The organism is Burkholderia sp. AU45388, from assembly GCF_030481585.1.
GTDB lineage: Bacteria > Pseudomonadota > Gammaproteobacteria > Burkholderiales > Burkholderiaceae > Burkholderia > Burkholderia sola.
Window position 1 is genome coordinate 111576 of the sequence record NZ_JAUJPV010000012.1, and the last position, 57318, is coordinate 168893.

Consider the following 57318-nt stretch of genomic DNA (forward strand, 5'->3'; position numbering starts at 1 on the left):
GCGACGCGGCCGCGTCAGCCGTTGAACCCGCGGCCGGCCTTCGCCAGTTCCGCGATCGACGGCGCGAGCTGCCATGCGTCGCCGTTCGGCGCGGCCGCATAGCGGCGAATCGCGCGCTCGACGTTGTAGAGGCCGACCATGTCCGCGTACAGCATCGGGCCACCGCGCCACAGCGGGAAGCCATAGCCGGTCAGGTACACCATGTCGATGTCGGACGCTTTCGACGCGATCTTCTCCTCGAGGATCTTCGCGCCTTCGTTGACGAGCGCGAACACCAGCCGCTCGACGATTTCGTCGTCGCCGATCTTGCGCCGCTCGACGCCGCGCTCCTTCGAATACGCGACGACCATCTCGTCGACGAGCGACGACGGCTTCGCCTTGCGGTCGCCCGGCACGTAGTCGTACCAGCCGGCGCCCGTCTTCTGGCCGAAGCGGCCCTGTTCGCACAGACGGTCGGCGATCTTCGAATAGTGCAGGTCGGGCTGCTCGACGTAGCGGCGCTTGCGGATCGCCCAGCCGATGTCGTTGCCGGCGAGGTCGCTCATCCGGAACGGCCCCATCGCGAAGCCGAACTTCTCGATCGCGCGATCGACCTGCGCGGGCAGCGCGCCTTCCTCCAGCATGAACAGCGCCTGGCGGATGTACTGCTCGATCATCCGGTTGCCGATGAAGCCGTCGCACACGCCCGACACGACCGCCGTCTTGCGGATCTTCTTCGCCACCGCCATCACGGTCGCGAGCACGTCCTTCGCGGTCTGCGCGCCGCGCACGACCTCGAGCAGCTTCATCACGTTCGCCGGGCTGAAGAAGTGCATGCCGACCACGTCCTGCGGACGCCTCGTGAACGCCGCGATCTTGTCGACGTCGAGCGTCGACGTGTTCGACGCGAGGATCGCGCCCGGCTTCGCGACTTCGTCGAGCTGGCGGAACACCTGCTCCTTCACGCCGAGTTCCTCGAACACCGCTTCGACGATCAGGTCGGCGTCCTTCAGGTCGTCGTAGGACAGCGTCGGCGTGATCAGCGCGATGCGCGCGTCGAGCTTCTCCTGCGTGAGCTTGCCCTTCTTCACCTGCGCGTCGTAGTTCTTGCGGATCGTCGCGAGGCCGCGCTCGAGCGCGTCCTGCTTCGTCTCGAGCAGCGTGACGGGCAGCCCCGCGTTGATGAAGTTCATCGCGATCCCGCCGCCCATCGTGCCCGCGCCGATCACGCCGACCCGGCGGATCTCGCGCAGCAGCGTGTCGGCCGGCACGTCGGGGATCTTGCTCGCCGCGCGCTCGCCGAAGAACGCATGGCGCAGCGCGCGGCTTTCCGGCGTCATCATCAGCGCGACGAAACCGTCGCGTTCCGCAACGCTGCCCTTGTCGAAGCCGTTCAGCACGCCGGCCTCGATCGCGTCGATGCACTTGTGCGGCGCGGGGAAATTCGGCGCGGCGGCCCGCGCGGAATTGCGCGCGAACTGGATGAAGCCCGCCGCGTTCTCGTGGACGATCTTGCGATCGCGCACGCGCGGATGCGGCCCCTTCTGCGCGCCGACCTTGCGTGCAAACGCGACGGCCGCGTCGAGCAGGTCGCCGTCGGCCATTTCGTCGAACAGCCCGCTCTTCGCGAGCTGCTCCGACGGCACCGGCGCGCCCGACACGATCATGTTCAGCGCGGTTTCGAGTCCGACCGCGCGCGGCAGGCGCTGCGTGCCGCCCGCGCCCGGCAGCAGCCCGAGCTTCACTTCGGGCAGCGCGACTTGCGCGCCGGGCGCGGCGACCCGGTAGTGCGCGCCGAGCGCGAGCTCCAGCCCGCCGCCCATCACGACGCTGTGCAGCGCCGCGACGACCGGCTTCGCGCTCGCCTCCACCGCGCGGATCACGGTGTGCAGCGTCGGCTCCTGCAGCGCTTTCGGCGTATTGAATTCGGTGATGTCGGCGCCGCCCGAGAACGCGCGGCCCGCGCCGGTCAGCACGATGGCCGTGACCGACGGATCCTGCGCGGCGCGATCGAGCGCGTCCATGACACCCTGGCGGGTCGACAGGCCGAGCCCGTTGACGGGCGGATTGTTGAGCGTGATGACGGCCACGCCGTCGCGAGTCGAGTAATCCACTGCCATCTGCCTGCCTCCATGCATCGCGCGCCGGATTGGCTGCGCTTCATTGTGCGCGGTCGAACGGCCGCATGTCCGAATGAACGCAGGCAGCATACAACGGAAAAGCACGATCGTTCAATTTGAATTTCGCTCCCGATCCGGGGACGGATCGGGCGACTGGCAGCGGGCGACTGGCAGCGGGCGACCGGCGACGGGCGACCGGCTCGCGGGCCGGCGGTAGCCCGGGCACGGGCTTACGGCGCGCACACCGCCGTCGGCAACACGTAATCGCGGAACGTCTCGCGCAGCTTCAGCTTCTGCAGCTTGCCGGTCGCGGTGTGCGGCAGCGACTCGACGAACACGACGTCGTCGGGAATCCACCATTTGGCGACCTTGCCCTCGTAGAACGCGAGCAGCGCGTCGCGGCTCAGGTTCGCGCCTTCGCGCGGCACCACGACGAGCAGCGGCCGCTCGGTCCATTTCGGGTGCGCGCACGCGATGCACGCGGCTTCGGCCACCCCGGGGTGCGCGATCGCGACGTTCTCGATGTCGATCGAGCTGATCCACTCGCCGCCCGACTTGATCACGTCCTTGCTGCGATCGGTGATCTGCAGGAAGCCGTCGGGGTCGATCGTCGCGACGTCGCCGGTCGGGAACCAGCCGTCCGACAGCGGCGACGCCTCGCCGCGAAAGTAGTGATCGATCACCCACGGCCCACGCACCTGCAGTTCGCCGAACGCGACGCCGTCCCACGGCAGCTCGCGGCCGTCCTCGCCGATGATCCGCATGTCGACGCCGCAGATCACGCGCCCCTGCTTCTCGAGCAGCCGGCGCTGCGCGTCGAGCGGCCGCTGCGACTGCGCCCAGTTGAGCTTCGCGAGCGTGCCGAGCGGCGACAGTTCGGTCATCCCCCACGCATGGATCACGCGCACGCCGTATTCGTCCTCGAACGTGCGCAGCATCGCGGGCGGGCACGCGGAGCCGCCGATCACCGTGCGGTTCAGCGTCGAGAACCGCACGCCGGCCTCGCGCATGTAGTTCAGCAGGCCGAGCCACACGGTCGGCACGCCCGCGGAAAACGTCACGCGCTCGGCTTCCATCAGTTCGTACAGCGATTTCCCGTCGAGATCCTTGCCGGGCAGCACGAGCTTGCCGCCGGTGAGCGGCACCGCGTACGGCAGCCCCCACGCGTTGACGTGGAACATCGGCACGACGGGCAGCACGGCGTCCATCGCGGACAGGTTCATCGCGTCGGGCAACGCGGCGCCGTACGCATGCAGCACGGTCGAGCGATGCGAATACAGCACGCCCTTCGGGTTGCCGGTCGTGCCGGACGTGTAGCAGAGCCCCGACGCCTGCTGCTCGTCGAGGCGCGGCCAGTCGTAGCGGCCGTCCTCGGCTTCGACGAGCGTTTCGTAGCAGAGGAACGGCGTCGCGCCGGACGGCAGGTGCGCGGCGTCCGTCATCGCGATCCAGCCCTTCACGTGCGGGCATTGCGGCGCGATCGCATCGACGAGCGGCGCGAAATTGACGTCGAAGAAGACGTAGCGGTCTTCCGCGTGATTGACGATGTACGCGATCTGCTCGGGAAACAGCCGTGGGTTGATCGTGTGGCATACGGCGCCCATCCCGCCGATCCCGTAATACGCTTCCAGATGCCGGTAGCCGTTCCACGCCAGCGTGCCGACGCGCTCGCCGGTTTCGACGCCGAGCCGCGCGAGCGCCTGCGCGAGTTGCTTCGCGCGGCGCTCGCAATCGCGGTACGTGTAGCGATGCAGGTCGCCTTCCACGCGCTTCGACACGATTTCCGTGTCGCCCGCGTGCCGCGCGGCATGCGCGATCAGCGACGACACCAGCAACGGCACATCCATCATCTGGCCCAGCAACGGCTTACCCATCGTCTTGTTCTCCGTGAGGATGCGAATCGGTGACCAGCCTGGCGGCCGTTTCCCTCCGGAAGCCGCCCGCGTGCGCGTCCGTCGGCGGCCCGGACGGGCGTGGCGCACGATGCGCGGGCCGCCATGCGGGCGGCGCGACGCCGCCTTACAATATCGGCTTACCCAGAGGCGCTCAACATGTCGTTTTCCCGAAGCGCAGCCGATGCGGCTGACACCCTTCCCGACCTCGCCGCGACGCTCGGCGCGCCCGCCGAACGCGCGTTCGTCACGCTCGGCGATGCGTTTCATACGCGGCTGCCGGCCGCGCCGCTGGCCGCGCCGTACGTCGTCGGCTTTTCCGACGAAGTCGCGCAACTGCTCGACCTGCCGCCCGCGATCGCCGCGCAGCCCGGCTTCGCCGAGCTGTTCGCCGGCAATCCCACGCGCGACTGGCCCGCGCACGCGATGCCGTACGCGTCGGTCTATTCCGGCCATCAGTTCGGCGTGTGGGCCGGCCAGCTCGGCGACGGCCGCGCGCTGACGATCGGCGAATTGCCCGGCGCCGACGGCCGGCGCTACGAACTGCAGCTCAAGGGCGGCGGCCGCACGCCGTATTCGCGGATGGGCGACGGCCGCGCGGTGCTGCGCTCGTCGATTCGCGAATTCCTGTGCTCGGAAGCGATGCATCACCTCGGCATCCCGACCACGCGCGCGCTGACGGTGATCGGCTCCGACCAGCCGGTGGTGCGCGAGGAGATCGAGACGGCGGCCGTCGTCACGCGCGTGTCGGAAAGCTTCGTGCGCTTCGGCCACTTCGAGCACTTCTTCTCGAACGATCGCCCCGACCTGCTGCGCCAGCTGGCCGATCACGTGATCGACCGCTTCTATCCGGCGTGCCGCGACGCGGACGATCCGTACCTCGCGCTGCTCGAGGCCGCGACGCTGCGCACGGCCGACCTCGTCGCGCAATGGCAGGCCGTCGGCTTCTGCCACGGCGTGATGAACACCGACAACATGTCGATCCACGGCGTGACGATCGACTACGGTCCGTTCGGCTTCGTCGATGCATTCGACGCGAACCACATCTGCAACCACTCCGACACGAGCGGCCGCTATGCGTACCGGATGCAGCCGCGCATCGCGCACTGGAACTGCTATTGCCTCGCGCAGGCGCTGCTGCCGCTGATCGGGCTGCAGCACGGCATCGCCGACGACGACGCGCGCGCCGAGCGCGCGGTGGAGGACGCACAGGCCGTGCTCGCGACCTTCCCCGAACGCTTCGGCCCCGCGCTCGAACGCGCGATGCGCGCGAAGCTCGGCCTCGCGCTCGAACGCGAGGGCGACGCCGACCTCGCGAACAAGCTGCTCGAGACGATGCATGCGGGCCACGCGGATTTCACGCTGACGTTCCGCCGGCTCGCGCAGCTCTCGAAGCACGACGCGAGCCGCGACGCGCCCGTGCGCGACCTGTTCATCGACCGCGAAGCGTTCGACGCATGGGCGAACCTCTACCGCGCGCGGCTGTCCGAGGAAACGCGCGACGACGCGGCGCGCGCGGTTGCAATGAACCGTGCGAACCCCAAATACGTGCTTCGCAACCATCTGGCCGAAGTGGCGATCCGGCGCGCGAAGGAAAAGGATTTTTCGGAAGTCGAGCGGCTCGCGCGGATCCTGCGCCGCCCGTTCGACGAACAACCGGAGCATGAAGCGTACGCGGCGTTGCCGCCCGACTGGGCCGGCACGCTCGAAGTGAGCTGCTCGTCCTGAGCCCGCAACCCGCGCATCTCGACCGACCGATCAGGAGAACCCCATGTCCCACGATTCCGACGACAAGACCTTCCCGTACCGGAAGGACGACGCCGAGCTGCGCCGCCGGCTCACGCCGATGCAGTACGAGGTCACGCAGCACGCGGCGACCGAGCGCGCGTTTACCGGCGAATACACCGACACCGAGGATGCCGGCATCTACAAGTGCGTCGTCTGCAGCACGCCGCTGTTCGAATCCGGCGCCAAGTTCCATTCGGGCTGCGGCTGGCCCAGCTACTTCAAGCCGCTCAACGGCGAGGTGATCGACGAGAAGGTCGACTACTCGCACGGGATGGTGCGCGTCGAGGTGCGCTGCAACCACTGCGGCGCCCATCTGGGCCACGTGTTCGAGGACGGCCCGCGCGACCAGACCGGTTTGCGGTACTGCATCAATTCGGCTGCGTTAAACTTCGAGTCCCGACCCGAAAACGAATGAGCGGCGCCGGGCGGATCTGCCGGGCGGCCAGCCGCGGGCCGGCCGCCCCGCTCCGCGACGGCGATGCCTGGCGGGTCCCTACAACGGTGACAGGCTGCGCCAGCGGCCCGTCACGCAGCTGCGAGCGCCATGAAATTCCTGTTCGATCTGTTTCCGATCATCCTGTTTTTTGTCGCCTTCAAGGTCTGGGGCATCTTTACCGCCACCGCCGTCGCGATCGTCGCGACGCTGGCCCAGGTCGCCTGGGTCGCCTTCCGGCACCGGAAGGTCGACACGATGCTGTGGGTCAGCCTCGGCGTGATCGTCGTGTTCGGCGGCGCCACCCTCGTGCTGCATGACGAGAAATTCATTCAATGGAAACCGACTGTGCTGTACTGGCTGTTTGCGATCGGGTTGCTCGCCGCGCGTTATGCGTTCGGCAAGAACCTGATCGAGAAGATGATGGGCAAGCAGCTCACGCTGCCGCACCCCGTGTGGGACAAGCTGAACGTCGCATGGGCGCTGTTCTTCGCGGTGCTCGGCGTCGCGAACCTGTACGTGGTGCACAACTTCACCGAATCGCAATGGGTGAACTTCAAGCTGTTCGGTACGACGGGCGCGATGGTCGTGTTCATCATCCTGCAGAGCCTGTGGCTCACGAAATATCTCAAGGACGAATGACATGAGCGACGCCTTTCTCCACGCCTCCGCCGACGAACGCATCGCGCTGATCGAGGCGCGCCTCACCGCGTCGCTCGCACCGCTGTCGCTCACCGTGCGCGACGACAGCGCGCAACACGCGGGCCATGCGGGCGCGGCCGCCGGCGGCCATTTCACGGTCACGATCGTATCGTCCGCGTTCGCGGGCAAGCCGCGCGTCGCGCGGCACCGGCTGGTGTATGATGCGCTCGCTGATGCGATGCAGCGCGGCATTCACGCGCTCGCGATCGTGGCTTACACGCCCGAAGAATTCAACGAATCTTCAATCTAGTCTCATTAGGAATTCCCGATGATCCTGAAATCCCCCCGCCTGTGGGTCGCGGCGGCTGCGTTTGCAGCGGCACCGGCATTTGCCCAGAACATCGCCGTCGTCAACGGCACGCCGATTCCGAAGTCGCGCGCCGACGCGATGGTCGCGCAACTCGTCCAGCAAGGCCAGACCGACGGCCCGCAACTGCAGCAGGCCGTGCGCCAGGAACTCGTGAACCGCGAAATCCTGATGCAGGAAGCGATCCGCGAAGGCATCCCGAACCGTCCGGACGTGAAGGCGCAAGTCGCCGTCGCACAGCAGACCGTCGTGCTGCGCTCGATGATCGAGAGCTTCCTGAAGAAGAACCAGCCGACCGATGCCGAGGTGAAGGCGCGCTACGACGAACTCGTCAAGGGCGCGGGCGGCAACCGCGAATATCACCTGCACCACATCCTCGTCAGCGACGAGCAGCAGGCGAAGGACCTGATCGCGAAGATCAAGGCCGGCGCGAAGTTCGAGGATCTCGCGAAGCAATACTCGAAGGATCCGGGTTCGGGCAAGAACGGCGGCGACCTCGACTGGTCGGACCCGAAGGCGTACGTGCCGGAATTCGCGGCGGCGGCACAGAAGCTGCAGAAAGGCCAGATGACCGACACGCCGGTGAAGACGCAGTTCGGCTGGCACATCATCCGCGTCGACGACATCCGCGACATCGCGCCGCCGCCGTTCGACCAGGTGAAGGCGCAGATCGCGCAGCAGCTCGTGCAGCAGAAGCTGCAGGCGTTCGAGGAAGGTCTGCGCCAGCAGGCGAAGATCCAGTAACGCCCGCGCGCGTCATACGTGCATCGAAAAGCCGCTCTCCGGAGCGGCTTTTTCTTTTGGCGTGCACGAAACAGATGTACCGCGACGCGATGGTGCCAAGCCGACGCGCAATAAAAAACCGCTCCGGAGAGCGGCTTTCCATGCCCGGCGTTACCGGCCGCAGCGTTCGCTACGCGGCGGGATAGAACACGTCGTGATAACGCACGTCGCCCGCCGGCAGCGGAGCCGATTCGTCGAACGACAACGTGAGGAAATACTCGGACGGCACGCCCGGAAACACGATGTCGCCGTGCGGTTCGAACCCGAAACGCGTGTAATACGCGGGCTCGCCGAGCACCACGCAGCCGCGCGCGCCGAGCCGACGCAACGCGTCGAGCCCCGTGCGCACGAGCCCCGCGCCGATGCTCTGCCGCTGGCAATCGGGCCGCACCGCGAGCGGCGCGAGCCCGTACCACTGCTGGCGGCCGGCCGGCTCGCCGCCGATCGAGACCGGCGAGAATGCGACGTGCCCGACGATACGTCCGTCGCGCTCCGCGACGAGCGATACGCTCAGCGCACCGTCGGCGCGCAGCGTGTCGACGATGCGCTGCTCGAACTCGCCGCCCTGCGGCTCGCCCGCGAACGCCGCACGGATCACGCGACCGATCGCGTCGGCTTCGCTCGCACGCGCGTCACGCAGCGTGACGACCTCGACCGGCGCGTTCGGGTCGAACATCGTCCCGATCAGCCGATCCAGCGGCGCGCGTTGCGGAATACGCGCAGCCACGGGCTTGCTTCACCCCAGCCTTCCGGGTGCCAGCTCATCGTGACCGTGCGATGCACGCGCTCCATGTGCGGCATCAGCACCGAGAAGCGGCCGTCGGCCGTCGTGACCGACGTGATGCCGGCCGGCGACCCGTTCGGGTTGAACGGATAGCGCTCGGTCGCCTCGCCGCGGTGGTCGACGTAACGCATCGCGACCGCGACGCGATCGATGTCGCCTTGCTGCGAGAAGTCCGCATAGCCTTCGCCGTGCGCGACCGCGACCGGAATCCGCGAGCCTTCCATCCCCGCGAAGAAGATCGACGGCGACTTCTCCACTTCGACGAACGAGAAGCGCGCCTCGAACTGCTCGGACTTGTTGCGCGTGAACTTCGGCCAGGCTTCCGCGCCCGGGATCATCGACGCGATGCTCGACAGCATCTGGCAGCCGTTGCAGATACCGAGCGCGAACGTATCGGGACGCGCGAAGAACGCCGAGAACATGTCGGCGAGATTCGCGTTGAAGCGGATCGTCTTCGCCCAGCCCTCGCCCGCGCCCAGCACGTCGCCGTACGAGAAACCGCCGCACGCCACCGCACCCGCGAAATCGGCCAGCGATGCGCGGCCCGCGAGCAGGTCGCTCATGTGCACGTCGTGCGCATCGAAGCCTGCGCGATCGAACGCATACGCGGTTTCCAGATGCGAGTTCACGCCCTGCTCGCGCAGGATCGCGACGCGCGGCCGTGCGCCCATCGCGATGAACGGCGCGGCGATGTCGTCGGCCGGATCGAACGTCAGCACCGGCGAGATGCCAGGATCGGCCGCGTCGAGCAGCGCGTCGTATTCGGCATCCGCGCAGGCCGGGTTGTCGCGCAGGCGGGCGATGCGCCAGCTCACTTCGCTCCAGGCGCGATGGAGTTCGGTGCGCGGCGCGTCGAAGATTTTCTTCGCATCGCGGTACACCTCGATCACGTCGCGATCGTTGACCGAACCGATCACGTGCGAGCACGTCGACAGGCCGAACTCGCGCAGCGCGCTCAGCACCGCGTCGCGGTCGGACGCGCGCACCTGCACGACGGCGCCGAGCTCTTCGGAGAACAGCGCGCGCAGCGTGCGGTCGTCGCGACGGCCGCTCGTCTGCTTCGCCCAGTCCTTCGCGTCGCCGTAGTCGGATTCGTGGTTCGGGTCGAGCGTCAGCATGTCGACGTTCAGCGACACGCCCGCATGGCCCGCGAACGCCATTTCGCACACCGTCGCCCACAGGCCGCCGTCCGAGCGGTCGTGGTACGCGAGCAGCTTGTCTTGCGCATTGAGCGACTGGATCGCGTTGAAGAAGCGCTTCAGGTCTTCCGCGTCGTCGACGTCCGGCGTCGTGTCGCCGACCTGCTGCGTGACCTGCGCGAAGATGCTGCCGCCCATGCGGTTCTTGCCGCGGCCGAGATCGATCGCGATCAGCACGGTGTCGCCCGCGTCGGCCACGCGGCGCAGTTGCGGCGTGAGATGACGGCGTACGTCCTCGACCGGCGCGAACGCCGAGATGATCAGCGACACCGGCGACACGACTTCCTTCGCGACGCCCTGCTCGTCCCACTTCGTCTTCATCGACAGGGAGTCCTTGCCGACCGGGATGCCGATCCCGAGCGCCGGGCACAGCTCCATGCCGATCGCCTTGACCGTGTCGAACAGCGCGGCGTCCTCGCCGGCCGTGCCGCACGCGGCCATCCAGTTCGCCGACAGCTTCAGCTTGTCGAGCGACGCGATCGGCGCGCTCGCGATGTTCGTGATCGCTTCGCCGACGGCCATGCGGCCCGATGCCGGCGCGTCGATCACCGCGAGCGGCGTGCGCTCGGCCATCGTCATCGCCTCGCCCTTGAAGCCCGCGTAGTCGAGCGCGGTGATCGCGCAGTCGGCCACCGGCACCTGCCACGGGCCGACCATCTGGTCGCGCACCGACGTGCCGCCGACCGAACGGTCGCCGATCGTGATCAGGAACGACTTGCTGCCGACCGTCGGGTGCTTCAGTACGTCGAGCGCGACGGTCGACAGCGCGATGCCCGTCACGTCGACCGGCGCACGCTCGGCCGCGACGCGCGTGACGTCGCGATGCATGCGCGGCGGCTTGCCGAGCAGCACTTCCATCGGCATGTCGACCGGGTATTCGTCGGCGCCCGTCGCTTCGTCGTCGACGAGCTTCAACTCGCGCTCGTCGGTCGCGACACCGACCACCGCGAACGGGCAGCGCTCGCGCGCACAGATCGCCTCGAAGCGCGGCAGGTCGGCCGGCGCGATCGCCAGCACGTAGCGCTCCTGCGCCTCGTTCGACCAGATTTCGCGCGGCGACAGGCCCGACTCCTCGAGCGCGACCTTGCGCAGTTCGAAGCGCGCGCCCTTGCCCGCGCCGTCGACGATTTCGGGAAATGCGTTCGACAGGCCGCCCGCGCCGACGTCATGGATGCTCAGGATCGGGTTTTCCGCGCCGAGCTGCCAGCAGCCGTTGATCACTTCCTGCGCGCGACGCTCGATTTCGGGGTTGCCGCGCTGCACCGAGTCGAAATCGAGTTCGGCGGTGTTCGCGCCGGTCGCCATCGAGCTCGCGGCGCCGCCGCCCATCCCGATCCGCATGCCGGGGCCGCCGATCTGGATCAGCAGCGAGCCGGCCGGCACGTCGTGCTTGTGCGTGTGCTGATCCGCGATGTTGCCGAGGCCGCCCGCGATCATGATCGGCTTGTGATAGCCGTGCACCGTGCCGCCGACGTTCTGCTCGTACACGCGGAAGTAGCCGCCGAGGTTCGGGCGGCCGAATTCGTTGTTGAACGCCGCGCCGCCCAGCGGGCCGTCGATCATGATCTGCAGCGGCGACGCGATGCGGTCCGGACGGCCGTACGGGCCATGCTGTTCGTTCGGGTTGCGCTCGCTAACCGGCTGTGCGGCGTCGCGCGCGTTTTCCCACGGCTGGCGGGCATTGGGCAGGTCGAGGTTCGACACGGTGAAGCCCGTGAGGCCGGCCTTCGGACGCGCGCCGCGGCCCGTCGCGCCTTCGTCGCGGATCTCGCCGCCCGCGCCGGTCGCGGCACCCGGGAACGGCGAGATCGCCGTCGGGTGGTTGTGCGTCTCGACCTTCATCAGCGTGTGCGTCAATTCGGTGTGACGGCCGTAGCGTTCACCCGGCTCGCCGGCCGCGCCCGTCTTGCGCGGGAACCAGCGCTCGGCTTCGGCGCCGACCATGATCGACGAGTTGTCCGAATACGCGACGATCGTGCCCTGCGGGCTCAGCTTCTCGGTGTTGCGGATCATCGCGAACAGCGACATGTCCTGCGCTTCGCCGTCGATCGTCCACTGCGCGTTGAAGATCTTGTGGCGGCAGTGTTCGCTGTTCGCCTGCGCGAACATCATCAGCTCGACGTCGGTCGGGTTGCGTTCGAGCTTGCGGAACGCGTCGACCAGGTAGTCGATCTCGTCGTCGGCGAGCGCGAGGCCCAGCTCGACGTTCGCGCGCTCCAGCGCGCCGCGGCCGACGCCCAGGACGTCGACGGTCGACAGCGGCTTGGCCGGCAGTTCGTCGAACAGGTGTTTCGCGTCGTCGCGCGCCGCGACCACGCTTTCGGTCATCCGGTCATGCAGCGCGGCCGCGACGGCCGCGCGCGCGTCGTCCGACAGCGCCTTCTTGCCGCCGAGCAGGCCCGATTTCAGCGTGACCGTGAATTCGACGCCGCGCTCGATGCGGCGCACCTGCGTGAGGCCGCAATGCTGCGCGATGTCGGTCGCCTTGCTCGCCCACGGCGAAACCGTGCCGAAGCGCGGCAGCACGACGAAGGTCTCGGTCGCGCCCTTCTCGTCCGCCGGCTGGAACGGCGCGCCGTAGTGCATCAACGCGTCGATGCGCGCGCTGTCGTCCGCCGACAGCGGCTCGGCCGCATTGACGAAGTGCAGGAACTGGCCGCGCACCGCGACGATGTTGGCGTCGATTTGCCTGAGCGTGTCGAGCAGACGGGTTTGACGGAAATCGGAGAGGGCCGAAGCGCCGGGAAAACACGAGAAGTGAGCCATGGGCTGGACTGACGTCGATGAGTCGCGCGAGGTGGCGACGTGGGGCGAAAGGAAGGCCGTAATTATACCCGGAAGTCGGCCGCCCAAGACCGGCCAATCGGTAGTCCGCGCGCACCGCCACGATGCCCGGGCGGGCGGCGCACCGGCCCGCCCGCGGGGCCAGCCTGCGCGGGCCCGCGCGCCGGCCGCCGTGGCGCGGCCGCACGGCCCCTGCTCGGCCGCCGCCGGTTCGCGCACTTTTGGCGCTATCATTCCGGGTTCACCGGGCCCGGGCCCTCAGCGAATTCTCACCGGGCGGCGTGCGCGCCGCCCGTCATCGAAGCAATCCAATGGATGTCATCGTCATCGGCGGCGGAATCAGCGGCGTCGCCACCGCCTACCAGTTGCGCGCGGCCGGCCATCGCGTGTGCGTGGTCGAACGCCACGCGACCGTCGCGCAAGGCGCGACCTACGGCGACGGCGGCGCGCTGCTGCCGAGCCCGCTCGACGTCTGGTTCGGCCCGACTTTCATGCGCGAGCGCCAGCCGCGCGACAGCGGCATCGTCTACAAGCCGGGCTTCAACGGCGGCGTGCGCCGCTTCGTCAAGCAGCTCGGCATGCTGCGCGAGCCCGACGCGTTCGCCGCGCAGTACGCGCGGCTGCGCCCGCTGATCGACGTGTCGCGCGACACGCTCGCCGATATCGAGGCGCGCCTCGAGCTCGAATTCGAGCAGAAGCCCGGTATCCTGCACGTCGTGCGCGATCCGCGCGACTGGGATGCGCTGCAACCCGCGCTCGACCTGCTGCGCACGCTCGACCAGCCGTATCGCACGCTCACCGCGGACGAATGCGTGGCGCTCGAACCGTCGGTGCCGGCCGAGCCCGGCTTTGCCGGCGGCGTGCTGCTCGAAACCGAGCGCACCGGCAACTGCCCGCTGTTCGCGAAACTGGTCAAGCAGACGCTCGACGAGCACGGCGTGCAGTTCCGCTTCGGCGCGGACGTCGCCGCGATCCGCGTCGACAACGGCCGCGTCGCGGTCGAGCTCGCGCCGCCCGGCAACCGGAGCGCGGCGCACGCGCGCGAAGTCGACGTGATGTCCGCCGACGCGATCGTGGTCGCCGCCGGCGCGGGCAGCCTCCCGCTGCTCGATCGACTCGGCTGGCGCCTGCCGCTGCACCCGGTGCGCGTCCATACGCTCACCGCGCCGGTCGCGTACGAAGAACATGCGCCGCATCTGAGCATCGTCGATTCGATCAAGCGGATCTCGATCACGCGCACCCATCAGCGGCTGCGCATCGGCGGGGCCGCCGTGCTGCAGAGCCTCGCCGATACCGCGAAGCCGCTCGCAGAGCCGCTGTCCGAGGCCGCGCTCGCGCTGCTCGGCCAGGCCGTCCACGACTGGGTGCCCGGCGCCGCGAAGATCTCGGCCGCGCTGTCGTGGCAAGGCACGCAACTGCTGTCGCCGGACGGCTTGCCCGTCGTCGGTCCGACCCCGCATCCGCGCGTGTTCGTCAATTTCGGCCATGGCCCGGCCGGCTGGGGCCTCGCGTGCGGGTCTGCTAAAGTGGTGAGCGACTATCTGGGCGGCAACGTCCAGCACTGGCCCGCCGACACGCTTGCCGCGCTGAACGCCGGCCGCTTCACGACCTGACCGCCGCGGGCCCGCCCGTGGCGGCGTCCTTGCCAGCCGCCACGACTCCGCGATGACCGTTACCCGCCCGTTCCCCGATTCCGATCCGATCGCGCTCTTGCGCGTCGCCGACCTGCGCGCCACCGAAGCCGACGCCACCGCCGTGCTGCCGCCGCACACGCTGATGGGCCGCGCCGGCGCGGCCGCCGCGCGCTGGCTGTCCGAACGCGTCGCCGGCGACGACCGCCCCGTCTGGTTCGCGGTCGGCCCCGGCAACAACGGCGGCGACGCGCTCGTGGCCGCCGCGCGGCTCCAGCAGCTCGGCGTCGCGACGCATGCGTGGATGCCGGTGCCGGTCAAGCCGGACGACGCGCAATGGGCGCTCGGTCTCGCACGCACGGCCGGCGTGCCGCTGTCGGCCATCCCGCCCGCGTCGCTGGACGGCTACGCGTGGGTCGTCGACGGGCTGTTCGGCATCGGTCTCGGCCGCGCGCTCGACGGCGTGTTCGCCGAACAGGCCGAACGCATCGCCGCCCATGCGCGCAGCGGCGGCCGCGTGCTCGCGCTCGACGTGCCGAGCGGGCTCGACAGCGACACGGGCCGCATCGTCGACGCGGGCATCGCCGTCGCGGCCACCCACACGCTCACCTTCATCGGCGCGAAACCCGGCCTCTACATGGGCGACGGCCGCGATCTCGCCGGCGAGATCCATGTCGCGTCGCTCGATGTCGCGCCGCCCACCGCACCGGCCATCGTGCTGAATGCGCCCGCGCGATTCGCCGCGGCGCTGCCCGCACGCGCCTTCGCATCGCACAAGGGCACGTACGGCAGCCTGGCGGTGCTCGGCGGCGACACGGGCATGTGCGGCGCACCGATCCTCGCCGCCCGCGCCGCGCTGTTCGCGGGCGCCGGCAAGGTACACGTCGGCTTCCTTGGCGCGGGCACGCCACCGTACGACCCGCCGTTTCCGGAACTGATGCTGCATCCGGCCGACACCGTCGACCTCGGCGCGATGACCGCGATCGCGGCCGGTTGCGGGCTCGGCACGCGTGAGGCCGCGGCGACGCTCGTGCGCGACGTGCTCGCGCTCGACACGGCGGCGCTGCTCGATGCCGACGCGCTGAACCTCGTCGCGACGCACGCGGACCTCGCGGCCGCCGTCGCCGCGCGCGGCGCCCGCGGCCATCCGTGCGTGCTGACGCCGCATCCGCTCGAAGCCGCGCGTCTGCTCGGCGGCGACACGGCCGCCGTGCAACGCGATCGCGTCGCGGCCGCGCAGACGCTCGCCGCACGTTACGCGGCCATCGTCGTGCTGAAAGGCTCGGGCACGGTGATTGCGGCGCCCGACGGCCGCGTGGCGATCAACCCGACCGGCAACGCGGCGCTCGCCACCGGCGGCACCGGCGACGTGCTCGGCGGCCTGATCGGCGCGCTGCTCGCGCAGCGGATCGCGCCGTACGAAGCCGCGCTGGCCGGCGTCTACCTGCACGGCCTCGCGGCCGACACGCTGACCGCGAACGGCGCCGGCCCGGCCGGGCTCACCGCGGGCGAGCTCGCGCCGATGGTGCGCACGCTGATCAATCGCCTTTTTTATCCGTCGCCGCGCGCCGACACGTAACGCCGCTATACTGACTGCCCCGCCGCACGGCGGGCCTTCTCGTCCGCTGGCTTTCCGATCACGATGAGCCGGCGCGGCATTCCTCCCGATTCACGCTTCACTCGAACCGCCATGACGCTGAAATCGCTCCCCGCCTGGACTGCCCTTCAATCCCACTTCGAACAGATCCGCCACGCGCGGCTGCGCGACTGGTTCGCGCCGGAAAACGACCGCGCGCCGACCCGCGCCGAACGCTTCACGATTCCGGGCGGCGGTCTCGCGGCCGATTTCTCGAAGAACCGCATCGACGACGAAACGTTGCGCCTGCTCGTGCAGCTCGCGCGCGAGGCTGGCGTCGAAGCGCGGCGCGACGCGATGTTCGCGGGCGAGGTCGTCAACCCGACCGAAGGCCGCGCGGCGCTGCACACCGCGCTGCGCGCGACCGATCCGCAGGCGCCGTTCCACGCCCAGGTGAGCGCGGAACGCGCGAAGATGGCGACGTTCGCGCGCGCCGTGCGCGGCGGCACGTGGACGGGCTATACGGGCAAGCGCATCCGCCACGTGATCAACATCGGCATCGGCGGGTCGGATCTCGGCCCGAAGATGGTCGTGCATGCGCTGCACCACGTCGCGACGCCCGAAATCTCGACGCACTTCGTGTCGAACGTCGACGGCGCCGATCTCGCGCGCGTGCTCGAACAGGTCGATCCCGAGGAAACGCTCGCGATCATCGTGTCGAAGACGTTTACGACGCTCGAGACGATGACGAACGCACGCTCGCTGCGCGACTGGTTCGTCGCGCGCGGCTGCTCCGAGGACGCGCTCGCGAAGCACTTCGTCGGCGTGTCGGCGAACCCGGCCGAAGTCGTGAAGTTCGGCATCGCCGCCGACAACGTGTTCGAAATGTGGGACTGGGTCGGCGGCCGCTATTCGCTGTGGTCGGCGGTCGGCCTGTCGATCATGATCGCGGTCGGCCCCGAACAGTTCGACGAACTGCTGGCCGGCGCGAACGACATGGACCGCCACTTCCGCGAAGCGCCGCTCGAGCGCAACCTGCCGGTGCTGCTCGGCCTGATCGGCATCTGGTACCGGAATTTCTTCGGCTCGCAGAGCTATCTCGTCGCGCCGTATTCGGAAGCGCTGCACTACCTGCCGTCGTACCTGCAGCAGCTCGAAATGGAGAGCAACGGCAAATCCGCGCGCCTGGACGGCACCTTCGTCGACTACCCGACGTCGGCCGTCACGTGGGGCGAGCCGGGCACCAACGGCCAGCACGCGTTCTTCCAGATGCTGCACCAGGGGCCGACGATCGTGCCGATCGACTTCATCGCGGTGCTGACGCCCGAGCATCCGCTCGCGAGCCACCATCCGAAGCTGCTCGCGAACTGCTTCGCGCAGAGCGAAGCGCTGATGCTCGGCCGCACGCTCGAGGAAGCGCGCAAGGTCGCCGGGCCCGGCAAGGAAGCGCTCGCGCCGCACCTGACGTTCCCCGGCAACCGCCCGACCACGACGCTGCTCGTCGATGCGCTGACGCCGCGCACGCTCGGCGCGCTGATCGCGCTTTACGAGCACAAGGTGCTCGTGCAGGCGACGGTGTGGGACATCAATCCATTCGACCAGTGGGGCGTCGAGCTCGGCAAGATTCTCGGCAAGGTCGTCGAGGCCGACCTGTCGGCCGACTCGGTCGATCCGGCGAAGCACGACTCGTCGACCACCGCGCTGATCGAGCGCGCCCGCGCGGCGCTCAAGCGTTGAATCTCTGACGCGACGGCGTCATGCCGTGTCGACCGCGCGCTCCGCGCTACGCGGCCGGCGCGGACGTTCACGCGTTGCGCGACGCCGCGTGCGGCGCGACGATGCGCCCGGCATCGATGGTGACGGTCGTCGCGCAGCGGCGCGCGAGTTCGGCATCGTGCGTGACGAGCACGAGCGTCGCGCCGTGCGTGCGGTTCAGTGCGAACATCAGGTCGATGACCGCATGGCCGGTTGCCGCGTCGAGGCTGCCGGTCGGCTCGTCGGCGAACAGGATCGCCGGGCGCGTGACGAACGCGCGTGCGAGTGCGACGCGCTGTTGTTCGCCGCCCGACAGCAGCTTCGGGTAATGCGCGGTGCGCTCGCCGAGGCCGACCTGCACGAGCAGCGCCCGGGCGCGGTCGGCCGCGTCGCGCGCGCTGATGCCGCCCTGCAGTTCAAGCGGCAGCATCACGTTTTCGAGCGCGGTCAGGTGCGGCATCAACTGGAACGACTGGAACACGAAACCGACCGCGCCGTTGCGCAGCGCCGCGCGTTCGTCCTCGTCGAGCCGATCGAGCGCGCGGCCGAGCAGGCGAACCGTGCCGCTCGTCGCGCTGTCCAACCCGGCGAGCAGGCCGAGCAGCGTCGATTTGCCCGACCCCGACGCGCCGACGATCGCGAGGCTGCTGCCCGGCTGCACGGCGAGCGTGATGCCGTCGAGGATCGTCAACTCGCCCGTTGCATCGGCAACCCGCTTGCACACGTCATGGACTTCGATGATCGGATCGGTAATCTTGAACATGGACACCACATTTCGCTGGAAAAGACGCGCGGCGGCCGCCGCGCTGCTAGGCACCCTGCTGGCCGTCACCGTGCCCGCACGCGCCGCGACGGCGCCGGCATCGAACACGCCCGTGATCGTCGTGCTCGGCGACAGTCTGTCGGCCGAATACGGCTTGCCGCGCGATACCGGCTGGGTGGCGCTGCTGCGGCAACGGCTCGCGACCGAGCGAATCGATTATAGCGTCGCGAACGCCAGCGTCAGCGGCGACACCACGAGCGGCGGCCGTGCGCGGCTGCCCGCGGTGCTGCAGCGGCTCAAGCCGTCGATCGTCGTCGTCGAGCTCGGTTCGAACGATGCGCTGCGCGGCGTGCCGCTCGCGACAACCGAGCAGAACCTGCGCGACATCATCGCCGGCGCGCGACGTGCGCAGGCGAAAGTCGTACTGGTCGGCATGTACGTGCCGCCCAATTACGGCCCCGACTACACGCAGAAGTTCCATGCGGTCTATACGCGGCTGTCGAAGGATCTCGGCGTGCCGCTCGTGCCGTTCCTGCTCGCCGGCATCGAGAACAAGCCGGACATGTTCCAGGCCGACCAGATGCACCCCGCGCAGCAGGCCCAGGGCGTCCTGCTCGACAATGTATGGCCGGCGCTGAAGCCGCTACTCGGCAAGCCGCACGGCTGACCGCGGCCGCACCGGAAAACGAAAAGCCCCGCTTCGAGCGGGGCTTTTCGATGGTTGCGGACGAAACGATGCTCAGTTGTCGCCGTCCTGCTGCTGGCTGGCCGTCGTGCTGCCGTACAGCTTCACCTTCGAGCGATCGCGCAGCGCGGCGAGGTACGCTTCGCCTTCGCTTTGCGCATCGACCTGCGCCATCTGTTGCTGCGCGGCCGCCAGTTGCTGCGGATCGACCGCCGAACCGGGGATCACCGCGTTCACGCGGTAGATCGCATAGCCGTCCGCGCCGAGGTCGACACCGACGTAAGCCGGCAGCGTCTTCGCGTCGACCTTGTAGACGGCGCTCAGCGCAGCCGGCGTCAGGCCCTGCGACTGCGTGCGCGACACCTTCTGCGCGGGCGCGAACCCGTCGGTGGACTTCGACTTCTGCAACTCGGCCAGCTTCGCCGCACCGTCCTTCTTCGCGAGTTCCGCGGCCTGCTCGGCGACGACCTTCTGACGCACGACGTCCTTGATCGTGTCGAGCGCGGGCACCGCCGCCGGCTTGTAGTCGGTCACGCGCGCCGAGATCAGCGTGTTGTTGCCGACGTCGATCGCCTGCGTGTTGTTCCGGTTCTTCACCGAGTCGTTCGCGAACACGGCGGCCAGGAACTTCGGATTGTTCAACGGGCTCGTCGGCGGCAGCTGCGGATTCGGCGTCGGCGTGACGGTGGCCGTCTGGATCGTCAGTTTGTACTTGTCCGCGGCCGGCTGCAGCGTCTTCGCCTTTTCGTAGACGGTCGACGTGAACCCTTCCGCGTTGTCCGAGAACGCCTTCGCTGCGTACTGCTGCTTCAGGTCGACCGCGATCTGGTCCTTCACTTCCGCGAACGGCTTGACGACGGCCGGCTTCACTTCGGTCGCCTTCAGGATGTGGAAACCGAGATCCGACTGCACGACTCCGCTCACGTCGCCCTGCTTGAGCGAGAACGCGGCATCGTCGAACGCCTTGCCGCCCGCGGTCGAGCCGCGCGTGATGAAGCCGAGGTCGCCGCCCTTCGCCGCCGACGGTGCGTCCTGCGAGTTCTTCTGCGCGATCTGCGCGAATTGATCCGGATGCGCTTTCACGTCGGCGAGCAGTTGCTCGGCCTTCGCTTTCGCGGCCGCCTTGTCGGCCGCGCTGGCGCTGCCCGGCGCGGCGATGAAGATGTGGCTCACGCGCACCTGCGCTTCGGTACGGAAGTGCGTCGGGTTGTCGTCGTAGAACTTCTTGATGTCCGCTTCCGTCGGCTGCGCGCTCGCGGCCGCCGCGGCCGGCGAATAGACGAGGTACTGGATCGTCGCGGTTTCCGGCGTCGCAAAGCTCTGCTTGTGCGCGTCGTAGTACGCGGTGAGCTGCGCGTCAGTCGGCTGGACCTTCGCTGCGAAGTCGCTCGTCTTCAGCACGAGCGCCTGCACTTCGCGCTGCTGCGCGGCGAGTTCGGACAGGCGTTGCGCGAGGCTCTTGGGCGTGAACGCGCTCGACACGATGCTGGCCGGAATCTGCTGCAGCGCGAGGCTGTAACGCACGCGCTCCTGGTACTGCTCCGGCGTCATCCCCTGGAACGACAGCAGTTGCGCATAGCGTTCGACGTCGATCGTGCCGTCGGGCTTTTTCAGCGACGCGATCATCGGGTCGCTCATCAGCGCGTCGCGCACCGCGTTGTCGGACGCGGTCAGGTGCAGGCGTTGCGTCTCGTCGGCCAGCACGCGTTGCTGGATCAGGCCGTCGAGCACCTGCTTGCGGTGCTCGGGCGTATCGAACATCTTGATGTCGAACTGTCCGCCAAGCGCCTGGCGCGCCTGGTCGATCTGCTGGCGGAACGCGCCGTCGAATTCGACCCGCGTGATCTTGTGCCCGTTGACCGCCGCGACGTTCGCACTGTCGTCGAAGAAGCCGCGGAAGCCTTGGATCCCGACGAAACCCAGCCCCGGCAACACGATCAGGAGCAGGAGCGCCATCATCAGGCGCTGGTGATTACGGAAGAAATCGAGCATGCGTGACGGAAAAATTGGACAAAACGACCGATATTACAACATACGGGGTGGGACGGGAAAAAAGCAGGTCATGCCGTGCGCGAATGGAACTGGAATTCGGCAGCCGCTCTCCACTCCGCGGTCACGTGCCCGCAAGTGGGCACAACGAACGATACAAATGAAAAAGCCCGCACAAGGCGGGCTTTCTTATTTCTGGCGGAGCGGACGGGACTCGAACCCGCGACCCCCGGCGTGACAGGCCGGTATTCTAACCGACTGAACTACCGCTCCTTGGTCTGGCTGAATCGTGAAACTGGTGGGTGCTGAGGGGTTCGAACCCCCGACCTACGCCTTGTAAGGGCGCCGCTCTACCAGCTGAGCTAAGCACCCGTTTCCGATTCGTTCCGACTGCGATCTGCGTTTTGCGCATCAACAATCAGCGAGCCCGCAAGTTTAATTCATCCCCGAACATTTTGCCAAGCCTGCGCGCGAATTTTTTAACGCACATGCTCGCACGACTCCGATGCGCATAAAAAAACCCGCGGACGTTGCCGCGGGTTTTTGTGAACGACCGTCAACAACGACGGTGTTCACGGCCTCAGTGCTTGACGACTTCCGTCGAGCCGGCATCCTTCCCCGCCTCGCCGACCGGCGCCGCAGCCTTCGCTTCTTCCTCCGGCGGCAGCGGCGTCGGCGAACGCTCGAGCGCGAGTTCCAGCACCTTGTCGATCCAGCGGACCGGCACGATCTCGATCGCGTTCTTCACGTTGTCCGGAATGTCCGCGAGATCCTTCACGTTCTCTTCCGGGATCAGCACGAGCTTGATGCCGCCGCGATGCGCAGCCAGCAGCTTTTCCTTCAGCCCGCCGATCGGCAGCACTTCGCCACGCAACGTGATTTCGCCCGTCATCGCGACGTCGGCCCGCACGGGAATACCCGTCAGCACCGACACCAGCGCGGTCGTCATCGCCCCGCCGGCGGACGGACCGTCCTTCGGCGTCGCGCCTTCCGGCACGTGGATGTGGATGTCCTGCTTCTCGAACGCTTCGTCCTTGATACCGAGACGACGCGAACGCGAGCGCACGACCGAACGCGCAGCCTCGACCGACTCCTTCATCACGTCGCCGAGCGAGCCCGTACGAATCACGTTGCCCTTGCCCGGCATCACCGCGGCTTCGATCGTCAGCAGATCGCCGCCGACTTCCGTCCACGCGAGGCCCGTCACCTGACCGACCTGGTTTTCCTTCGCCGCGAGGCCGAAGTCGTACTTGCGCACGCCGAGGAACGTGTCGAGGTTCTCGCCATCGACCTTGATCGCGCCCGACGCCTTCTTCAGCAGCAGCATCTTCACGACCTTGCGGCAGATCTTCGACACTTCCCGCTCGAGCGAACGCACACCGGCTTCGCGCGTGTAGTAGCGGATGATGTCGCGGATCGCCTGCTCGGTGACCTCGATCTCGCCTTCCTTCAGCCCGTTGTTCTTCTTCTGCTTCGGCAGCAGGTAACGCTGGGCGATGCTGACCTTCTCGTCTTCCGTATAGCCCGACAGACGGATCACTTCCATCCGGTCGAGCAGCGGCGGCGGGATGTTCAGCGAGTTCGACGTCGCGACGAACATCACATCCGACAGATCGAAGTCGACTTCGATGTAGTGGTCGGCGAACGTGTGGTTCTGTTCCGGATCCAGCACTTCGAGCAGCGCCGACGACGGATCGCCGCGGAAATCCATCCCCATCTTGTCGACTTCGTCGAGCAGGAAGAGCGGATTGCGCACGCCGACCTTCGCGAGGCTTTGCAGGATCTTGCCCGGCATCGAACCGATGTACGTGCGGCGGTGGCCGCGGATCTCGGCTTCGTCACGCACGCCGCCGAGCGCCATCCGGACGAACTTGCGATTCGTCGCGCGGGCGATCGACTGGCCGAGCGAGGTCTTGCCGACGCCCGGAGGCCCGACGAGGCACAGGATCGGTGCCTTGACCTTGTCCACGCGCTGTTGCACCGCGAGATACTCGAGGATCCGTTCCTTGACCTTCTCAAGGCCGAAGTGATCCTCGTCGAGCACCTGCTCGGCGTTCGACAGGTCGTTGTTGACCTTGCTCTTCTTGCGCCACGGCAGGCCGATCAGCGTGTCGATGTAGTTGCGCACGACGGTGGCTTCCGCCGACATCGGCGACATCAGCTTCAGCTTCTTCAGTTCTGCGTCGGCCTTCTTCTTGGCTTCCTTCGGCATGCGCGCGGCGTTGATGCGCTTCTCGAGTTCCTCGAGATCCGCACCTTCCTCGCCCTCGCCCAGTTCCTTCTGGATCGCCTTGACCTGTTCGTTCAGGTAGTACTCGCGCTGGCTCTTTTCCATCTGGCGCTTCACGCGCCCGCGGATGCGCTTTTCGACCTGCAGGATGTCGATCTCGGCTTCGAGCTGCGCGAGCAGGTGCTCGAGGCGCTCGATGACCGGGAACATCTCGAGGATGTGCTGCTTCTGGTCGAGCTTGAGCGGCAGGCGCTCGGCGATCATGTCGGCGAGGCGCCCCGCTTCGTCGATGCCCGACAACGACGTGAGAATCTCCGGCGGGATCTTCTTGTTCAGCTTCACGTACTGGTCGAACTGCGACACGATCGCGCGACGCAGCGCTTCCGTCTCGGCGCTGTCGGCGTGATCGGGCTCGAGCGGCATCACTTCGCAGGAGAACTGCGTCTCCTGTTCCTCGATCGACAACGCCTTCGCGCGCTGCAGGCCCTCGACGAGCACCTTCACGGTGCCGTCCGGCAGCTTCAGCATCTGCAGAATGTTGGCGATACAACCGACCTCGTACATGTCCTTTTCGGTCGGTTCATCCTTGGCCGCGGTTTTCTGGGCGACGAGCATGATGTGCTTGCCGCCTTCCATCGCTGCTTCGAGGGCCTTGATCGATTTCGGCCGGCCCACGAAGAGCGGAATGACCATGTGCGGGAAAACGACGACATCCCGCAGCGGCAGCAGCGGGAGCGTGATGCGTTCCGGCGGGAGAAGTTGGGTGCCTGACATTTCATTTCCCCATGAGTGGAATCAATTGTTCGGTAATTGAGGCCGCCACAACGAATTGCAAGCCTTCAAGTGCGGGAAATATTCGGTAAGAAAGTAACCACCGCGTGTCGAGTCAGAGTTACCCACAAGATAAACGAAAAAAAGCCGCCCACGGACTCATGAACGGCCTTTTTCGCTGAACATCGTCGGCAAGCCGGTCAGTTCGAACCCGCCACCTTCGGCGTGTCCTCGTAGATCAGCAAGGGCTTGCCGTCCCCATCGATGACATTCTCGTCGATGATGACCTTGCTGACCCCTTTCATCGTCGGCAGCTCGTACATCACGTCGAGCAACGCCTGTTCGATGATCGAACGCAAACCGCGCGCGCCGGTCTTGCGGCGAATCGCCTTGCGGGCGACTGCCTGCAACGCGCCCGGCCGGATTTCCAGTTCGACGCGCTCCATTGCGAACAGCTTGTGATACTGCTTGACGAGCGCATTCTTCGGCTCGACCAGGATCTTCATCAGCGCGGCTTCGTCGAGCTTGCCGAGCGTCGCGACCACCGGCAGGCGGCCGATCAATTCGGGGATCAGACCGAATTTGATCAGGTCTTCCGGTTCCGTCTCGCGCAGCACTTCGCCCGCGTCGCGTTCCTGCTTGCTCTTGACCGTCGCGCCGAAGCCGATGCCGGTCTTCTCGGTACGATCGGTGATCACCTTTTCGAGACCGTCGAACGCGCCGCCGCAGATGAACAGGATGTTGGTCGTGTCGACCTGGATGAAATCCTGGTTCGGGTGCTTGCGGCCGCCCTGCGGCGGCACCGACGCCATCGTGCCCTCGACGAGCTTCAGCAGCGCCTGCTGGACACCCTCGCCCGACACGTCGCGCGTGATCGACGGGTTGTCCGACTTGCGGCTGATCTTGTCGATTTCGTCGATGTAGACGATCCCGCGCTGGGCCTTGTCGACCTCGTAGTTGCAGTTCTGCAACAGCTTCTGGATGATGTTCTCGACGTCCTCGCCGACGTAGCCGGCTTCGGTCAGCGTCGTCGCGTCCGCGATCACGAACGGCACGTTGAGCAACCGCGCGAGCGTCTGCGCGAGCAACGTCTTGCCGGAGCCCGTCGGGCCGATCAGCAGGATGTTGCTCTTCGACAGCTCGACGTCGTCCTTCTTGTCGAGATGCTTCAGGCGCTTGTAGTGGTTGTACACGGCCACCGCGAGGATTTTCTTCGCGCGCTCCTGGCCGATCACGTACTGATCGAGGATGTCGCGAATTTCCTGCGGACTCGGCAAATCCGACCGGGACAGGCTGGCCTCGACGCCGGCGGCAGCCGCCTCGTCGCGAATGATTTCGTTGCAGAGGTCGATACATTCATCGCAGATGAACACCGACGGGCCCGCGATGAGTTTTTTCACCTCATGCTGGCTTTTCCCGCAAAACGAGCAATACAACAGCTTCTCGCTGTTCGAACCTTTTTTGTCCGCCATGAATGTAGAGCCTCCGGACAGGTAAATGACATGATACGCCGATTGCTCCGGACGCCGCGCCTAGGGCGCGACCGGAGCCGGCTGGATGCGCTTGCCGCAGATGCTCAGGGCACTCGGGACGTTTGAGGGCGCCGGCCCGAATCGGGGCGGCACCCCGTTTAAGCTCACGGGCGCTTCAATAGCACCTGATCGATCAGCCCGTACGCCTTCGCGTCCTCGCTCGACATGAAGTTATCACGGTCGGTGTCGCGCGCGATGCGCTCGACGTCCTGGCCCGTGTGCTGCGCGAGCAGGTTGTTCAACCGCTCCTTCAGGTAGAGGATCTCGCGTGCCTGGATCTCGATGTCGGATGCCTGGCCGCGCGCGCCGCCGAGCGGCTGGTGAATCATCACGCGCGAATTCGGCAGCGCGAAGCGCTTGCCCTTCGCGCCCGACGCGAGCAGGAATGCGCCCATGCTGGCCGCGAGGCCCATGCACAGGGTCGACACGTCCGGCTTGATGAACTGCATCGTGTCGTAGATCGCCATCCCGGCCGACACCGAGCCGCCCGGGCTGTTGATGTAGAGGCTGATGTCCTTGTCGGGATTCTCGCTCTCGAGGAACAGCAATTGCGCGACCACGAGATTGGCGGTCTGGTCGTTCACTTCGCCGACCATGAACACCAGGCGCTCCTTCAGGAGACGCGAATAGATATCGTACGAACGCTCGCCGCGGCCGCTCGTTTCGACGACGATCGGCACCAGCCCCAGCGCTTGCGCCTCGAAACCCTGCGGCGCGTTCGAAGCAAGCATGTCCAGCAATTCAGCGCGAGTGATCATTCAATGAACCTTGTTCGAATGGAAAATTGAACGGAAGGAAGCCGCCCGCTCAATCGCCATATTAATGGCAACCGTGCGCTTGACGTAAAAACGGCGTGCGGGCCGTCGCTCCGACAGCCGGCACGCCGCTAGAGCAACACTTACGCTTGCGCCGATGCGCTCGCGAGTGCCTCGAAGCTCACTTCCTTGTCCGTCACCTTTGCCTTGCCCAGCACGAAATCGACGACGTTGCTTTCAACGACGAACGCTTCCATCTCGGCGAGGCGCTGCTGGTTGGAATAATACCAGCGGACCACTTCCTTCGGGTCTTCGTAGCTCTTCGCGAACTCGTCGACTTCCGCGCGGATCTGTTCCGGCTTCGCTTCCAGGCCGTTCGCCTTCACGAGCTCGGCCAGCACGAGGCCCAGCTTCACGCGGCGCTCGGCCTGCTCGGCGAACATTTCGGCCGGGATCGGTGCGTCCTTCGCGTTCGGCACGCCGCGCTGCGCCAGATCCTGGCGAGCCATTTCGACGAGGCGTTGCTGGTCCTGCTCGATCAGCGCCTTCGGCACGTCGAGTTCGGAAATCTTCAGCAGCGCGTCCATCACCTGGTTCTTGACGATCGACTGCGTGCGACGCTTCGCTTCGCGCTCGAGGTTTTCCTTGATTTCGGCGCGCATCTTCGTGAGGTCGCCGTCTTCGATGCCGAGCGACTTCGCGAATTCCGCGTCGATTTCCGGCAGGTGCGGCCATTCGATCTTCTTCATCGTGACCGTGAACTGCGCCGTTTTGCCGGCGACGTCCTTGCCGTGGTAGTCATCCGGGAACTTGAGGTCGAACGTACGCTGTTCGCCGACCTTCAGGCCGAGCGCCGCCGTTTCGAATTCCGGCAGCATGCGGCCTTCGCCGAGCACGAACGGGAAATCTTCGGCCGTGCCGCCCTGGAACGCGACGTCGTCGATCTTGCCGACGAAGTCGACCGTCACGCGGTCGCCGTTCTTCGCTGCGGTGTCCGCCCCGCCGTCGCCGTGCTCGCCGGCTTCGCCGCGTGCGTGATAGTGCACGCGCTGCTTGCGCAGGATGTCCAGCGTGCGGTCGATTTCGGCGTCGCCGATCGACGTGGTCGAGCGCTCGACTTCAGCCGTCGCCAGATCGCCGATCTTCACTTCCGGGTAGACCTCGAACGTCGCGTCGAACGCGTATGCGTCCTCAGCCTGTTCCTGCTTCGGCTCGAAGCTCGGCTGGCCGGCGACGCGCAGGTTTTCCGCGCGGCTGACCGTGAAGAATTCCTGGCCGATCTTGTCGCTCAGCACTTCCGCTTCGACCTGACCCGCGTATTGCTGGGCGACCATCTTCACCGGCACCTTGCCCGGGCGGAAACCGGGCATGCGCACGGTCTTCGCGAGTTTCTGGATGCGGGCGTCGATTTCCTTCTGCACGGTGTCTTTCGGCAAAGAAATCGTCACACGGCGTTCAAGCTTGCCGAGGTTCTCAACAACGTTAGCCATGGCTTCAATCGTCCTAAAATTATTCGAGCGAATCGGGTTTTCCTTGCCGTGCCTGCCTGCAGCATGCGGTGCGTCGCACTCGCACGCCGCGCCGGAGCGCCACGCCATCCCTGCACGCGCCGGATGGCTAGCGCAAGCGGCTCGGAGCACGGCTTTGGCCGGAAGAATCGACTATTCTAGCAAACAATTTTCGTCGTATCGCCAGATCGGTGCGACACGCGTGCGTCCCCGCCCCGTCGACAGCCCGTTGCACGGCCCTGCACGCGGATCGCCGCTATGCCGAACGGCATATCCACCTCGGGCCTTCCATCCTGTAAGCTCCGATAGCGTGTGCGCCGCCGTCATGGCGGCGACCATTCATTCTTCACACCAATCACGCCTTCCGGAGACACCATGCCGCACCACCCGTCCGCGCCTGTCGTCGTCATCGCGCCCGATTCGTTCAAAGGCTCGCTTTCCGCCGAGCAGGTCGCGGACGCGATCGCCACCGGCATTCGCCGCGCCCGGCCCGATGCGGTCGTGCGTTGCTGCCCGATGGCCGACGGCGGCGAAGGCACGCTCGACGCGATGCTGGCGGGCGGCGGCACGCGGCGCACGCTGCGGGTGGCCGGCGCGTCGCTGGCGGCGCGCGATGCGGCGGTCGGCGTCATCAATGCGCGCACCGCGATCGTCGAGACGGCCGAGATCGTCGGGATTACCGACCCGGTCGGCATGAGCGTGCCGGTCGACGCACGCAGCACGCGCGGGATGGGCGAGGCAATCCGCACGCTGCTCGACGACGGCCTGCGCCGCTTCTTCGTCGCGCTCGGCGGCAGCAGCACCAACGACGCGGGCGCCGGGCTGCTCGCCGGGCTCGGCCTGCAGTGCTTCGACGCCGGCGGCCAGCCGGTCGAGCCCGTGCCGTCGCGGCTCGCCGACATCGCGCGCATCGACGCGTCGGGGCTGGATCCGCGCCTGAAGGAAACGGAATTCGTCGGCATGTCCGACGTCGACAACCCGCTGACGGGCGCGCATGGCGCGACCGCCGTGTTCGGTCCGCAAAAAGGCGTGACGGCCGCCCAGGTCGCGACCCTCGATGCGGCCCTCGCCGGCTTCGCCGACCTGCTCGAAGCCGCGCTCGACCGCCGCGGCCGCGAACTGCCGGGCGCGGGCGCGGCGGGTGGCCTCGGTTTCGCGCTGCACATGCTCGGCGCACGCTTCGAGCCCGGCGCCGAAGTGGTCGCACGCCAGGTCGGGCTCGACGCCGCACTGGCCGGCGCCGACTGGTTGATCACCGGCGAAGGCCGCTCCGACGTGCAGACGCTGCACGGCAAGGCGCCGTTCATCGCATGCCGGCACGCGCAGGCGGCCGGCGTACCCGCATCGCTGCTGTCGGGCGCGGTCGATCCGGCCGCGTTGCCGCGCCTGTCCGAGCATTTCTCCGGCTGCTTTTCGCCGGCTCCCGGGCCGATCACGCTCGACGCCGCGATCCGCGACGCGGCCAATCTGCTTGCGAACGAAGCGGAACAGTTGACACGCCTGAAGTACGGTGCACACTGACCGTTGACCCGAGCGCGCGATACAGGAACAATCGGGCCCGCCCTTTTTCTTCAGGATTCGACATGAAAGGCCGTCAAGCCGGGCTCGATCAGTTTCTGACCTATCGCCTCCATGCGCTCACGAAGCGCTCCGACCGCGGGATCGGCGAGGTGTACCGGCACAAGCTCGACATCTCGCTGCCGGAGGCGCGTGTGATCGCCGCCGTCGGCGCGTTCGGCCCGTTCTCGATCATGGATCTCGCGCGCCACACCAATCTCGACAAGAGCCAGGCGAGCCGCGCGGCCGAAGCGCTGCTGCGCCAGGGGCTGCTCGAGCGCAGCGCGAGCGACGAAGACGGCCGGATCGTGCTGATCGCGCTGACCACCGACGGCCGCGCGCTGCATCGCAAGATCATGCCGATCGTGCGCAAGTGGAACGACGGTTTGCTCGCATGCCTGTCCGACAGCGAACGTCAGACGTTCGAGCGGCTGCTCGACAAGGTCGTCGCGCACGCGACCGAGCGCGACGACTGAGCCGCGTGGCGGGCCGGCCTCGCCGGATCGGCCAGCGCTGCCGGCAGAATTGATCCGACGAATCAGACAGGCCGCCCGGGTCGCGTCACGCCCGATCCGGGCGGCCCGTTTTGCATCATGCGGCCGGCGTCGCACGAAGCGCGCGTGGTCGCGTTACCGGCGGCCGAGAATTCAGCCGCCCCCGTGCGCACTACAACCCGCTGTTCGTCGCGCGCTGGCGCAACAACCCGAGCACCGCGTCGCAGTACGGGGTCGGCACGCCAAGCCTGCGGCCGAGCTCCGGAAACACGCCGAGGATCGGCCCGATCTCCAGCGCGCGCCCCGCCTCGAAATCCTGCAGCATCGACGTCTTGAACGCGCCGAGCTTGCGCGTGACCGCGATCCGCTCGGGGCCGCTCATCCCGGTGGACAGGCCAAGCCTCGCGCCGATCGCGGCCGCCTCCTCCATCATCCGCAGCGCGAGATCCTGCGTGAACGGATCGTCGAGCAACTGCTCGGCCGTCGACCCGGTCAGCGCGCTCAGCGGATTCATGTTCATGTTGCCCCACAGCTTCGTCCAGATCTCGGTCCGGATCGCGCGCGTCGACTCGACGTCGAAACCGCCGGCCGCGAGCGCCGCGGCGAACCGCGCGGTGGCCATGTCGAGCCGCGGATCGGGCGTGCCGACGATCAGCCGGTTGCCGCGCCCGCGCCGCACGACACCCGGCGCGTCGGTACTCGACGACAGGTGCACGACGCAGCCGATCGCCTGCGCGGGCGGCAACGCGGCCGACACCGCGCCGCCCGGGTCGACCGCATCGAGCGGCACGCCGTCGACCGCCCCTTCGAGCCCGTGCGTGAACCACCACGGCAGCCCGTTCATCGCCGCGACGATCACCGTATCCGGCCCGATCAGCGGCGCAATGCGCTCAGCCAGCGCCGGTAGCGCCTGCGCCTTCAGCGCGATCACCACGTAGTCCTGCACGCCGAGCGCGGCCGCATCATCGCTGGCGCGCACCGGCACCGACGAGGTCACGCCCGCCTCATCGATCACGCGCACGCCGTGCGCATTCAGCGCATCGAGCGTCGCGCCGCGTGCGTATGCGCTCACGCTCATGCCGGCGCTCGACAACGCGGCCGCGAGCAATCCGCCGATCGCGCCGACACCGACCACCGCCACGCGCACCGACCCCGAATTCGTGTCGTTCATGATGGCATTCCGTCTTCTGGAAACTGACGAGCATAACGCGCAATGGTTGTGCACACAACCATTCATACGGCGTACCGCATACGTTCGCACGCGTCAGCGCGGCACACCGCCGGCTTCCACCGCTTCGCCGTCGGTCGCGCCGCCCGTCGCGCCCAGCACGCCGGCGATCTGGCTCTTGTCGTGCATGCCGAGCTTGCGGTACGCGCAGCGCAGGTAGTGACGCACGGTCGTCGGCGAGATCGCCATCTGCTGCGCGACTTCCTTATGCGAACGCCCGGCGCCGTAATAACGGATCGCCGCGAGTTCGCGCGGGCTCAGCCGGTCGAGCAGCGAGCGCGGCCGCGCCTCGATCTGGAACAGCCCCGCGACGGGCACGCAGTGGATGCGCAGCGCGTCGCCGACGAACGGCTGGCCCGACTGGCGCCGCAGGTGCGCGACGAGCGGATCCGGCACGCGCGCGCCGGTCCAATCCGGCCATTCGGTTCGCAGCACGTCGTCGAAACCGTGATCGGCATGGTGCAGCACGCCGAAGTTGTCGCACAGCGCACGCGCCGCCGGCGCCGGCGCCGGCGCGACCGTGTCGCCGCGCTCGCGCGTGAGCTGCGCGGCGCGATTGATCGTCAGTGCGGCGGCCAGGTGCGGAATCACTTCCTCGAAGCGCCGCGCGTCGTCGTCGCTGAACGGCCGGTTCAGGCCCTGGCGGTAGATCGACATGAACGTCGTCAGGCCGAAGCGGCGATCGAGCGTACACACGCACATCAGTTGCGCGAGCCCGTACTTCACGCACCAGTCGCGAAACCGTGCATCGAGCCCCGGTTCGACGACCGTCAGCCGCACCGCACGGCCGTGCGCGCCGTGCAACGTGCGGTGCGCGAGCGGATCGCAATCGCGCACGCGCTTCCAGTCGGTGAAGAACGCGTGCGGCAACCGGTACAGAAAGCTGTTGTGCATCACCGGGCCGGTCGGCACATGGGTCGCGACGCCCGTCCATGCGGCATCGAACGGCATGAGTGCCTGCAACAGGGAAAGGAACCGGCATTCGAATTCTCCGATGGCGGACTGCGCGGCCACCGCGTACAGGTCGAGCAGCATCAGCCCGAGTTCGCGCTGCACTGCGTCGTCACGCGCGACGCCGTCGAAATCGGCGCGCCGGGACGGTAGCGGCGGCCATGCGAATTCGTCGAGGACGATGGCGGCCGGCACATCGCGCAGCGCGTCGAGATCCTGCCCGATATCCGTCGTGATCCTCACTTTCCGCTCCCCTGCCCGATCGGGCCGCTGATGTGCGCAACGGCACCGGCCGATTATAGCGAGCGGCTTTTTTGGCGGGCCACGGTGCCGGAACGCTCGCCGGCCCCATCCATTTGAACGGTGCGCCGCACGTTGCTGCTTCGCAGCAAGGCGCGCGGCGGCATCGCACTGCCTTCGCGCCGTGAGTCGCGGGTTTTCCGCACCGTCCATCTGGACGACTGTTCCGCCGCTTTCCCGCTGCGGACACTGCGTCGCGACAACACCAACGACAAACCGATGCAGGACGGCATGGAGAACCCGACGTGACGCGCAGTTCGGCGCGATGGTCGGCATGTACCACCTGTTCTGACTCCCCAACGAGATCCCGCCATGAAGACCCTGTCCCCGGATACCGCCCGCTCGCCGGACGGCCGTGCGCCGACGTTCGCGCGCTCGACGCTCGTCGCGCTCGTCGCGTTCGCGGCCATCACGCCGCTGCTGCTGCTCGTGGCGCCCGCCGTCGCCGGTCGGCTCGCGACGCAACTCGGCTTGTCCGCGTCGCAAGTCGGTACCTACTTCTTCGTCGAACTCGGCGCGTTCAGCCTCGCGACCGTGCCGTCGTACCTGTGGCTCGGTCGCATCGACGCGCGCCGCGTCGCCGCTTTCGCCATCGCGCTGTTCGGCGCGGGCAACCTGCTGACCGCGCTGTGGATGCCAGGCTTCGCCGCGCTGCTCGCGCTGCGCGCCGTCACCGCGCTCGGCGGCGGCTCGTTGATGGTGCTCTGCATGACGAGCGCGGCAACGAGCACAAACAGCGACCGCGTGTACGGCCTGTGGGTCGTCGGCCAGCTGATCGCGGGCGCGATCGGCCTGTTCGTGCTGCCGCACGTGTTCGCCGCATTCGGGCTGCGCGCGCTGTATGTCGCGCTCGCCGCGCTCGCGCTGCTCGCGGCGCCGCTGTCGCGCGGTTTTCCTTCGTCGCTCGGCATGCGGCCGGCATCCGTGCGCAGCGAAGCGCCGCACACGCCGCGACGCTTCGTCGTGCTCGCCATCGGCGCGGTACTGACGTTCTATCTCGCGATCGGCAGCGTGTGGACGTTCGCGAGCCGTGCGGCGGCCGATGCCGGGCTCGATCCGCAGTCGACCGGCAACGTGCTCGCGATCGCGAGCGTGATCGGGATCGCCGGCGCGGCGCTCGCGTCGTGCGCGGGCGGCCGGCTTGCGCGGCGCGCGCTGCTGGCGGCCGGTTACGCGCTGCTCGCGGCGTCGCTCGTCGCGCTCGCCGCGATGCATGACGCCGCCGGCTACAGCGCGGCGATCTTCGTGTTCAAGTTCGCGTGGACCTTCGTGCTGCCGTTCATCCTCGCGACCGTCGCGCAGATCGACGCATCGGGCCGCCTCGTCGCGACGCTCAATTTCGTGATCGGCGCGGGTCTCGCCGCCGGTCCGCTGCTGGCCGGCCTGATGCTCGATGCCGGCGGCACGATGCGCACGCTGTTCATAGCCGCGACGGCCGTCGCGATCGTGTCGTTCGCCGCGCTGCGCCACATCGAGCGCCCTTCTTCCGTTTCCTCCCAACCGTGAAAGGTCACGCATCCATGAATCGCACTGCCTTCTTCACCGACGAACGCACTTTCTGGCATACCGGCGGCACGCACGCGCTGTTCTTCCCGGTCGGCGGCTGGGTCCAGCCGCCGTCGAGCGCGGGCTACGCGGAATCGCCCGATTCGAAGCGCCGCTTCCTGTCGCTCGTGCAGGCGTCGGGCCTGGCCGCGCAGCTCGACCTGCGCGGCGCCGAGCCCGCGACGACCGCCGACTTGCTGCGCATTCATCCGGCGCACTATCTCGACGCATTCCGCGCGCTGAGCGACGCGAACGGCGGCGACCTCGGCGATCTCGCGCCATTCGGCACGGGCAGCTACGAGATCGCCGCGCTGTCGGCCGGTCTCGCGATCGCGGCGGTCGATGCGGTCGTCGGCGAGCGCGCGGCGAATGCGTTCTCGCTGTCGCGACCGCCCGGCCATCACTGCCTGCGCGACCGCCCGATGGGCTTCTGCCTGCTCGCGAACATCCCGATCGCGATCGAGGCCGCGCGCGCGAAGCACGGCATCGAGCGCGTCGCGGTGATCGACTGGGACGTGCATCACGGCAACGGCACGCAGTCGATCTACTACGACAATCCCGATACGCTGACGATCTCGCTGCACCAGGACCGCTGCTTTCCGCCCGGCTACAGCGGCGCGGACGATCGCGGCGAAGGCGCGGGCATCGGCGCGAACCTGAACGTGCCGCTGCTCGCGGGCAGCGGCGACGATGCCTACCGGTATGCGTTCGAGCGAATCGTGCTGCCGGCGCTCGCGCGTTTTCGCCCCGAGCTGATCGTCATCGCGAGCGGCCTCGATGCGAGCGCGGTCGATCCGCTCGCGCGCATGCAACTGCATACCGACAGCTACCGGTTCATGACCCGCGCGGTGAAGGAAGCGGCGCAGCGCCATTGCGGCGGACGGCTGGCGATCGTTCACGAAGGCGGCTATTCGGAGGCGTACGTGCCGTTCTGCGGGCTCGCGATCGTCGAGGAACTGGCCGGCATTCGTACCGAGGTCGCCGATCCGATGCTCGAACTCGCGATCGCGCAGCAGCCGGGCGAGCGGTTCGTCGCGTTCCAGCGTGAACTGCTCGACGAGCTGGCCGCGTCGTTCGGGTTGTAGCGCGCGGGAACGGACATGACGGGGCCGGCCCGCGCCGGCCCTTGCGCGATCGGTGCGGATGGGGTTTCCTGTGGCTTTACTCCCGTTCCGGCACGAGGCCGCACTCTTCCGATGAAATCGTCCCCGCGCGACAACAACGACAACGCCAAAACGCGCCGCGAGCCGTCGAAGCTGGCCCTGAACATCGCCGCCGTGACGGTCGGCCTCATCACGTTCGCGATCGGTGCGGCGTGGGTGATCTATAGCTGGGTCGTCGATCGCGAAGCGCAGTATTTCGCGATTCCGCTGGTGTTCTCGGTGCCGGTGATCGTCGCCGTCGCGATCCGCAGCTTCTGGGAATAGGCGCGGCGGAAATGGCGAAGCGCCGCGGCCGGGCGACGTGCGGCGCTTGATTGTCGAGCGACGCAACGCTCATCTACGAGCCATTTGCAGGACGGCATGCGCTCCCGGATTGTTGCATGCTGCCCTTCGATACGACACTGAGTGCGGACACGGCCAGCACCGTACCAACCGATTTCAGCACGGATTCCGCGGAAGGAGGCTCACCGCCCATGATCCGCCACCCTGCAGCAGTCGACGTGGAAGGAGAGCAGTCCAGCGGCTTCCTGACGGTCGCCTCGGGTCTTGCGCTCCACGCCACGTTGTCGGCAGGCGCGGCCGCGACAGCCGGCATGGCCAGCATCAGCGCCAGAACGCCGATTGACGTGCGTCCGGTGTTGGGCATCGACGGTCTCCGGTTGAACAGCCCGCGTGTATGAAAGGTTTTGTCATGGTACACGTTGCCCATTTACGGTACGTGCGCGAATGGCATCATCCCGGCCGAGGGCCATCAACAAAAAAGCGCTGCGGTCAGCCGACCGGCAGCGCTTTTTCGCGAACGGGCCCTGATGGAGGCACGTTCGATTTCTGGTGCGTGAGGCCGGACTCGAACCGGCACACCCTTGCGGGCGTCAGGACCTAAACCTGGTGCGTCTACCAATTTCGCCACTCACGCGTATTTCCGTTGCCTGACCGCGCGGACGTACGCAAGATGCGTGCTCCACGCGCCCGGGACTTCGCGCCGGCCGAAAACCGGCACGCCCGATCAGGCGAGCGCGAGATTCTACCCGATCCGTTCGGCGTTGTCTCGCCCCGTCGGCACCCGTCGTGCCGCGGTGCTAGAATGCCGCGCTCGACGTTTCGGCAACGCGCCGCCGCGCGTCCCCCGAACCCGCCCCACCCGATTTCGCCCGTGAACTTCGACGACTACTGTCAGCAAAAGGCCGCCCCCGCCGGCTCCAGCGTCTACTACGCGCTGCGCCAGGCGCCGCTCGCCACGCAGCCGCGCCTGACCGCGCTGTTCGCGCTGCGCCGCGAACTCGAGGAAACCGTCAAGGAAACCAGCGATCCGACCGTCGGACATACGAAACTCGCGTGGTGGCACAAGGAACTCGCGGCGCTGGCCGACGGGCAGCCGTCGCACCCGGTCACGAAGGCGCTGGCGCAGCATCACCCGGCAATCGCCGCCGAGGCCGATGCATTGCGCACGCTCGTCAACGGTTACGGGATGGACCTCGAACAGGCACGCTACCTCGATTTCGCGAACCTGCAGCGCTATATCGCGCAGGTCGGCGGCACATTCGCGTCGCTGGTTGCGCGCGCCAGTTCGCCGAACCCGGCCGACCCGCAGCCGTGGGCCGCGGACGTCGGCCGCGCACTGATGCTCGCGCAATTCGTGCAGGAGCTCGGCAATGACGCGCGCCACGGCCGCATCTACCTGCCGATCGACGAACTGCAGCGCTACAACGTGACCGCGGCCGATCTGCTGAATCGCCGCTACAGCCCGGCCTTCACCGAATTGCTGCAATTCCAGACGACCCGCGCGCGCGAAGCGCTCGAGGCCGCCGATGCGGCGATTCCCGCCTCCGAACGCCGCGCGCAACGCACACTGCGTGCGCAGCTCGCGCTGGCCGGCGCGCTGCTCGACGAAATCGCGCGCGACGGCTACCAGGTGCTGCACCAGCGCATTGCGCTGACGCCGATCCGCAAGCTGTGGATCGCGTGGCGCGCCGCGCGCCGTCGCTAAGCCGCGCGGGTCACGCCTTCAGCAGCGGCAGCGTGTCGAAACGCTGCTGCAGCACGCGCGTCGCATCGAGCCCCCACCACGACCCGAGCACGGTCGCATAAAGCTGGCGGAAATCGACCGCGACCGGCAAGTTGCCGTTGCCGTCGAGCCGCCCGAGCGCCGGTGGCGCACCGTACAGCCCGCCCGCCACGCGGCCGCCCATCACGAAATGCGGCGCGGCCGTGCCATGATCCGTGCCGTTACTCTGGTTCTCGCGCACGCGCCGGCCGAATTCCGCATACGTCATCACGAGCGTTTCGTTCCAGCGCCCGAGTTCGATCAACGCCGCGCGCATCGCGCTCATCCCGTCCGCGAACTGCTTGAGCAGCGCGGCCTGCTGCCCCGGCTGGTTCTGGTGCGTGTCGAAACCGTTGAGCGTCAGGCGCAGCACCGCGACACCGTCCTGCGCGCCGGGTCCGGACGCTTCGCACGCGGCCAGCACCTGCATCGCGGTCTTGACCGACGTGCCGAATGCGCCGGCCGGAAAGGCCGTCCTGAATTCGCGCATCCCGCCGCGCGGACGCAGCCGGTCGGCCGCTTTCACGATGTCGTTCTCGACGTCGATGATGTGCGCGAGCGCGGGGTTCTGCTCGCGCAACGACGACGGCTCGGCGAGCCGGGCCGCGCGGATGAACTGCGCGGGATTGACGAGCGCGATCGCACGTGCGCCGTTCGACAGCGGCCCCATCTCGGCGCTGCCGAGCACGACGCCGTCCGCCGCGAAACCGGGCGGCACGGGCGCTTGCGCAAACGTGCGCGTGAGCCAGCCTTCGTGCAGGTACTGATCCGAGCGCGACGCGGTGTCCCAGATCTCGATCGAACGGAAATGCGACAGGTTCGGCTGCGGATAGCCGACACCCTGCACGATCGCGACCTGTCCGTCGCGCCACAGCGGCATCAGCGGCGCGAGCGACGGGTGCAGCCCCGTCTGCGCGTCGAGCTGCAGCACCTGATCGCGCTTGATGCCGATGCCGCGCCGGAACTGGTAGTACAGCGGATCGGCATACGGCACCACCGTGTTGAGACCGTCGTTGCCGCCCTTCAGCTCGACGAGGATCAACACGTTCGCATACCCGGTTGCGGGCTTGCGCCCAGCCTGCGTCGCAGCAGCCGCCATCGCGGGCGCTTGCCACATCGACACGCCGGCGGCGGCCGCGGCGCCCGTGAGCGTCAGAAAATCACGTCGGTTCATCGCACATCCTTTGGTTCGCCGCCCGGCGTCTTTGCCGCGGCGGCTGCCCGCTTCGTCGTCGTTCGCATCATTTCAGTTGATAGGCCGGATCCATCAGCAACGCCTCGAGATACGCGCTGCCGGTCGAATCCGTGTCGATCGCCGCGACCGGCGAGAGTTGCAGCACCGCGTGCTGCAACTGCAGTTCGGTCGACAATCCCGCGATCACTTGCGGTCGAGCACGATATTGGGCCAGCCAACGCTCGAGGTCGAAACGCAGGCCGCCGCGCGCGGCCTTCGCGGGCGTGCCGCGCTGGCCGGCGGCGGACGCCGCGTCGACCACCGGCATCGCATGGGCGCGCGCGCCTGGCTGCGGCGCGATCGCGCGAGCTGGCGGCCGCATGCCGGCCGTCTCGGTCGCGCGGAACAGCTGCTCGACGAACTGCTTGCGCGACAGCAACGTGGTGCTGTTGATCCACAGCGCGCCGCCCGGCCAGCCCTTAACGTTCGGCGGATAGAACAGGTTCTGCCCGAGCGTGCGGACGGTGTCCGCGAGCATCTTCGGATCGCCGTACGCCACGTCGAACAGCCGCACCGACCCGACGACGAATTCAGCCGGCGATTTGACGAGCACGCCGCGGTTGCGCGGCTCCCAGAACGCGTCGGTCGACCACAGCGCGGCGAGCGCCGCGCGAATGTCGTAGCCGCTCGCGCGAAACTGTTCGGCGACCGCATCGAGCGCGCCCGGCTCCGGCGTATCGGACACGAACTCGCGCCACAGCTTGCCGGCGATGAAGCGCGCGGTGCCCGGCCGCTTCAGCAGAATGTCGAGAAAACCGTCGCCGTCGAACCGCCCGGTTTCGCCGAGGATCGTCTTGTCGCCGGCATCGTGCCATTCGGGTCGCACCATGAAGCGCAGCGTATCGGGATCGACGGTCCAGCCCGTCATCGCGCGCGCGGCTTCGGTCACGTCGTATTGCGTGTAGTGCCCTTCGCCGAGCGTGAACAGCTCCATCACCTCGCGCGCGAAATTCTCGTTCGGCCGCCCCTTGCGATTGCTCGCGCCGTCGAGATACTGCAGCATCGCCGGGTCCTTCGCGACCGCGTGCAGCAGCGTGCCGAAGTTGCCGAGCGCCTCGCGACGAAACAGCGCGTTCTGCGCGGCCATCGTCTGCGGGTAAGGCACCTTGTCCTGTCCGGACGTGAAATGCCCATGCCAGAACAGCGTCATGCGCTCGGTCAGCGGCGACGGCGTCGCGACCATCTCGTTGACCCAGGCCGCCCGCAACGCATCGTAGCGGCGATTGCGCTCGCGCTGCTCGTCGCGCCGCATGTCGGGCGTCAGCGCCTGGCGCTGCGCGCGCGTCGGCGGCGGCTCGGCGATCCAGTCGGGCCACGTCGTGACGGGTTCGCGTCGCACGCTGCCGAGCGTGTCGGCCACGACCTGCGCGCGCGTCATGCCGACGATGCGCGCGACCTCGGCGGGCGCGGGAGAGAAACCGGTGCGACTCAAGAAAAACAGCGCGTCGTCGGCATCGAGCGGCGACTGCATGGCGGGCGACGGCGCCGGTGCGGCAGCGTTCGCTTTCATCGTCATGGACTCCCGGAACGCACCGGCGGTGCGGATGCCCGTACAACGGCATTCGGCAGCAGAAAGTTGACGGAAAAAGTGCTACGAATTCTTTCCGCGCGGGCATTTCCGCGCAGGGCGAACGACGGCCCGCCTCAGCGCTTGTACAGCTCGCGAACGGCGTCTTCGATGTGCTGGCGCAACAGGTGCCGCTCTTCGGGCGTCATGTGCCCGTCGCGGCGGCGCTGTTCGAGATCGGGAGGCACGGCGGAACGGACCGTCATGTCGGCGGCACGATCGGGTTGCGGCGCTTTGCCGCGCGGCAGCTTGCGCGACGACGCGCCCTGCTCGGGGCGCTGCGCATACGCGAAGTTCGACGCATATGGACCGGCAAGCGCGATCGTCAGCATCAGTGCAATCCGGGCAGATCGCATGACCGTCCTCGCTTCTTTGGTCGATTTGTTCCCTTCGTCACGCGGCAACCGGCTACCTCTGGTACTTGAAAAACCCTGCGGAATTCGGGTGTGCAAAGATGAAAGATGGAGTGCAGGGGAGTATCTACCGAATTTCGGCTTCGAGTAAAGGAATCTCTATAGCGTGCCTTTACTCGGCGCGACACTACGGGTAAATTTTGTAACCGACTGTAACGCACGAAAATCCCCGGCCGTGCGTCAATTCCCATTCGCGATAAGATGCCGATCATGGAAACGAAAAACCCCTCCAAGATTCTCGTCGTCGACGACGACCCTCGCCTGCGCGATCTGCTGCGCCGCTATCTCGGCGAACAGGGTTTCAACGTCTACGTCGCGGAAAACGCGACCGCGATGAACAAGCTCTGGGTACGCGAGCGCTTCGACCTGCTCGTGCTCGACCTGATGCTGCCCGGCGAAGACGGCCTGTCGATCTGCCGCCGGCTGCGCGGCAGCAACGACCGCACCCCGATCATCATGCTCACCGCGAAAGGTGAAGACGTCGATCGCATCGTCGGCCTCGAGATGGGCGCCGACGATTACCTGCCGAAGCCGTTCAACCCGCGCGAACTGGTCGCGCGCATTCACGCGGTGCTGCGCCGGCAGGCGCCGGCCGAGCTGCCGGGCGCGCCGTCGGAAACCACCGAGGTGTTCGAGTTCGGCGAGTTCTCGCTGAACCTCGCCACGCGCACGCTGACGAAATCCGGCCAGGAAATTCCGCTGACCACCGGCGAATTCTCGGTACTGAAGGTGTTCGCGCGCCATCCGCGCCAGCCGCTGTCGCGCGAAAAGCTGATGGAACTCGCGCGCGGCCGTGAATACGAAGTGTTCGACCGCAGCCTCGACGTGCAAATCTCGCGCCTGCGCAAGCTGATCGAACCGGATCCGGGCAGCCCGCGCTTCATCCAGACCGTCTGGGGCCTCGGCTACGTGTTCATCCCGGACGGCGCCGCCTGAGCTTTTCCCTTTCCGGCTTCGCCCCGTCCACGGCCCGTCCCATGCCTATCGACCGGCGCCTTCTGCAGCTCGCGTTCGGCGGGCTGTTCTGGCGCACCTTCCTGCTGATCGCGCTGCTGATCTCGGTCAGCCTCGCCGCGTGGTTCCAGAGCTTTCGCGTGATCGAGCGCGAGCCGCGCGCGCAGCGCGTCGCGCTCCAGCTCGTCGCGGTCGTGAAGCTCACGCGCACCGCCCTGCTCTATTCCGATCCCGACTTGCGGCGCGCGCTGCTGCAGGATCTGGAGAGCAACGAGGGCGTGCGCGTGTACCCGCGCGAGAAAACCGACAAGTTCAAGCTGCAGCCCGACGAATCGCTGAACCGTCTGATCGAACACGACATCCGCAGCCGCCTCGGCGACGATACCGTGATCGCGCAGTCGGTCAACGACATTCCCGGCGTGTGGATCAGCTTCAAGATCGACGACGACGATTACTGGGTCGCGCTCGACCGCGACCAATTGGACAACGTCACGGGCCTGCAATGGGCCGGCTGGGGGCTGTTCGCGCTGGCGCTGTCGCTGTTCGGCTCCGCGTTCATCACGAGCCTCGTGAACCGGCCGTTCTCGCGGCTCGCGCTCGCCGCGCGCCAGGTCGGTTCGGGCCAGGCGCCCGAGCCGCTGCCCGAGCGCGGGATGGGCGTCGCGGCCGACACCAACCGCAGCTTCAACCAGATGGTGCGCGACCTCGAGCAGCTCGAGGCCGATCGCGCGCTGATGCTCGCGGGCATCTCGCACGACCTGCGCACGCCGCTCGCGCGGCTGCGGCTCGAAACCGAGATGAGCCCGTCCGACCAGGCGACCAAGGACGCGATGGTCGACGACATCGAACAGATGGACCGCATCATCGCGGCCTTCATCGACTACGCGCGCCCGTCGCAGCGCAAGCCCGAGCCGGTCGACCTGTCCTCGGTCGCGCACGAAGTCGCCGCGCGCGTGTCGGGCGAGGACGGCGTCCAGATCCGCACGCGGCTCGCGCCGAGCGCGATCATCGAAGCCGACGAGACCGACATGCGGCGCGTGATCGGCAACCTCGTCGAGAACGCGCGCAAGTACGGTCAGAGCAAGCAGGACGGCATCGCGCGCATCACGCTCGAGACGCGCGTGTCGCACGCGCGCGTCGAGCTGTCGGTGAGCGACGAGGGCCCCGGCATCCCCGAGGATCAACTGCCGCTCGTGATGCGGCCGTTCTACCGCGTCGACACCGCACGCACCAAGGCAGACGGCACGGGCCTCGGGATGGCGATCGTGCTGCGGCTCGTCGGCCGCTACCGCGGCGCGCTGCGCCTGCGCAACCGCCAGCCGGAAGCCGGCCTCGAAGTCACGCTCGAATTCCCCGGCGCCGGCAAGGCGCGTGCGACCGCGTGACACGTTCGCGCACGCATCTTGCGCGTCACACTATCGACCCGGTTGACAAAAGCTATGAGGGTCGTTAGCCAAAATCTATTGAAGCGCAACACTAATAGTGTTATAGTTTTCCCCATGCTGTCACATCATCGTTGCAGCACCGAGGTAGCTTGACTCAGTCTTCTTCCCAACTCACACAGGAGTATCCGCATGAAAACCGTGGGCGATAAACTCGAAGCTTTCACCGTCGTAGCCGCGAAGCCGGGCTTCAATAATCACGAGGAAAACGGCCAGTCGGCGTTCGAGACCGTCACCGAAGCGTCGTTCCCGGGCAAGTGGAAGATCATCTACTTCTATCCGAAGGATTTCACGTTCGTGTGCCCGACGGAAATCGTCGAGTTCGCGAAGCTCACGAAGCAGTTCGAAGAGCGCGACGCCGTCCTGCTCGGCGGCAGCTCGGACAACGAATTCGTCAAGCTCGCATGGCGCCGTGAGCACAAGGACCTCGACAAGCTGAACCACTACTCGTTCGGCGACGTCAAGGGCGAACTGATCGACCAGCTCGGCGTGCGCGACAAGGAAGCCGGTGTGGCCCTGCGTGCAACGTTCATCGTCGATCCGGACAACACGATCCAGCACGTGTCGGTGAACAACCTGAACGTCGGCCGCAGCCCGGAAGAAGTCCTGCGTATTCTGGACGGCCTGCAAACGGACGAACTGTGCCCGTGCAACCGTGCAGTCGGCGGCGCAACGCTGTAAGCGTAGCAATGCACGAAGCCCGCGGCGCACGTCCTGCCGGCGGGCTTTTTTAACGGCCAACCCATAGGAGATATCAATGGAATTCATCGACTCGATTAAGGCACGTATCCCCGACTACGCGAAAGACATTCGCCTGAACCTCGACGGCACGATCTCGCGCTCGTCGCTCGAAGGCACCGACGCGGTCGGCGTGGCGCTGGCGGCGGCCATCGCGGCGAAGAGCACGGTGCTCGTGAAGACGATCCGCGAAGCCGGCGTGCTGTCGCCCGAAGAGACGAACGCCGTGCTGACGGCGGCCGCGCTGATGGGGATGAACAACACCTGGTATCCGTATGTCGAGATGGCCGACGACGCCGACCTGAAGACCCAGCGCGCCGAATTGCGGATGGGCGCTTATGCGACGCACGGCGGCGTCGACAAGCGCAAGTTCGAGATGTACGCGCTCGCCGCGTCGATCGTCGGCAAGTGCCACTTCTGCGTGAAGTCGCACTATGCGCTGCTGAAGAACGAGCAAGGGATGACGACGACGCAACTGCGCGACGTCGGCCGCATCGCGTCGGTGATCAACGCCGCCGCGCAGGTGATCGCCGCCGAAGGCGAATAAGCGATCCGGCCGCGCGGCCGTGAGCCGCGCCTGCCGCCAACGACAATGCCACGCATTCGCGTGGCATTTTTCATTTCGACGCCGCGGCATGCGGTGCGAACCGCACGCCGCGACGGCCGGACGTCAGCCGCCCTGCTTGACCAGCAGCGCCGCGGCCTGCGCCTCGATCCCCTCGCCGCGGCCGAGATAGCCGAGCTTCTCGTTGGTCTTCGCCTTCACGTTCACGCGATCGAGCGGCAGCCCGAGATCCGCCGCGATGTTCGCGCGCATCCCGTCGATATGCGGCGCGAGCTTCGGCGCCTGCGCGATCACGGTGCTGTCGACGTTCTGGATCGCGAAGCCGGCCGCCTTCACGCGCTCGGCGCACGCGCGCAGCAGCACGCGGCTGTCCGCGCCCTTGAACGCCGCGTCGGTGTCCGAGAAATGGCGGCCGATGTCGCCGAGCGCCGCCGCGCCGAACAGCGCGTCGGTGATCGCGTGCAGCAGCACGTCCGCGTCCGAGTGGCCCAGCAGGCCGCGCTCGTACGGAATCGTCACGCCGCCGATGATGAGGGGGCGCCCTTCGACGAGCTGGTGCACGTCGTAGCCTTGTCCGATTCTGAAATCCATGCGTAATCCGGTTTGAGATGAGGTGAAAGTCAGGAAGCGTTCGCGGGGCGCGCGAGGATCGCCTCGGCGAGCGCGAAATCTTCCGGGTACGTGACCTTGAAGTTGCGCAGGCTGCCCTGCACGACGCGCGGCGTGTGGCCGGCCCATTCGATCGCGCTGGCCTCGTCGGTCAGGTCGTGCCCCTCGCGCTGCGCCTGCAGGATCGCGTCGCGCAGCATGCCGATGCGGAACATCTGCGGCGTTTGCGCCTGCCACAGCGCGTCGCGCGACTCCGTGCGCGCGATCGCGTCGCCGCCGGCCGGCACGCGCTTGAGCGTATCGGCCACCGGCAGCGCGACGATCCCGCCGACCGGGTCGTCCTTCAGCGTCGCGACGAGCGTGCGGATCAGCTCTGGCGTAATGCCCGGGCGCGCGGCGTCGTGCACGAGCACCCAGTCGTGGTCGGTCGCGCCGAATTCGGCCAGCTCCAGCAGCCCGTTGAGCACCGACGCCTGCCGCGAACCGCCGCCGCAGCGGCGCACCGCGAAGCGCAGGCCCGCGAAGCGGCGCGCGTCGAAATGGGAATCGTCGGGCGCGAGCACGACGAGCGTCTGCGCGAACTCGCTGCACGCGTCGAACGCGGCGAGCGTGTAGTGCAGCAGCGCGCGGCCGGCCAGCGTGCGGTATTGCTTCGGCACGGCCGAACCGGAACGGCTGCCCGTGCCGGCGCAAGGAATCAGGGCGAAAAGTCGGGGAGTCACGAAGGGAAACGCCGGAAAGGTGAAATCGAGAAGCGGATTTTATAATAGGTCTTTCGTCTCGACCGGCGCACCGCGATGCGCCCGTGCACGCCACCCCTGTCGTCCCTATGCCAGATAACGCTTCCATCCCGTCCGCTTCACCCGTTGCCCGCGTCAAGCCCGGCCAGCGTTTCGCCTTCGACGGCGCGCACGGCTCCGCCGACGCGCTCGCCATCGCCCGTTATCTCGCCGACAACCGCCAGGACGTGCCGCTCCTTGCGGTGATCTGCGCGAACGCGGTCGACGCGCAGCGGCTGTCGCAGGAAATCCGCTACTTCTCGCCCGACGCGCGCGTGCGCCTGCTGCCCGACTGGGAAACGCTGCCGTACGACACGTTCTCGCCGCACCAGGACCTCGTGTCCGAGCGCCTCGCCACGCTGCACGACCTCGGCGAGGGCCGCTGCGACATCCTGCTCGTGCCCGCGACCACCGCGCTGTACCGGATGCCGCCCGCGTCGTTCATGGCCGCTTACACGTTCGCGTTCGCGCAGGGCGAGCGGCTCGACGAGGCGAAGCTGAAGGCGCAGCTCACGCTGGCTGGCTACGAGCACGTGAGCCAGGTCGTGCGGCCCGGCGAATACTGCGTGCGCGGCTCGCTGATCGACCTGTACCCGATGGGCTCGCCGCTGCCGTACCGGATCGACCTGTTCGACGACCAGGTCGACTCGATCCGCGCGTTCGACCCCGACACGCAGCGCAGCCTGTACCCGGTGCGCGACGTGCGCCTGCTGCCCGGCCGCGAGTTCCCGTTCGACGAAGCGGCGCGCACGGCCTTCCGCAGCCGCTGGCGCGAAACCTTCGAAGGCGACCCGAGCCGCGCGCCGATCTACAAGGACATCGGCAACGGCGTGCCGTCGGCAGGCATCGAGTATTACCTGCCGCTGTTCTTCGACGAGACGGCCACGCTGTTTCACTACCTGCCGCAAGACGCGCACCTCGTGTTCACCGGCGATCTCGAAGCGTCGATCCGCCGCTTCACCGCCGACACGAAGCAGCGCCACGCGTTCCTCGCGCACGATCGCGAGCGGCCGATCCTCGAGCCGCAGCGGCTTTTCCTGTCCGACGAGGATTTCTTCGCGTTCGCGAAGCCGTTCGCACGCGTCGTGCTGCCCGCGCAGCCGGCCGGCGGCTGGGCGACCGCGCTGCCCGAACTGACCGTCGACCGCCATGCGGACGATCCGCTCGCGTCGCTGCGCACGTTCGTCGAATCGTCGGGCAAGCGCGTGCTGCTGACGGTCGAATCGGCAGGCCGCCGCGAGACGATCCTGCAATTGCTGGCCGAACACCACCTGCGCCCCGCGTCGAACGACGATTTCGCGAGCTGGCTGGCGAGCGATGCGCGCTTCGCGCTCGGCGTCGCGCCGCTCTCGAACGGCTTCGCGGTGCCGGGCGAAGGCTACGCGATCGTCACCGAAACCGAGCTGTACGGCGCGCTCGGCCGCCGCGCGGGCCGCCGCCGGCAGGAACAGGCGAGCAACGTCGACGCGATGGTGCGCGACCTGTCGGAGCTGAAGGTCGGCGACCCGGTCGTCCACGCGCAGCACGGCATCGGCCGCTACATGGGTCTCGTGTCGATGGATCTCGGCGAAGGCGAAACCGAATTCCTGCATCTCGAATACTCGGGCGACAGCAAGCTCTACGTGCCCGTCGCGCAACTGCACGTGATCTCGCGCTACAGCGGCGCCGATCCCGACAGCGCGCCGCTGCACGCGCTCGGCTCCGGCCAGTGGGAGCGCGCGAAGCGCAAGGCCGCGCAACAGATCCGCGATACGGCCGCCGAGCTGCTGAACCTGTACGCGCGCCGCGCGGCCCGCGAAGGCCACGCGTTCTCGCTCGATCCGCGCGACTACGTGAAATTCGCCGAAAGCTTCGGCTTCGAGGAAACGCCCGACCAAGCCGCGGCGATCGCGGCCGTGATCGGCGACATGACGAGCGGCAAGCCGATGGACCGCCTCGTGTGCGGCGACGTCGGCTTCGGCAAGACCGAGGTCGCGCTGCGCGCGGCGTTCATCGCGGTGCTGGGCGGCAAGCAGGTCGCGCTGCTGTCGCCGACCACGCTGCTCGCCGAGCAGCACACGCAGACCTTCGCCGATCGCTTCGCGGACTGGCCGGTGCGCATCGTCGAGCTGTCGCGCTTCAAGACCGCGAAGGAAGTGAACGCGGCGATCGCGCAGATCAACGAAGGCAGCGTCGACATCGTGATCGGCACGCACAAGCTGCTGTCGTCGGACGTGCAGTTCAAGCGCCTCGGCCTCGTGATCATCGACGAGGAACACCGCTTCGGCGTGCGCCAGAAGGAAGCGCTGAAGGCGCTGCGCGCGGAAGTCGACGTGCTGACGCTCACCGCGACGCCGATCCCGCGCACGCTCGGGATGGCGCTCGAAGGGCTGCGCGATTTCTCGGTGATCGCGACCGCGCCGCAGAAGCGGCTCGCGATCAAGACGTTCGTGCGCCGCGAGGAGGAAAGCGTGATCCGCGAGGCGATGCTGCGCGAGCTGAAGCGCGGCGGCCAGGTGTACTTCCTGCACAACGAGGTCGAGACGATCGAGAACCGCAAGGCGATGCTCGAGGCGCTCGTGCCCGAGGCGCGCATCGTGATCGCGCACGGCCAGATGCACGAGCGCGAACTCGAACGCGTGATGCGCGATTTCGTCGCCCAGCGCGCGAACGTGCTGCTGTGCACGACCATCATCGAGACCGGCATCGACGTGCCGAGCGCGAACACGATCATCATGCACCGCGCGGACAAGTTCGGCCTCGCGCAGCTTCACCAGTTGCGCGGCCGCGTCGGCCGCTCGCACCACCAGGCGTATGCATACCTGCTGGTGCACGATCCGCAGTCGCTGACCAGGCAGGCGCAGCGCCGACTCGAAGCGATCCAGCAGATGGAGGAACTCGGCTCGGGCTTCTATCTCGCGATGCACGACCTCGAGATCCGCGGCACCGGCGAAGTGCTCGGCGACAAGCAGTCGGGCGAGATCCACGAGATCGGCTTCCAACTCTATACGGACATGCTGAACGACGCGGTGAAGGCACTGAAGAACGGCAAGGAGCCCGACCTCACCGCCCCGCTCGCCGCGACGACCGAAATCAACCTGCATGCGCCCGCGATCCTGCCGGCCGACTACTGCGCGGACGTGCAGGAGCGGCTGTCGCTGTACAAGCGGCTCGCGAACTGCGAGCACGGCGACGCGATCGACGGCATCCAGGAAGAACTGATCGACCGCTTCGGCAAGCTGCCGCCGCAGGCGCACGCGCTGATCGAGACGCACCGGCTGCGGATCGCCGCGAAGCCGCTCGGCATCGTGAAGATCGACGCGAGCGAGGTCGCGATCGGGCTGCAGTTCGAGCCGAATCCGCCGATCGACCCGATGCGGATCATCGAGATGGTGCAGAAGCATCGCCACATCAAGCTCGCGGGCCAGGACAAGCTGCGCATCGAGACGCGCTCGCCCGATCTCGCGATCCGCGTGTCGACGATCAAGGAAACGCTGCGCGCGCTCGGCCCGAAACAGGGAGCGGCCGTCGCGGCCCGCTGATGCAATCCTGACGGGCGCGACGTTGCTGCACCGCGTCGCGCCCGACGAAGGCGGCCAAGCGCGTTTTTGAGTATGATTTCCCATTCATCAGACGGAGTTTTGCCATGTCCACTCTCGACGCGACGGCGCCGTCCGCCGCAACCGAAGGCGATGCATCGCTCGTCAGCCTGCCCTGGGTCAAGCAACTCGTGTCGATGGACACGACGAGCCGCGTGCCGAACCTCGGCCTGATCGAAACGGTACGCGACGCGCTCGCCGCGAAGGGCATCGCGTCGACGATCACGCACGATCCGCGCGAGGGCTGGGCGAACCTGTTCGCCACCGTGCCCGCGCACGACGGCTCGACGAACGGCGGCATCGTGCTGTCGGGCCACACCGACGTCGTGCCGGTCGACGGCCAGCAATGGGACAGCAACCCGTTCGCGCCGGAAATCCGCGACGGCCGCCTGTACGGCCGCGGCACCTGCGACATGAAGGGCTTCATCGGCGCGGCGCTCGCGCTCCTGCCCGAGATGCAGGCGACGAAGCTCGCGAAGCCGATCCATTTCGCGCTGTCCTACGACGAGGAAATCGGCTGCGCGGGCGCGCCGCTGATGATCGCCGATCTCGTGAAGCGCGGCGTGCAGCCGTCCGGCTGCATCGTCGGCGAGCCGACCAGCATGCGGCCGATCATCGCGCACAAGGGCATCAACGCATACCGCTGCTGCGTGCGCGGCCACGCCGCGCATTCGTCGCTGACGCCGAAGGGGCTCAACGCGATCGAGTATGCGGCGCGCCTCATCTGCCACATCCGCGACATTGCCGACCGTTTCCGTGCCGAAGGCCCGTTCGACGAGCTGTACGACGTGCCGTTCACGACCGCGCAGACGAGCACGATCCAGGGCGGCAACGCGATCAACACGGTGCCGGCCGAATGCCGCTTCGACTTCGAATTCCGCAACCTGCCGACGCTCGATCCCGAGCAGATCTTCACGCGCATCGAAGCGTATGCACAGGAAACGCTGCTGCCGCAGATGCTGCGCGAGCATCCGAATGCCGCGATCGAGTTCTCGAAGATCGCCGCGGCGCCCGGCCTCGACGCGACCGAACAGGCCGCGATCACGCAGCTCGTGCGCGCGCTGACGGCCGACCAGGACAAGCGCAAGGTCGCGTACGGCACCGAAGCCGGGTTGTTCGAACGCGCGGGCATCCCGAGCGTCGTGTGCGGGCCCGGCAACATCGAGCAGGCGCACAAGCCGAACGAATATGTCGAGCTCGCGCAGCTCGCCGGCTGCGAGCAGTTCCTGCGCAAGTTCATCCGCAGCATGTCGGTCGACGCGCACTGACTGCCTCCCGCCACGCCGGCCCGTGCGTGCGGGCCGGCCCACTCCGCCACCCGCCACGTCATGTCGACTGAACAACAGGGCACTGCCCATACGACGATCGACGGCGAGCCGATTCCGACGCTCGACGAAATCGCCGCCCAGCATTTCGCGTTGTCGCCGTGGGTCGCGCGCACGCCCGTGTTCGAGCGCGCCGACCTGCCTTCCCTCGAAGGCACGCACGTCAACTTCAAGTTCGAGCTGCTGCAGGCGAGCGGCAGCTTCAAGGCGCGCGGCGCGTTCACGCATCTGCTCGCGCTCGACGAAGCCCGCAAGAACGCGGGCGTCACCTGCGTGTCGGCCGGCAACCATGCGGCGGCCGTCGCGTATGCGGCGATGCGGCTCGGCAGCAGCGCGAAGGTCGTGATGTTCCACACCGCGAGCCCGGCGCGCATCGCGCAATGCAAGCAGTACCGCGCGGAAGTCGTGCTGGCGGGCAGCGCGTCGCAGGCGTTCGATCTCGTGCGGCGCATCGAGGCCGAGGAAGGCCGCTTCTTCATTCATCCGTTCAACGGCTATCACACGATCCTCGGCACCGCGACGCTCGGCTACGAATGGGCGACGCAGACACCCGACCTCGACGCGGTGATCGTGCCGATCGGCGGCGGCGGGCTCGCGGCCGGCACGGCGACCGCGCTGCGGCTCGCGAATCCGCGCGTGCACGTGTACGGCGTCGAGCCGGAAGGCGCCGACGCGATGAGCCGCAGCTTCGCGGCCAATCACACGATCAAGATGAGCGCGATGCAGACCATCGCCGATTCGCTGATGGCGCCGCACACCGAGGAATACAGCTATCAGCTGTGCCGGCGCCACCTCGACCGCATCGTCACCGTCTCCGACGACGCGCTGCGCGCCGCGATGCTGTTCCTGTTCTCGCACCTGAAACTGTCGGTCGAGCCGGCCTGCGCGGCCGCGCTCGCCGCACTCCTCGGCCCGCTGCGCGAAACGCTGCAGGGCAAGCGCGTCGGCGTGCTGCTGTCGGGCACGAACACCGACCCCGCCACGCTCGGCATGCATCTCGCGCACGCGCAACTGCAGCACTGATCGCGCACCGCGCGTGCGCAGGCCATCCCAGGGTTATCCCCAGATTATGTTGACAGCCCTGTTGATAACCCGCCGGACCCGCACGCAAGTGGTTGAGCGCGCAGCGTTTTGCGCGCGCGAAGGTCAATCGTCACGAAATGGGCAGACGTGGCGGCTGGCCGCCTCGTCGATAGCGCTCGCGCTGCTTGCCGGTTGCGTGGCGCCGCCCTCGTCCACCCCCAACGGACAATCTGCGTCCTGCACGCAACCGGGCGAGAACCGCATGCTCCAGGCCGACCTGCTGTTCGGGCGCGACATCGCCGGGCGCGGACCCGTCACCGATGCCGAACGCGCGGCATTCCTCGCGGATACGATCACGCCGCGCTTTCCCGACGGCGTCACCTACTGGGACACGCATGGCCAGTGGCGCGACCGCTCGAGCGGCGCGATCACACGTGAAGACAGCTTCGTGATCCGTATCATCGCCGCCGACACGCCCGACACGCGCACGCGGCTTGCCGCGATCAGGCAAGCGTACGTCGAGCGATTTCACCAGCAATCGGTCGGCATGACCGTCGTGCCGGCCTGCGCATCGTTCTGATTCACCGTCTTCCGCTTCCTGCCGCGCGCAAAAAAAACGGGCGCCCCAAGGCGCCCGTCGCGTGGCTGAACGACAGTGTACCGCTTACTTGCTCTCGAACATGTCCATGATCTGCTGCTTCTCCTGCGGCGTGACGGGCGGCGGCGTGAGCCCTGCCGCGCCGGCCGAACCGAGTGCGTCGTTCGCGCTGATCGCGTTCTCGGCGGGGTTGATGTCGACGTTCGCGACGAAGCCGTTGCCCGGCGTCCGATCGGCGTAGTACAGCTCGCCGTCGATCGTCGTCAGCCCGTCCGGCATCGGCATCTGCTGCTCGGGCACGCCGTTCAGTGCGGTGCGCATGTAGTTCACCCAGATCGGCAACGCGAGCTGCGCGCCGAATTCGCGGCTGCCGAGGCTCTTCGGCTGGTCGAAGCCCATCCATGCGACCGCGACGAGCGATTGCTGATAGCCGGCGAACCAGCCGTCCTTCGCGTCGTTCGTCGTACCCGTCTTGCCCTGCAGGTCGTTGCGGCCCAGCGCGTTGGTGCCCGCGCCCGTGCCGGCCGTCGCGACCGAATGCAGCAGGCTGTTCATCACGTACGCGTTGCGGCCTTCGATCGTGCGCGGCGCCGTGCCGCCCGCGACCACCGGCTGCGACTTCTGCAGCGGCTGGCCGCGTGCGTCGTCGACTTCGGCGATCAGGTACGGATCGACCTTGTAGCCGCCGTTCGCGAACACCGCGTAGCCGGTCGCGAGCTGCAGCGGCGTCACGAGGCCCGCGCCGAGCGCCATCGGCAGGTAAGGCGGCGTCTTCGCCGGATCGAAGCCGAAGCGCTGCGTCACGTACTGCTGCGCATACTGCGTGCCGATCGTCGCGAGGATCCGGATCGACACCAGGTTCTTCGACCGCTGCAGGGCGGTGCGCATCGTCATCGGGCCGTCCGGCTGGTCGTCGTCCTTCGGCTCCCACGCGGTGCCGCCGGGCACGCTCGGCGGGAAGTACAGCGGCGCGTCGTTGATCATCGTCGCCGGCCCGAGCCCCTTGTCGAGCGAGGCCGAGTAGATGAACGGCTTGAACGACGAGCCCGGCTGCCGCCACGCCTGCGTCACGTGGTTGAACTTGCTCTTGTTGAAGTCGAAGCCGCCGACGAGCGAGCGGATCGCACCGTCCTGCGGCGCGATCGCGACGAGCGCGCCTTCGACTTGCGGCAACTGCACGACCTGCCAGCCCGTCTTGCCGTCCTTCAGCACGCGCACGACCGAGCCCGGCTTGATGCGCAGCGCGTTGTTCGCGCGGGCTCCGAGCGCGGCCGACACGAAGCGCAGCCCGGCCGGGCCGATCGTCGTGGTCGCGCCGCCGACGAACTGCACCTCGACCGCGTTCGGCGATGCCGACAGCACGACCGCCGATTGGAGGTCGCCGTTGTCCGGGTGATCGGCGAGCGCATCGTCGATCGCCTCGTCGCGCTCGTCGCCGGCCGCGGGCAGGTTGATCGATGCTTCGGGGCCGCGATAGCCGTGGCGGCGCTCGTAGTCGAGAATGCCGCGACGCACGGCCTGGTAAGCGGCTTCCTGATCGGCCGAGTTGATCGTCGTCGTGACGGTCAGCCCGCGCGTATAGGTTTCGTCCTTGTACTGCTCGTACATCATCTGCCGCACCATCTCGGCGACGTACTCGCCGTGCACCGCGTACTGGTTGCCGGGCGTGCGCACGTGAATCTCTTCCTTGATCGCCTGGTCGTACTGCGGCTGCGTGATGTAGCCGATGTCGAGCATGCGCTTCAGGATGTATTCCTGACGTACCTTCGCGCGCTTCGGATTGACGACCGGGTTGTACGCCGACGGCGCCTTCGGCAGCCCCGCGAGCATCGCCGCTTCGGCGAGCGTGATGTCCTTCAGGTCCTTGCCGAAGTACACGCGCGCCGCGGCCGCGAAGCCATACGAACGCTGGCCGAGATAGATCTGGTTCATGTACAGCTCGAGGATCTGGTCCTTCGTCAGGGCCTTCTCGATCTTGTACGCGAGCAGCATCTCGTAGATCTTGCGCGTGTAGGTCTTCTCGCTCGACAGGAAGAAGTTGCGCGCGACCTGCATCGTGATCGTGCTCGCGCCCTGGCGCGCGCCGCCGTGCATCAGGTCGGCCACGCCCGCGCGCAGGATGCCGACGAAATCGACGCCGCCGTGCTCGTAGAAGCGGTAGTCCTCGATCGCGAGCACGGCCTTCTTCATCACGTCGGGGATGTCCTGGAAGCGCACGAGGCTGCGGCGCTCCTCGCCGAACTCGCCGATCAGCACGTGATCGGCGGTGAACACGCGTAGCGGCACCTTCGGCTGGTAATTCGTCAGCGCGTCGAGCGACGGCAGTTGCGGCGCCATCACGACCAGCGCGTAGCCGACGATCAGCGCGCCGACGACCGCCAGTGTCGCGAACAGGCCGACGAACCATAGCGCGACGCGCGAACCGAACGTGCGGCGGCGCCCGCCGCCACCGCCACTGCGCGGCTGCGCGCGGCGGTCGTCGTCATCGCGATCGTCATCATCGGGGTAATAGGCTCCGGACGGCGAACGGCGCAGCGTGTAGTGGGGTTCGTTCCTGTCGGAAGAAGAAGGCGGTCGTTTGATAATTGGCATGTCGGAATGGCGGGCGTACGTGGCGCCCTCGGACGCATGCGGAAATGCAAGCGGATGAATCAGAGTGAGTGCATCGAGATGCGGCTGTCACGTCGACAGACCCCGCCGCGCGGCGATCCGTTCCCGCGACGTGACAGCGCATTTTAATGAAATCGACCGGGTGCCTTCGCGATTTTTTGTAAAAATTCGCGCAATGCCGTGATTTGCGGCACGTATTGTCGGCATCCTCGGCCTATGATGGACACGCAACACGGCGCACGCACGCGATTTTCTTTCAGTCGCGAAAGGTTGGGCGTCCCGATGCGCGAGCCGCTTGAACTCGCGCGTTTAAGCCGTATTTAAGTGAACCGGTGGTGTAATATCCGCCGGCTCACGCGGGCCGGAACCGGCTCGCGACGGGCATTGCCGCGGTCACGCGGCGCCTTTCAACCACGGAGGATTTCATGTCGCTTTTCGACTCTATTTCGCGCACGATCAAAGGCCTGCTGAACGATGCGGCCGATTCGGTACAGGATCCGTCGCGCGACGCACGGCAGATCGTGCGGGAGCTCGACGACAGCATCGGCCGTGCCGAGAATTCGCTGATCGAGATCGAAGCACAGGTCGCGACCCAGCGCAGCAAGCGCGATGCGGCCGACGACAAGGTGAAGAAGTACGAAGACGGCGCGAAGCGCGCGCTGCAGGGCGGCGACGAAGCGCTCGCCCGCGAGGCGCTCGCGGCGCAGTCGAACGCGGAAGCCGAGCGCGATGCGCTCGCGGCCGAACTGACGACGCTCGAGCCGTCGGTCGACAAGCTGAAGGGGCAGATCGCCGACATGCGTCAGCGCCGCAACGACCTGAATGCGCGCTCGAACATTCTGCAGGCCAAGCAGGAAATCGCGCAGGCGAAGGACGTGGCCGCCAGCGCGCTGGGCGGCATCGGCGGCAAGAACCTGTCCGAGGATTTCCAGAAGCTCGAGGACAAGGTCGCGCTGCAGAACGCCCGCTCGGACGCGCGCCTCAATTCGGCCGACACGTCGAGCGGCAAGGCGCTCGACGACAAGCTCGCCGCGCTGAACAAGGGCCCGTCGGTGGAAGATCGCCTCGCCGCGCTGAAGAAGCAGCTCGATACGCCCGCGCAGTAACCGCCGCCGCGGGCCACCGCGCCGCGCCCGGCTCCGGCTCGGCCCCGCGGCGCGAACCGATCGTCAGGAGACGGGCGCATGCGCCCGGTTCGACCATGAAGAAATCTCTCGCCGCACTCGGCCTCTCGCTGATGTTGCTGTCGTCCGCCGCGTTTGCGGTCCCGTCGCTGCAGCAGGTCGAGCAGTCGATCGCGCAGCGCAACTGGCAGCAAGCCGACACGCAGTTGTCGCAAGTCATCGATGCCCATCCGAACAATGCGCACGCGCGCTACCTCTATGCGCAGGTGCTGGACCGCGAAGGCCGCGCGTCCGACGCGCTCGCGCAACTGCAGCGCGCGAAATCGCTCGATCCGCAACTGAAGTTCACCGACGCGTCGCGCTTCGCGCAAACGGAGTCGCGCATTCGCGCCGACGCCGCGCGCGCGAGCGGCAACACGCCGGCGGCCACGCAGGCCGGCACGCTGCAGCCGGGGCTCGCCCCCGCCGTCGCGCCGGCCGAAAAACACGGCCCGTCCACCGGCATGTGGATCGGCCTCGGGCTGATCGTCGCCGTGATCGCGCTGGTGCTGCGCTGGACGCTGCGGCGCGCGCGCACGGCCGACGACGGCCGCGCCGACGACGAACGCCGCACGCAGCTCAAGCGCGCGACCGACGTGCTGAACGACATCCGGCCGCTGAAGCTCGATGCGAAACTGTCGACGGCGCCCGGCGCCGCGGCGCTGACCGGCGAACTCGAAGCGATCGAGAACGACGCGCGCACGCTCGTCGAAGCGCTGTCGAACGGCAAGAATCCGGTGCCGCCGTATCGCGTCGATGAACTCGAACAGCGCCACGCGAGCGTGAAGGCGCGCGTCGAAGGCCGCCCCAACCCGGCCGCGCAGCCCACGGCGCCGGCGAACGGCAGCGGCTCCGTCTACGCGCAGGAAGCCGACCGCATGACGGGCGCGCAGGGTCAGCCGTATCAGCAGCAGCCCTACCCGCCGCAACAACCCTATCCGCAACAGCAGCCGCCCGTCGTGATCCAGCAGGGCGGCGGTTTCGGCGGCGGCATGGGCGGGCTCCTGACCGGCGTGCTGCTCGGCGAGGCGATGTCCGGCGGCCGCGAGCGCGTGGTCGAACGCGACGTGATCGTCGACGGCGAGCAACGCCGGCAGGAAGCCGACCCGGGCTTCGACCTCGGCCGCGGCGACGATTCGAGCTGGAGCGACGGCAACAGCGGCGGCGGCGGGATGGATCTCGGCAGCAACGACGACGGCTGGACCGACGACAACACCTGAGTAACCGCGCACCGGGTGTCGACCTGCACGTCGACGCCCGGCCACGCACGCCAGGCCCTGCCGCGCCCACGCGCGGATTTGTCAATCATCTCAAGATGGGCTACCGGCAAGGAGAGGCGTTCGCTATCATGCGGCCATCGGCGTGCCACCGACCCTTATTCGACGCAAAGCAATCCTGCGCGTCGCGGCACGCCTCCTCTCGCCCCAACCAGGAGAAAGCCGCTCATGAGCATCATCAAGGAATTCAAGGAG

46 protein-coding genes and 3 tRNA genes (1 of these 49 cut by a window edge) are annotated in these 57318 nt (G+C 67.6%); 28 read left to right on the forward strand and 21 right to left on the reverse strand.

Features of this window, described 5'->3' with window-relative positions; genetic code table 11:
• Positions 1-14: 14 nt before the first annotated feature.
• Positions 15-2099 carry a 3-hydroxyacyl-CoA dehydrogenase NAD-binding domain-containing protein gene (locus QZM72_RS20080; protein ID WP_301739011.1) on the reverse strand — a complete coding sequence of 695 codons (2085 nt, stop codon included), beginning with the start codon at positions 2097-2099 and terminating at the stop codon, positions 15-17.
• Between the two features lie 230 nt (positions 2100-2329).
• Entirely contained in the window at positions 2330-3973 is a 1644-nt protein-coding gene (locus tag QZM72_RS20085; protein WP_301739012.1) for a 3-(methylthio)propionyl-CoA ligase, read from the reverse strand.
• A 177-nt stretch (positions 3974-4150) separates the two neighbouring features.
• Here QZM72_RS20085 and QZM72_RS20090 point away from each other — a divergent pair, with 177 nt between their 5' ends.
• From QZM72_RS20090 to QZM72_RS20110, 5 genes are all read left to right on the forward strand, one after another.
• Positions 4151-5719, forward strand: a complete 1569-nt coding sequence (locus QZM72_RS20090) for a YdiU family protein (RefSeq protein WP_301739013.1) — start codon at positions 4151-4153, stop codon at positions 5717-5719.
• 43 nt (positions 5720-5762) lie between these two features.
• On the forward strand, positions 5763-6194 hold the full coding sequence (gene msrB, locus QZM72_RS20095) for a peptide-methionine (R)-S-oxide reductase MsrB (RefSeq protein ID WP_031399272.1): 432 nt from the start codon (positions 5763-5765) through the stop codon (positions 6192-6194).
• 129 nt (positions 6195-6323) lie between these two features.
• Positions 6324-6854, forward strand: a complete 531-nt coding sequence (locus QZM72_RS20100) for a septation protein A (protein ID WP_301739014.1) — start codon at positions 6324-6326, stop codon at positions 6852-6854.
• A 1-nt stretch (position 6855) separates the two neighbouring features.
• On the forward strand, positions 6856-7164 hold the full coding sequence (locus QZM72_RS20105; RefSeq protein WP_050013273.1) for a BolA family transcriptional regulator: 309 nt from the start codon (positions 6856-6858) through the stop codon (positions 7162-7164).
• Between the two features lie 18 nt (positions 7165-7182).
• On the forward strand, positions 7183-7965 hold the full coding sequence (locus tag QZM72_RS20110; RefSeq protein WP_089467659.1) for a peptidylprolyl isomerase: 783 nt from the start codon (positions 7183-7185) through the stop codon (positions 7963-7965).
• 169 nt (positions 7966-8134) lie between these two features.
• Here QZM72_RS20110 and QZM72_RS20115 read toward each other — a convergent pair whose 3' ends face one another.
• On the reverse strand, positions 8135-8680 hold the full coding sequence (locus QZM72_RS20115) for a GNAT family N-acetyltransferase (RefSeq protein WP_089467976.1): 546 nt from the start codon (positions 8678-8680) through the stop codon (positions 8135-8137).
• Positions 8681-8688: 8 nt separating this feature from the next.
• Positions 8689-12753, reverse strand: coding sequence for a phosphoribosylformylglycinamidine synthase (gene purL / locus QZM72_RS20120; RefSeq protein ID WP_301739015.1), 4065 nt, complete (start codon positions 12751-12753; stop codon positions 8689-8691).
• A gap of 329 nt (positions 12754-13082) precedes the next feature.
• Between purL and QZM72_RS20125 the strand changes: the two genes are divergently transcribed.
• From QZM72_RS20125 to pgi, 3 genes are all read left to right on the forward strand, one after another.
• Positions 13083-14384 (forward strand): FAD-dependent oxidoreductase, encoded by a 1302-nt coding sequence (locus QZM72_RS20125; protein WP_089467661.1) that lies wholly within the window; start codon positions 13083-13085, stop codon positions 14382-14384.
• A 52-nt stretch (positions 14385-14436) separates the two neighbouring features.
• The gene (locus tag QZM72_RS20130; protein WP_089467662.1) at positions 14437-15981 is read left to right on the forward strand and encodes an NAD(P)H-hydrate dehydratase; all 1545 of its coding nucleotides are present in this window, start codon (positions 14437-14439) and stop codon (positions 15979-15981) included.
• A gap of 111 nt (positions 15982-16092) precedes the next feature.
• Positions 16093-17715: a glucose-6-phosphate isomerase gene (gene pgi, locus QZM72_RS20135; protein WP_089467663.1), complete on the forward strand. Its 1623-nt coding sequence runs from the start codon at positions 16093-16095 to the stop codon at positions 17713-17715.
• A gap of 67 nt (positions 17716-17782) precedes the next feature.
• Here pgi and QZM72_RS20140 read toward each other — a convergent pair whose 3' ends face one another.
• Positions 17783-18496 carry an ABC transporter ATP-binding protein gene (locus QZM72_RS20140; RefSeq protein WP_089467664.1) on the reverse strand — a complete coding sequence of 238 codons (714 nt, stop codon included), beginning with the start codon at positions 18494-18496 and terminating at the stop codon, positions 17783-17785.
• Between QZM72_RS20140 and QZM72_RS20145 the strand changes: the two genes are divergently transcribed.
• Positions 18495-19163 carry an arylesterase gene (locus QZM72_RS20145; protein WP_089467665.1) on the forward strand — a complete coding sequence of 223 codons (669 nt, stop codon included), beginning with the start codon at positions 18495-18497 and terminating at the stop codon, positions 19161-19163. The genes QZM72_RS20140 and QZM72_RS20145 overlap by 2 nt on opposite strands.
• A 72-nt stretch (positions 19164-19235) precedes the next feature.
• On the opposite strand, the gene QZM72_RS20150 is transcribed toward QZM72_RS20145, so the two are convergent.
• The 7 genes from QZM72_RS20150 to tig form a co-directional block, all read right to left on the reverse strand.
• Positions 19236-21173, reverse strand: coding sequence for a SurA N-terminal domain-containing protein (locus QZM72_RS20150; RefSeq protein ID WP_301739016.1), 1938 nt, complete (start codon positions 21171-21173; stop codon positions 19236-19238).
• A gap of 193 nt (positions 21174-21366) precedes the next feature.
• Positions 21367-21443 (reverse strand) — tRNA-Asp (locus tag QZM72_RS20155).
• A gap of 23 nt (positions 21444-21466) precedes the next feature.
• Positions 21467-21542 (reverse strand) — tRNA-Val (locus tag QZM72_RS20160).
• Between the two features lie 208 nt (positions 21543-21750).
• A complete protein-coding gene (lon, locus tag QZM72_RS20165) occupies positions 21751-24174 on the reverse strand; it encodes an endopeptidase La (RefSeq protein WP_089467667.1) in 2424 nt (807 codons plus the stop codon).
• 197 nt (positions 24175-24371) lie between these two features.
• Positions 24372-25643: an ATP-dependent Clp protease ATP-binding subunit ClpX gene (gene clpX / locus QZM72_RS20170; RefSeq protein WP_006489345.1), complete on the reverse strand. Its 1272-nt coding sequence runs from the start codon at positions 25641-25643 to the stop codon at positions 24372-24374.
• 164 nt (positions 25644-25807) lie between these two features.
• Positions 25808-26461, reverse strand: a complete 654-nt coding sequence (clpP, locus tag QZM72_RS20175) for an ATP-dependent Clp endopeptidase proteolytic subunit ClpP (protein ID WP_006496351.1) — start codon at positions 26459-26461, stop codon at positions 25808-25810.
• Positions 26462-26601: 140 nt separating this feature from the next.
• Positions 26602-27948, reverse strand: coding sequence for a trigger factor (gene tig / locus QZM72_RS20180; protein ID WP_089467668.1), 1347 nt, complete (start codon positions 27946-27948; stop codon positions 26602-26604).
• Positions 27949-28341: 393 nt separating this feature from the next.
• Here tig and QZM72_RS20185 point away from each other — a divergent pair, with 393 nt between their 5' ends.
• Positions 28342-29487: a glycerate kinase gene (locus QZM72_RS20185; RefSeq protein WP_089467669.1), complete on the forward strand. Its 1146-nt coding sequence runs from the start codon at positions 28342-28344 to the stop codon at positions 29485-29487.
• 62 nt (positions 29488-29549) lie between these two features.
• Positions 29550-29999: a MarR family winged helix-turn-helix transcriptional regulator gene (locus QZM72_RS20190; RefSeq protein WP_006478574.1), complete on the forward strand. Its 450-nt coding sequence runs from the start codon at positions 29550-29552 to the stop codon at positions 29997-29999.
• 190 nt (positions 30000-30189) lie between these two features.
• Here the strand turns inward: QZM72_RS20190 and QZM72_RS20195 are convergent, their stop codons facing one another.
• Positions 30190-31188: a 2-dehydropantoate 2-reductase gene (locus QZM72_RS20195; protein WP_301739017.1), complete on the reverse strand. Its 999-nt coding sequence runs from the start codon at positions 31186-31188 to the stop codon at positions 30190-30192.
• Positions 31189-31281: 93 nt separating this feature from the next.
• Complete coding sequence (locus tag QZM72_RS20200; protein WP_089467671.1) at positions 31282-32439, reverse strand: helix-turn-helix transcriptional regulator; 1158 nt, start codon at positions 32437-32439, stop codon at positions 31282-31284.
• A 132-nt stretch (positions 32440-32571) separates the two neighbouring features.
• Here QZM72_RS20200 and QZM72_RS20205 point away from each other — a divergent pair, with 132 nt between their 5' ends.
• From QZM72_RS20205 to QZM72_RS20225, 5 genes are all read left to right on the forward strand, one after another.
• Positions 32572-32745, forward strand: a complete 174-nt coding sequence (locus QZM72_RS20205; RefSeq protein WP_179233398.1) for a hypothetical protein — start codon at positions 32572-32574, stop codon at positions 32743-32745.
• 63 nt (positions 32746-32808) lie between these two features.
• Positions 32809-34002: an MFS transporter gene (locus tag QZM72_RS20210; RefSeq protein WP_089467673.1), complete on the forward strand. Its 1194-nt coding sequence runs from the start codon at positions 32809-32811 to the stop codon at positions 34000-34002.
• A gap of 14 nt (positions 34003-34016) precedes the next feature.
• Positions 34017-35126 (forward strand): class II histone deacetylase, encoded by a 1110-nt coding sequence (locus QZM72_RS20215; protein WP_089467674.1) that lies wholly within the window; start codon positions 34017-34019, stop codon positions 35124-35126.
• A gap of 111 nt (positions 35127-35237) precedes the next feature.
• Positions 35238-35468 (forward strand): hypothetical protein, encoded by a 231-nt coding sequence (locus QZM72_RS20220; RefSeq protein WP_089467675.1) that lies wholly within the window; start codon positions 35238-35240, stop codon positions 35466-35468.
• Positions 35469-35584: 116 nt separating this feature from the next.
• Positions 35585-35884 carry a hypothetical protein gene (locus QZM72_RS20225; RefSeq protein ID WP_179233399.1) on the forward strand — a complete coding sequence of 100 codons (300 nt, stop codon included), beginning with the start codon at positions 35585-35587 and terminating at the stop codon, positions 35882-35884.
• Positions 35885-36033: 149 nt separating this feature from the next.
• Here QZM72_RS20225 and QZM72_RS20230 read toward each other — a convergent pair.
• Positions 36034-36120 (reverse strand) — tRNA-Leu (locus QZM72_RS20230).
• Positions 36121-36357: 237 nt separating this feature from the next.
• Between QZM72_RS20230 and hpnD the strand changes: the two genes are divergently transcribed.
• On the forward strand, positions 36358-37191 hold the full coding sequence (gene hpnD, locus QZM72_RS20235) for a presqualene diphosphate synthase HpnD (RefSeq protein ID WP_089467676.1): 834 nt from the start codon (positions 36358-36360) through the stop codon (positions 37189-37191).
• A gap of 10 nt (positions 37192-37201) precedes the next feature.
• Here the strand turns inward: hpnD and QZM72_RS20240 are convergent, their stop codons facing one another.
• The 3 genes from QZM72_RS20240 to QZM72_RS20250 form a co-directional block, all read right to left on the reverse strand.
• Positions 37202-38422, reverse strand: a complete 1221-nt coding sequence (locus QZM72_RS20240) for a DUF1501 domain-containing protein (protein WP_089467677.1) — start codon at positions 38420-38422, stop codon at positions 37202-37204.
• 67 nt (positions 38423-38489) lie between these two features.
• Positions 38490-39992: a DUF1800 family protein gene (locus tag QZM72_RS20245; protein WP_089467978.1), complete on the reverse strand. Its 1503-nt coding sequence runs from the start codon at positions 39990-39992 to the stop codon at positions 38490-38492.
• A gap of 134 nt (positions 39993-40126) precedes the next feature.
• Entirely contained in the window at positions 40127-40405 is a 279-nt protein-coding gene (locus QZM72_RS20250) for a hypothetical protein (protein ID WP_006478566.1), read from the reverse strand.
• A gap of 267 nt (positions 40406-40672) precedes the next feature.
• Here QZM72_RS20250 and ompR point away from each other — a divergent pair, with 267 nt between their 5' ends.
• The 4 genes from ompR (at position 40673) to QZM72_RS20270 (ending at position 44143) form a co-directional block, all read left to right on the forward strand.
• Positions 40673-41398, forward strand: a complete 726-nt coding sequence (gene ompR / locus QZM72_RS20255; protein WP_004199523.1) for a two-component system response regulator OmpR — start codon at positions 40673-40675, stop codon at positions 41396-41398.
• 41 nt (positions 41399-41439) lie between these two features.
• Positions 41440-42801, forward strand: coding sequence for an ATP-binding protein (locus tag QZM72_RS20260; RefSeq protein ID WP_089467679.1), 1362 nt, complete (start codon positions 41440-41442; stop codon positions 42799-42801).
• 189 nt (positions 42802-42990) lie between these two features.
• Positions 42991-43539, forward strand: a complete 549-nt coding sequence (locus QZM72_RS20265; RefSeq protein WP_006478563.1) for a peroxiredoxin — start codon at positions 42991-42993, stop codon at positions 43537-43539.
• A 76-nt stretch (positions 43540-43615) separates the two neighbouring features.
• Positions 43616-44143 carry a carboxymuconolactone decarboxylase family protein gene (locus tag QZM72_RS20270; RefSeq protein WP_050013297.1) on the forward strand — a complete coding sequence of 176 codons (528 nt, stop codon included), beginning with the start codon at positions 43616-43618 and terminating at the stop codon, positions 44141-44143.
• A 123-nt stretch (positions 44144-44266) separates the two neighbouring features.
• Here QZM72_RS20270 and ispF read toward each other — a convergent pair whose 3' ends face one another.
• Together ispF and ispD are read right to left on the reverse strand one after the other, a co-directional pair.
• Positions 44267-44752: a 2-C-methyl-D-erythritol 2,4-cyclodiphosphate synthase gene (gene ispF, locus QZM72_RS20275; protein WP_089467680.1), complete on the reverse strand. Its 486-nt coding sequence runs from the start codon at positions 44750-44752 to the stop codon at positions 44267-44269.
• Positions 44753-44781: 29 nt separating this feature from the next.
• Positions 44782-45492 carry a 2-C-methyl-D-erythritol 4-phosphate cytidylyltransferase gene (gene ispD, locus QZM72_RS20280; protein WP_301739018.1) on the reverse strand — a complete coding sequence of 237 codons (711 nt, stop codon included), beginning with the start codon at positions 45490-45492 and terminating at the stop codon, positions 44782-44784.
• 107 nt (positions 45493-45599) lie between these two features.
• Here ispD and mfd point away from each other — a divergent pair, with 107 nt between their 5' ends.
• From mfd to QZM72_RS20300, 4 genes are all read left to right on the forward strand, one after another.
• Positions 45600-49070, forward strand: coding sequence for a transcription-repair coupling factor (gene mfd / locus QZM72_RS20285; RefSeq protein ID WP_301739019.1), 3471 nt, complete (start codon positions 45600-45602; stop codon positions 49068-49070).
• Between the two features lie 104 nt (positions 49071-49174).
• Positions 49175-50395, forward strand: a complete 1221-nt coding sequence (gene argE / locus QZM72_RS20290; RefSeq protein ID WP_175881252.1) for an acetylornithine deacetylase — start codon at positions 49175-49177, stop codon at positions 50393-50395.
• A gap of 60 nt (positions 50396-50455) precedes the next feature.
• Positions 50456-51475: a threonine/serine dehydratase gene (locus QZM72_RS20295; protein ID WP_301739020.1), complete on the forward strand. Its 1020-nt coding sequence runs from the start codon at positions 50456-50458 to the stop codon at positions 51473-51475.
• A 46-nt stretch (positions 51476-51521) separates the two neighbouring features.
• The gene (locus QZM72_RS20300; RefSeq protein ID WP_301739021.1) at positions 51522-52055 is read left to right on the forward strand and encodes a DUF3574 domain-containing protein; all 534 of its coding nucleotides are present in this window, start codon (positions 51522-51524) and stop codon (positions 52053-52055) included.
• A gap of 84 nt (positions 52056-52139) precedes the next feature.
• Here QZM72_RS20300 and QZM72_RS20305 read toward each other — a convergent pair whose 3' ends face one another.
• Positions 52140-54665, reverse strand: a complete 2526-nt coding sequence (locus QZM72_RS20305; protein ID WP_301739022.1) for a penicillin-binding protein 1A — start codon at positions 54663-54665, stop codon at positions 52140-52142.
• Between the two features lie 443 nt (positions 54666-55108).
• On the opposite strand from QZM72_RS20305, the gene QZM72_RS20310 reads away from it, so the two are divergent.
• The 3 genes from QZM72_RS20310 to mscL all read left to right on the forward strand — a co-directional run.
• Positions 55109-55789 carry a PspA/IM30 family protein gene (locus QZM72_RS20310; RefSeq protein ID WP_089467687.1) on the forward strand — a complete coding sequence of 227 codons (681 nt, stop codon included), beginning with the start codon at positions 55109-55111 and terminating at the stop codon, positions 55787-55789.
• A gap of 95 nt (positions 55790-55884) precedes the next feature.
• Positions 55885-57066, forward strand: a complete 1182-nt coding sequence (locus tag QZM72_RS20315; protein WP_301739023.1) for a lipopolysaccharide assembly protein LapB — start codon at positions 55885-55887, stop codon at positions 57064-57066.
• A 225-nt stretch (positions 57067-57291) separates the two neighbouring features.
• Positions 57292-57318 carry the 5' portion of a large conductance mechanosensitive channel protein MscL gene (mscL, locus tag QZM72_RS20320; protein WP_006752022.1) on the forward strand. 405 nt of this gene lie beyond the right edge of the window, so only the first 27 of its 432 coding nucleotides appear in the window; the start codon lies at positions 57292-57294; its stop codon lies beyond the right edge, outside the window.

Excerpts from the sequence above, each read along its gene's own strand:
- QZM72_RS20080 (WP_301739011.1), bottom strand. The coding sequence starts at position 2,099 with ATGGCAGTGGATTACTCGACTCGCGACGGCGTGGCCGTCATCACGCTC.
- QZM72_RS20085 (WP_301739012.1), bottom strand. The coding sequence starts at position 3,973 with ATGGGTAAGCCGTTGCTGGGCCAGATGATGGATGTGCCGTTGCTGGTG.
- QZM72_RS20090 (WP_301739013.1), top strand. The coding sequence starts at position 4,151 with ATGTCGTTTTCCCGAAGCGCAGCCGATGCGGCTGACACCCTTCCCGAC.
- msrB (WP_031399272.1), top strand. The coding sequence starts at position 5,763 with ATGTCCCACGATTCCGACGACAAGACCTTCCCGTACCGGAAGGACGAC.
- QZM72_RS20100 (WP_301739014.1), top strand. The coding sequence starts at position 6,324 with ATGAAATTCCTGTTCGATCTGTTTCCGATCATCCTGTTTTTTGTCGCC.
- QZM72_RS20105 (WP_050013273.1), top strand. The coding sequence starts at position 6,856 with ATGAGCGACGCCTTTCTCCACGCCTCCGCCGACGAACGCATCGCGCTG.
- QZM72_RS20110 (WP_089467659.1), top strand. The coding sequence starts at position 7,183 with ATGATCCTGAAATCCCCCCGCCTGTGGGTCGCGGCGGCTGCGTTTGCA.
- QZM72_RS20115 (WP_089467976.1), bottom strand. The coding sequence starts at position 8,680 with ATGTTCGACCCGAACGCGCCGGTCGAGGTCGTCACGCTGCGTGACGCG.
- purL (WP_301739015.1), bottom strand. The coding sequence starts at position 12,753 with ATGGCTCACTTCTCGTGTTTTCCCGGCGCTTCGGCCCTCTCCGATTTC.
- QZM72_RS20125 (WP_089467661.1), top strand. The coding sequence starts at position 13,083 with ATGGATGTCATCGTCATCGGCGGCGGAATCAGCGGCGTCGCCACCGCC.
- QZM72_RS20130 (WP_089467662.1), top strand. The coding sequence starts at position 14,437 with ATGACCGTTACCCGCCCGTTCCCCGATTCCGATCCGATCGCGCTCTTG.
- pgi (WP_089467663.1), top strand. The coding sequence starts at position 16,093 with ATGACGCTGAAATCGCTCCCCGCCTGGACTGCCCTTCAATCCCACTTC.
- QZM72_RS20145 (WP_089467665.1), top strand. The coding sequence starts at position 18,495 with ATGGACACCACATTTCGCTGGAAAAGACGCGCGGCGGCCGCCGCGCTG.
- QZM72_RS20140 (WP_089467664.1), bottom strand. The coding sequence starts at position 18,496 with ATGTTCAAGATTACCGATCCGATCATCGAAGTCCATGACGTGTGCAAG.
- QZM72_RS20150 (WP_301739016.1), bottom strand. The coding sequence starts at position 21,173 with ATGCTCGATTTCTTCCGTAATCACCAGCGCCTGATGATGGCGCTCCTG.
- lon (WP_089467667.1), bottom strand. The coding sequence starts at position 24,174 with ATGTCAGGCACCCAACTTCTCCCGCCGGAACGCATCACGCTCCCGCTG.
- clpX (WP_006489345.1), bottom strand. The coding sequence starts at position 25,643 with ATGGCGGACAAAAAAGGTTCGAACAGCGAGAAGCTGTTGTATTGCTCG.
- clpP (WP_006496351.1), bottom strand. The coding sequence starts at position 26,461 with ATGATCACTCGCGCTGAATTGCTGGACATGCTTGCTTCGAACGCGCCG.
- tig (WP_089467668.1), bottom strand. The coding sequence starts at position 27,948 with ATGGCTAACGTTGTTGAGAACCTCGGCAAGCTTGAACGCCGTGTGACG.
- QZM72_RS20185 (WP_089467669.1), top strand. The coding sequence starts at position 28,342 with ATGCCGCACCACCCGTCCGCGCCTGTCGTCGTCATCGCGCCCGATTCG.
- QZM72_RS20190 (WP_006478574.1), top strand. The coding sequence starts at position 29,550 with ATGAAAGGCCGTCAAGCCGGGCTCGATCAGTTTCTGACCTATCGCCTC.
- QZM72_RS20195 (WP_301739017.1), bottom strand. The coding sequence starts at position 31,188 with ATGAACGACACGAATTCGGGGTCGGTGCGCGTGGCGGTGGTCGGTGTC.
- QZM72_RS20210 (WP_089467673.1), top strand. The coding sequence starts at position 32,809 with ATGAAGACCCTGTCCCCGGATACCGCCCGCTCGCCGGACGGCCGTGCG.
- QZM72_RS20215 (WP_089467674.1), top strand. The coding sequence starts at position 34,017 with ATGAATCGCACTGCCTTCTTCACCGACGAACGCACTTTCTGGCATACC.
- QZM72_RS20220 (WP_089467675.1), top strand. The coding sequence starts at position 35,238 with ATGAAATCGTCCCCGCGCGACAACAACGACAACGCCAAAACGCGCCGC.
- QZM72_RS20225 (WP_179233399.1), top strand. The coding sequence starts at position 35,585 with ATGCTGCCCTTCGATACGACACTGAGTGCGGACACGGCCAGCACCGTA.
- QZM72_RS20240 (WP_089467677.1), bottom strand. The coding sequence starts at position 38,422 with ATGAACCGACGTGATTTTCTGACGCTCACGGGCGCCGCGGCCGCCGCC.
- QZM72_RS20245 (WP_089467978.1), bottom strand. The coding sequence starts at position 39,992 with ATGAAAGCGAACGCTGCCGCACCGGCGCCGTCGCCCGCCATGCAGTCG.
- QZM72_RS20250 (WP_006478566.1), bottom strand. The coding sequence starts at position 40,405 with ATGCGATCTGCCCGGATTGCACTGATGCTGACGATCGCGCTTGCCGGT.
- ompR (WP_004199523.1), top strand. The coding sequence starts at position 40,673 with ATGGAAACGAAAAACCCCTCCAAGATTCTCGTCGTCGACGACGACCCT.
- QZM72_RS20260 (WP_089467679.1), top strand. The coding sequence starts at position 41,440 with ATGCCTATCGACCGGCGCCTTCTGCAGCTCGCGTTCGGCGGGCTGTTC.
- QZM72_RS20265 (WP_006478563.1), top strand. The coding sequence starts at position 42,991 with ATGAAAACCGTGGGCGATAAACTCGAAGCTTTCACCGTCGTAGCCGCG.
- QZM72_RS20270 (WP_050013297.1), top strand. The coding sequence starts at position 43,616 with ATGGAATTCATCGACTCGATTAAGGCACGTATCCCCGACTACGCGAAA.
- ispF (WP_089467680.1), bottom strand. The coding sequence starts at position 44,752 with ATGGATTTCAGAATCGGACAAGGCTACGACGTGCACCAGCTCGTCGAA.
- mfd (WP_301739019.1), top strand. The coding sequence starts at position 45,600 with ATGCCAGATAACGCTTCCATCCCGTCCGCTTCACCCGTTGCCCGCGTC.
- argE (WP_175881252.1), top strand. The coding sequence starts at position 49,175 with ATGTCCACTCTCGACGCGACGGCGCCGTCCGCCGCAACCGAAGGCGAT.
- QZM72_RS20295 (WP_301739020.1), top strand. The coding sequence starts at position 50,456 with ATGTCGACTGAACAACAGGGCACTGCCCATACGACGATCGACGGCGAG.
- QZM72_RS20300 (WP_301739021.1), top strand. The coding sequence starts at position 51,522 with ATGTTGACAGCCCTGTTGATAACCCGCCGGACCCGCACGCAAGTGGTT.
- QZM72_RS20305 (WP_301739022.1), bottom strand. The coding sequence starts at position 54,665 with ATGCCAATTATCAAACGACCGCCTTCTTCTTCCGACAGGAACGAACCC.
- QZM72_RS20310 (WP_089467687.1), top strand. The coding sequence starts at position 55,109 with ATGTCGCTTTTCGACTCTATTTCGCGCACGATCAAAGGCCTGCTGAAC.
- QZM72_RS20315 (WP_301739023.1), top strand. The coding sequence starts at position 55,885 with ATGAAGAAATCTCTCGCCGCACTCGGCCTCTCGCTGATGTTGCTGTCG.